Raw genomic sequence first — 57671 nt, 5'->3', positions numbered from 1 at the left:
TTCTAAATAGCCGTGCCCCATCTCTATCTGGGCACCCAGGGTTTCCAATCCCCTAATGTGAAGATCGATCTTTCTGGAACCGATGTTGCAACCCCCGGGCATAGCTACTCTAGCTCTACCAAGCCGAGCAAGGAGGGGTCCTAAAACGATGATTGAAGCTCGCATCTGACTCACTAGTTCATATGGAGCTTCACACTCAAGGTGCGAACCCGGTCTGATGATAACCTGATCCCCCTGGCTTAAATCCACTCCAACTCCTAATACCTCAAGAACTTGGGCCATGGTATAAACATCCTTTATCTTGGGGACATTCCGAAGTACGCTCACATCCTCACTCAGTAGAGAGGCGGCCATGAGTTTGAGGGCAGAATTTTTAGCCCCACTTATGGTTACGTTACCAACCAGTCTATTGCTACCTCTGATGATGAAGCTTTCCATTACTTTACCTCCTCCTTGAGTTCAACGATTTACCTTGTAAATTACTATATGCATTTCTACGTCGGTGTCATTTCCTCCCTATTTTTCCTCTAAATTCATCAAATATGCCTATGTAGCGCTCAAAAAAGAAGCTTAAGATAGCCAAACACACAAAGACAACTATCTTGACCTGGGAAGAAGCAAACCTCAGAGCGAGAGCCGCGGCACTGAGCATAAAACACCAGAGGTAAAGGATGACTACGGTTTGTCTGTGGCTAAATCCCCGGCGGAGTAATCGATGGTGGATATGACCATCATCCGCCTGCGTTAGCGGTTGCTTATTTTTATACCTCCTGAAGATGGCAAAGGCAGCGTCAAAAATTGGGACACCCATAACCACAAGGGGGACCAAAAGAGCTATGGCTGCGATGCTTTTCATCACACCCTGCACTGTGATGGCCCCAAGCATGAATCCCAAAAACATGCTCCCTGAGTCCCCCATGAAGATTCTGGCTGGATTGAAATTGTGCTTCAAAAAACCAAGGGCGCTTCCAGCCAAAATGAGGCAGATAAATGCTATATCTATATGACCAGTTTGATGAGCGGAGAAAGAGAGGGTAAGCAGAGCTATTCCGCATACACCAGCGGCTAAACCATCCAGGCCATCGATGAAATTCACAGTATTCGTGAGACCTACAACCCAGAACAGAGTGAGAGGTATGGACCATCCCCCCAGATAGATCAATCCTCCAAGGGGATTACCCACGAATTCAATTTGTATTCCGTAGAAAAGAAGGATTGAGGCTGCAAGGAGCTGGCCTAAGAATTTTACCTTAGGAGATAGATCCCAGATATCGTCGATTATTCCCAGGATCAACATCAAAGTGCCACCCAAAAGGATTCCCGCCAGCTCTTGTTCGATGACCACAAACCAGATGAGTGTGAGCAGAAAAGCGAGATAGATGGCGATACCGCCCAGCATAGGAGTTGGTTCGGGATGTACCTTTCTTTCAGATGGTACATCAACAACCCCTGCTTTGACGGCAAAGATCTCAACGAGGGGTGTTATAAAATAGGCTACTACCATAGCCGCCGCAAAGGCGAGTAGGTAATCCCGCACGGGCAGCACTTCCAAATCTAGTCGATAGTTTATAAGTCGGTCATGGTTTACCGTTCACAGTTCACAGTAAGAACCTTCAAAATGAATCAATTCCACTTTTGCCTCGCGTAAAATACTTTCAGCCAAAGGGTCGGGATATCCACCCTTGAATAAAATTCTCTTTATACCGGCATTGATGACCATTTTAGCACAGAGAACACAGGGTTGATGGGTACAATAAAGGGTTGATCCCTTGATCTCTATTCCGTGAAGAGCCGCCTGTATGATGACATTTTGTTCCGCATGCAACCCGCGGCATAATTCATGTCTTTCACCAGATGAGATACCCTGTCTTTCCCTAAGACATCCGACCTCGGCGCAATGCTTAAGTCCCGTGGGGGCTCCATTGTATCCTGTGGCCAATATCCTTTTATCCTTTACAAGAAGGGCACCCGTTTGTCTCCTTAAGCACGTAGAGCGATGGGAAACGAGCTCGGTTATCTTCAGGAAATACTCATCCCACGAAGGTCTCCCTTGCGCCTTCAGCGTAGTCAACTTTGGATACTCGACCATTGACTTTCGACCTTCGCCCTTCGTCCCTCGTCCTTCGATGGTCATTAATTCTCCTCCAATTCTGGATAGAGCGGAAAGTTCTGACAGAGCTCTCTTACTTCGGCTCGAACCTGCTTACACACACTCTCCTTGCCAATATTGTCCAAAACCTTGGCAATCAAAGTACCTATTCTTCTCATTCCCTCTTCCTTTACGCCTCGAGTGGTCATGGCTGGGGTTCCTATTCTGATCCCACTGGTAATAAAGGGACCCCTGGTTTCAAAGGGGATTGTATTTTTGTTCACCGTTATGCCCACGGCATCAAGAGCCAGTTCGGCATCCCGACCAGTGATTTCCCTATTCGTGAGGTCGACCAAACAAAGGTGATTATCGGTCCCACCGGAGACCAATCTAAAACCCTTCTCCTGAAGAGTCTCCGCAAGTACCTTACAATTTTTGACGACCTGCCTTTGATACTCCTTGAACTCAATCGTTAAGGCCTCTTTAAATGCCACCGCTTTTGCTGCAATCACGTGCATCAAGGGTCCACCTTGGGTCTCTGGAAAAACCGCCTTATCTATGGCTTCTGCCCATTCCCTCTTGCACAGAACCATTCCCCCGCGTGGACCTCGAAGGGTCTTATGGGTAGTCATTCCCACAAATTCAGCATGGGGAAGAGGACTCGGGTGTACACCAGCGGCGACGAGTCCAGCGATGTGAGCTATGTCGGCCATGAGGAAAGCTCCCACTTCATCGGCTATCTCCCTAAAAGCGGCGAAATCGATAATTCGAGGGTAAGCGCTGGCTCCGGTGACGATCATTTTTGGTCGATGTTTTTTGGCCAGAGAGCGGATCTCATCGTAGTCGAACATCTCCGTTTCCCGATTCACTCCATAAAGAATAAAATTATAGAGTTTACCGGAGAAGCTCACCGGACTCCCCATGGTCAGATGTCCACCATGGGTAAGTTCCAATCCCAATACGGTATCTCCCACTTCAAGGGCGGTGAAGTAGATAACCATATTGGCTTGTGACCCCGAATGTGGTTGAACGTTGACGTGCTCCGCATTGAAAAGTAATTTTGCACGCTCCCGAGCTAAGTCCTCAGCAACATCGACATATTGGCAGCCTCCATAATACCTCCTCTTTGGATATCCTTCAGCATATTTATTGGTCATAACAGAACCCTGAGTAGCAAGAACCGCAAGGCTTGCGTAATTCTCGGAGGCGATAAGCTGGATGGTATTTCTCTGGCGATCGAGCTCATCCGCCAATGCCTTGGCAACTTCGGGGTCGATTCTTCGTATGACACTCATCCACTTTCCCCCTAATCTCTAATTTTCATCCTCTTCTCGATATTGGTGATCTTTTTGATACGATGGGCATGGCGATCTCCTAAAAACTGCGTGTTTAGCCAGATGTTTATTATATCCTTTGCGAGCTCGCAGCCTATGATCCAAGCCCCAAGTGCAAGGATATTGGCGTCATTGTGCTCCCTGCTGCACCTTGCAGAATATAAATCATTACAAACGGCAGCTCGAATTCCCGGAATTTTATTCGCCGCCATGGCCATTCCATTCCCAGTGCCACAAACCAAAATTCCATAAGTGTATTCTCCACTGGCGACCAAGCTTGCAGCCTTCTCCGCATAATCCGGGTAATCCACTGATTCCAAGCCATTCGTTCCAATATCGGTAACCTGTATGCCCTTTTCACCCAAGAATTTCTTCAACTTCTCCTTGAGCGCATACCCAGCGTGGTCTCCACCAATAACTATTTTCACTATCTCACCTCTTTACAGCGGTCAAAGGATTCTTCTCCCAACCTCTCCCAAAGCAATCGTTTAAATAAAGCCTCGGCCATATTGCTTCGGCATGTATTTCCACTGCATACGAATAAAATCTTTACACTCATGACTGAACCCCAACTCAAATATTCAACCTCTAATGGGAATTTTCCTGCCTTTCGAATCCAGCTTCTTTTAAAACCTCGTTTATCCCCTGAATGTCGATGGCTCCCTTGCGTAAAATTCGAGGAGGCATAATGGTTAAATCTAAAACCGTTGATGCCACGCCAATTCTAGTGGGTCCTCCATCCAATATTAAATCAATCCTCCCTCCCAAATCAGCCAGTACCTCTTGAGCGGTCCTTGGACTTGGGTGACCTGATAAATTGGCACTGGTAAGAGCAATAGGGGTATTGGCACATTCGATGACCTCCAGAGCGATCCTATTATCGGGAAATCTGATACCCAAGGTCTCCGCACCACAGGTCACCGAGGATGGGATGATACCGGCTTTGAGGAGGATCAAAGTTAAAGGTCCAGGCCAAAATTTTTCCATCAGTTTTTTAGCAATCGGCGTCACCTCTCTTACAATCAAATTCAATTGCTTGAAGTTGGATATACATATGGCGAGAGGCTTGCTGAAGGATCTTCCCTTGACCTCAAAAATCCTCCCCACAGCATTGGAATCCAGAGCATTTGCCCCCAGACCGTATACCGTCTCCGTGGGGAAGGCAACGAGTTTTCCCTCCCTTATCAGCTCAGCTGCTCTCCCAATGATTGATTTATCGGGGCTATGAGCATCCACTCTTATTAGCTCGGTCTTCATCCCAATCCCCAATAACTGTACTTCGACAAAAATTGAGTTTGTAGAGCTCACACAATTTAGACTTCATATCTTTTAATATAGCATGACATAATTCACACTTAATAATTCGAGATCACTCTATTTATATCTAGGGCACATCTTTTAATGAAAAATTAAAGATGAAAAATGGTAACAACATAGTATTTATACAACTTTGATTTATCTAAAAAAATTTGCTGAGCTAAGTCCAATAAGAAAATACCTTATCACAATGGATAAGGTATTACTAACTGTTAAAGGTCACATTAATTATGCCCCTTTACGGGTGCCTGGCTATTTGTTTTACCGCGGAAACGATTCTATCCATCCCCGAGTAATCCCTTAAAACCCGAATGTCTTCGAAATTTCCGGAACCATGAAGAATTTCTGAAACCTTTTGAGCCTGGTCGAATCCCACCTCAAGAATCAAAAATCCCCCTCCCCGGAGATATCTCGGGGAATCGGCGATGATTCGTTTATGAACCTTAAGACCATCGATCCCTCCACTTAAAGCGGGTCGGGGTTCGAAATCGCGAATCTCCCTGGGAAGTTCCTTTATCTCCTTCTCACGGATATAAGGGGGGTTGGAGACTATTATGTCCACTTCCTCCAATAAATTTGGATCCAAATTTTCAAACAACTCGCTTCTCACAAAGATTATTTTGTCTTCCAAGTTGTGCAAGCGCGCATTTTCCTCCGCCAATTTGAGTGCTCGCTCGGAAATATCCAGAGCATAAACACGGGTTTGAGGTACTTCACGAGCGATGCTCAAGGCAATGGCTCCACTTCCAGTACCCACATCTACAATGGTAAGTGGTTTTACCATTGATTTTGCTACATCGATCACCTGCTCGACCAACAGCTCCGTTTCAGGTCTTGGGATGAAAACACCGGGTTTAATCCTCAAGTTCAAATGGCGAAAAGCCTGCCAACCGATGATGTATTGAATGGGCATCCCCTGGACTCTATGTTGAATTGCTTTACGAAGAAATGCTTTTTCCCGATAGGTGAGGAATCGATCAGGGTACAGATAGAGATCAGCCCGAGACAGGTTCAAAATGTGCCGAAGTAGGAGCTCCGCCTCTAAATGCGCGCCCTCCACACCGTGTTTCTTCAAATGTGAATCGACCAATTTTAAGGCATCCCTAATCATTAAAGACGATGCAGGATTCAGGATGCAGGATTCACAATTTGGACCCAGGATGCAGGATTCAGGATGCGCGTTAAAGTATTTTTTATCTTGTGTCTTGTATCGTGGATCTTGTATCATGTATCCCTCTTATATTACTTGCTTCAATCTCTCTGTCCTATCGGCAGCGGCCAGGGCTTGAATGAATCGATCCAGATCTCCCTCCAATATGGAGTCGAGATCATAAATCGTAAGACCGATACGGTGATCGGTCACCCTACCTTGAGGAAAATTATACGTCCTTATCCGCTCGCTTCTATCCCCAGTACCTATCTGAACTCTTCTTGCCTCAGCGATTTCAGCCTGCTGCTCCTCTCGAAATTTATCGTACAGACGGGCTCTCAGGATACGCATAGCCCGTTCCCTATTTTGAAGCTGTGAGCGCTCCTCTTGACAGGAAACCACCATACCCGTGGGAAGGTGAGTGATCCGCACCGCTGAATCGGTCGTATTTACCGACTGACCTCCCGGACCGCTGGAGCGGAAAACATCGACCCGTAGATCGTTGGGATTGATCTCCACTTCCACCTCTTCGGGTTCGGAAAGCACAGCCACCGTTGCCGTCGAGGTATGAATGCGCCCTCCAGACTCGGTGACGGGTATTCTTTGAACTCGATGTACTCCAGATTCGTATTTAAGCTTGCCATATGCACCTTTGCCCTTAACCTCAAAAATTATCTCTTTGAAACCACCCATATCCGATGGACTACCACTCAAAACCTGTGTGGCCCAGCTCTTGCCATCTGCATATCGGAGGTACATCCTATATAGGTCAGCTGCAAACAGGCTCGCCTCCTCTCCACCGGCTCCCGCTCTAATCTCCACGATCACATCCTTCTCATCATTGGGGTCTCTTGCAATCATCATCTCCTTGAGCTCTTCCTCTAACTTGCCCTTTTTATGATCGAGGGAGTGCAACTCGCTGTGGAGGAATTGTTCCATCTCAGGGTCTTGCTTTTCTTGAAGCATCTCTTTGGCTTCATCAATGCTCACGAGAACTTTCTTATATTCCTTTATCTTACTGACAAGGGGAGAGAGTTCAGCATGAGCTTTTGCGTACTCCCGATATTCCCCTGGATCGGAGAGAACCTCCGGATCACTGAGCTTTTTGGTTAGCTCCTCGTATCTTTCTTCGATTTCATTAAGTTTATCCAACATTCCAATCACCCATCTAAATAGCTCAGAAGCTCTGGGGCTCAGAGGCTCTGAAAGCTTTTCCGGAGCTTCGGAGCTTCCGAGCTTCTCAACTTTTTAGGGGAGTACTTCCACCTCTTCGGTGCCCTCGGACATTTCCAAAGATAAAAGTGTTTTCAAAGAATGGATGGCTACCTCCAATTGATCTATCGAGGGTTCCCTCGTGGTCATTTTTTGCAATAAAAGCCCGGGTATCATCAAAAACCTCACAAAATTCGAATCCTGGTATTTACGAGCCACTTTAATTATCTCATAAGAAACGCCAGCGACCAAGGGTATAAGGGGTAAACGCGCCAAAATCCTGATTAAAAGGGGCGGACTTCCCAAGAGAGCGAAGACGAAGATGACTAAAACCATAACAACCAGCAAAAAGCTAGTTCCACAACTTACATGTAAGGTACTATATTTTGAAGTAGCCTCGGGAGAAAGTTCGTCTCCTGACTCATACGCTCGAATGACCTTATGTTCAGCTCCATGGTATTCAAAAACGCGGGAGATATCCTTCATCCTTGAGATGGCGAATAAATATCCAATGAAGATGATTATCCTAATCAGACCTTCTATAATGCTAAGGGTCAGCGGACCACTCACAAATCCTTCAAGGAGTTTGGCCATCCAAGCGGGAAGGACAACAAAAAGAACTACACCCAATACCATGGCGAGCGATATGGTAAAGACCATCTCCTTAGTGGTGATCTCTACCTCCTCCTCCACTTCCTGGGCGGAGAGACTTAAGGCCTGTATGGCCAGAATGATGGTCTCGATTAAAACAAGCACTCCTCTAAGGATGAAATAATTAAGAAAGGGGAAACGTTTTGAAAGCGAATTTATCTTCCTTTCCTCCACCACGATCTCTTTATTCGATTTCCGGATGGCCACAACCCAGTGATTTCTGCCCCTCATCATGACGCCTTCGAGGACTGCCTGTCCCCCTATTTGGAGCTTTTCCATTAAGCATTCTCCCCAATATTTATTCGACATTTGACAGGAAGATATAAATATAAAAAGTCATGGGTCATGGGTGAATTTGTCATTGATGGTGGAGGTTAATACTCCTGGATGGGAGCTTTCTGAATTTGCATGAGGAAGTCTTTATTCGACCTCGTCTCCTTGATTTTGTCGATGAGGAGCTCAATGGCTGCAGAAGGATCCAGAGCATGCAAAACTCTGCGAAGTTTCCAGATCAATTGAGCTTCATCGGAGGGCAAAAGGAGCTCTTCCTTCCTGGTCCCCGATTTCTCGATGTCCACCGCGGGGAAAATACGTTTATCGGCAAGTTTTCTATCCAAATGTATCTCCATATTTCCAGTTCCCTTAAATTCTTCATAGATCACTTCATCCATCCTACTTCCCGTCTCCACAAGAGTCGTGGCTATTATGGTCAGACTCCCTCCCTCCTCGATATTTCGAGCCGATCCAAAGAATCTTTTCGGTGGATAAAGGGCGGTTGAATCTACACCACCGGATAGAATTCTCCCACTCGGTGGGACCGTCAGATTATAAGCCCTCGCCATTCGAGTGATGCTATCCAGGAGGATGACCACATCCTTGCGGTGTTCCACCAAGCGTTTTGCTCTCTCCAAAACGAGTTCAGAAACCTGAATATGATTCTCCGATGGTTGATCAAAGGTTGAGCTCACTACCTCCCCCTTCACCGAACGCTCCATATCCGTTACCTCTTCCGGACGCTCATCCACCAGAAGCACGATCAGGTGAACCTCTGGATTGTTGGTAGTGATGCTATTGGCGACCTGCTTGAGGATGGTAGTTTTTCCAGCCTTTGGTGGAGATACGATGAGCCCCCTCTGTCCCTTTCCTATGGGAGCAATCAAATCCATGATTCGAGGAGTTATCTCTTTGGGCACAGTTTCCAATTTGAATCTCTCATTGGGATAAATGGGGGTAAGCGCCTCAAAGTATGTTCTCGTCCGGGCTATTTCCGGATCCTCTCCATTCACCACCTCGATTTTAAGCAGAGCGTAGTATTTCTCGTTATCCTTGGGTGGCCTAACCTGCCCGGCAACCTCATCTCCTCGGCGTAGATTGAATCTCCGGATTTGGGAGAGAGAAACGTAGATATCGCTCTCGCCAGGAAGATATCCTTGAGTCCTCAAGAAGCCATATCCCTCGGGAAGGATATCGAGGATTCCCTTCCTAAATAGGAGACCTTCCTCCTCCGTCTGGGTCTTTAGGATGGCCATGATCAGTTCTTGTTTCTTCATCCTTTTGGAACCCGCGATACCCAGCTCAGAAGCGATTGGCTGAAGTTCGCTTAATTTCTTCTCCTCAAGAGTTGCCCTGTCCAATGTCGTCTTTTCCATTTTATACACCTTCCCCCAAAAACCGGTTATTCGTTGATGGTTATTCGTTGATGGTTAAATTCAACTCATTGTGTCCTAGACATAATCTGCTCAAAGAGATTTCCTTTTACATTCCGTGCTATTTATCCAAGGTGAATGCAAAATGTAAAAATCCCATAACTCGTTATCAAGCGATGGTCTATAGTCAAATGGAGATGGTTAGTAGTTACATCGGATGTTATTAGTTGAATATTTAGATGTATTTTTAATTTTCCATCTATGAAAAGACTAACTTTGTCAAGTCCAAACCCCCTTAAAGGAGTTTGATTGGTGAAACCTTTAGTTTTTAAACCATACATCTATGCGTGCTTTAAAGGCACATTAGGTCCTCCGGTTTGCCCGCCATCAAATGTCGGGCGGTAAAATATGAGTGTTTCTTGTGTTGGTCTAAACCAACATATAACATGACTGCCTCCTTTCTTTGTTTTTCCTCCTTTATATCAGGAGGTTTGAAAGGGGGCTAGTCTTTTCATGACATCACTTTAAATTTCAGTGAACGGTGAACTAATAACGGTGAACGGATTTTTTTAGTTTCTCCCAATCCTCAAGAAATTTCGCGATGCCCTTATCCGTCAGAGGATGTTTAATCATCGCTTTAAGCACTTCATAAGGAACGGTAGCGATATCCACCCCGATTTGAGCGGCTCGGACGACGTGCATGGGATGTCTGATGCTCGCGGCGATCACTTGGGTTTCTATGCCATAATTGTCATAAACTAAGACGATGTCGGAGAGCACTCCCATTCCATCCTGACCGATATCGTCTAGACGTCCAATGAAGGGGCTTATATATGTCGCGCCAACCTGAGCGGCGAGCAAAGCTTGATTAACCGAGAAGATCAAGGTCATGTTGACCTTTACACCTTCATTTGCCAACACCCTGGTGGCCGCGAGTCCCTCCGTCATCATGGGGATTTTAACGACCACATTCTCCGCTATTCTCGCCAATTCCCTTGCTTCTTTCACTATTCCCTCCCTTTCCATGCTCACCGCTTCAGCACTCACCGGACCGTCCACAATCTCACAAATCTCCTTGATCGAGGAACGAAACTCTTTCCCCTCCCGGGCACATAAGGAAGGGTTGGTGGTCACACCACTTAAAATCCCCCAAGAATTGACCTCGCGGATATGTTCAATGTTCGCGGTATCGATGAATATCTTCACTCCGCCACTTTCTCCTTAAATCTTTCGGGAACTATAACTTTATTGATGATCACTTCCAGTACCTCCGAGACCGTGCTATCCAAATTACGACTTGAGATGATGGGGGTGTTATGCTGTTTGGCTAGTTCTTCAATGTACTCTCCAATCTTGCGGATATTTCCGAAATTTGCCCTATATCTTTCAAAGGGACGGAAGCCCTCGGTCTCTATCTCCCGGATGTAAAAGTGGCTCCTGTGGAGGTCCTCATCCTCCACGGCGATGATAATATGGACGACGAAGGCATTTTTGAAGTATTCGGCATCCAGAAAGCCGGGTGCAATGTGAATGCCCTCAATTACCATGTTCAATCCCTCTCTTATGGCTCTCTCAATTATGGCTTTTACTCCCACGGTTACAGCTACCGTTTGCTCGCGAAAGCCGATGATCACGGGATCAGAAGCACTTGGAAGGGGCACTCGGAGAGATTGCCAAGCGCTGAAGGAGGATTCATACAGAGCGGGCATAAGCTCCTTGGATAATACCACCCGCATGACCTCTCGGATGGCATCGGTGGAGACGATGCGGGTAATCCCCAACCTGTGAGCTATTTCCGTGGCGATGGTCGATTTCCCCACACCCGTGGTTCCTCCTATGAGAATGATGAGTGGCTTATCGAGCTTGCCCAAAGACTGCCACTTGAGGTATTTCCCCGCGTATTCCTCACCTATACGCTCCCTTAAGAGATGTGCGGTGATGGAACGGAGCTCATCTATACTAACGGAAAAACATCGATTTTCCCTGAGATGGTCCTCAATGAGTTTCGCCACAAAGTAAGCTTTGCGGGGAGGAACTCCAGTAGCCATAATGGAGGAAGCCATGAGCCCCTTTGAATAGGGAAGCCCATGCTTGTCATCACTTATGACTATGCGCTTATTATAGAACTCAAACCCTTTAACCATGGCTAATTCTTCCTCGCCTCCTTTTGAAATTATCAACAGCCTTATGTGCTAACTCTAATGATAGATCATTTAGGTCTCCATCTCCCCCCACGGTAATGGGCACATTGTCAGCGTAAATGACCTCTGCACCAAAACTCAATCCCATACTGGTGACCACATCCACGGAGGCAGCTTTGAGTTCAGTAAGTAAGGTGGTGAACTTCCCCTTATGTTTGAGCATATCTTTCCGAAGCAACTCTCTGTTGGAGAGGTTATTGCTTATGCCCACTACACGGCAGTGGAACTCCCTCTCCAGATAATTCTTAAGACTCTCATTCATGCTCGATGTAGCCGTGGTTGTCAGAAAAACTCCCTTGCCCTCGATGGATTTCAAAGGATGGGGTCTGAATCGAGTGTGAACCACCTTAAGATCGGGGTTTTCGCATCTCACAGCCTGGTCTACAAGATTTATTTTCTCCTCGCTGGCCATTGGCTCTTCGCACATCGTAAGGACAGCTAAGTCGGATAAGTAGAGCCTGAAAGTCCCGAAATAACCCGATATATAGTCGATTGGCTGATGAGCACCTATGGTAACTAGGCAAGAATCGGTCTTTATGGGGGGAAGGGCTGCTCCACTACCTTCAAATATTATTATATCGGATTCAAGCTCATTGGCTAACTCGGCTCCTGCCAAAACGTTGGAGATGAAGGGAGCCCCGGCCATTCCACCTCCGCATCTTCGACATCCAACCGTCAAAATCCTGCTCATTAGCGCATCTTCGTAATGATCCGAGGCGGCGTGTTTCCCCTTCTGACTAACTTCGAGCAAAAATTCCGGTGTCATCTCGATGTTTTCTCCGTGGACGACCTCTGGCTCCTGGGGCCCTCCCCTTCCCATGGCAACCACACAGGGGGAGAACCCCGCCTTCGAAAGCACCCGAGCAAAATGAGCCGAAATAGCGGTCTTTCCCACTCGCTTGCCTGTACCAATCACCGAAATGGATGGCTTTTGCGCTACATCATAAAATCTCGGTGGGTCGAACCGAAAATCCGATCCAACATAGGAGACGCCAGCGATCAATGCGATGCTTGCAAACTTAAAGCGTTCTTTGTAGCCCACCACAGGTTCGTCGCTTAGATCGATTATCAAATCGGGCTTATACTCCTCTAAAGCCTGTTTTATGCCCAGAGAGGGATCGGAGTTCAAAATGATTGGGAGCTTCAGGAAACCCAAATCACTTCCGTTGATTACCTTTTCCGTTCCCCCAACGAACACCGCAGCTAGAAGCTCGTGACCTTGATTCCTTATACTTTCTAAACCTGCCTGGATAACGGGCAAGTAATGCTCTCCGTCAATGAGAGCAATGACTCTGCTTATCGCGATTCACCTCGAACGCTTATTCAGAATTCACCCTTTTCCATTTGCAATACATCTTTTCCATGATGGAAAATTCCACGGTGAGCTCCTGGCCTCCAAAGGGGTACTTCCGATATATACGTACATTCTCGGGACCAATTTCTACCACGTTATAACAGGGTTTATTGTGACCTCTTAATCTCAAAGAACAAGCCGTTCCGGCATTTACCACTACCAAATTTTCGAGGCGCCAAACGTGGGGGACGTGCTTGTGTCCACAGAGAACCAAATCCACATTTGCGCGAAGGAGTACCTCCAGCAGATCGCCGGCATCGTAGATTATATTCCTTTCCCTCCCAGTTCCAGGCACTGGCAGTAGATGGTGATGTAATGCGAAGACCTTAAACTCTCCTGAATTTTCGAATGTATCTATTATCCACCGATATTTCTCACGACCAACGCGACCACTATCCAGATCCGGCTCGCTGGAATCGACACCAACGATGGTCACTCCATCGACCTGCAACACGCTATTTCGAGATCCAAAAAGCTCCTCAAAATGCAGATATCCCACATTCCTTGAATCATGATTACCGGGAACGGTGACCAGATTATTGCACTTAAGTAGATCCAAAAAGGCTCTTATTGTCTTGTATTCCTGCCGAAGTCCCTCATCCGTTAAATCACCTGTGGCAATGACCGCTGACGGGCTTAACTGGTTGAGCTCTTCCATCGTTCGATTCATGAGATTTGAGATGAAATACTGTGATCCGGCGTGAAGATCGGAGATATGCGCAAGGATAACCAGATTCCGATTTGATTTTTTAGCCATCTACGACCCCCAGGAAATCGAAAATTAAAGGTGCGGGTACTTGAATCCTTAAACATTTGGATCGATTCGGAGCTATGGAATTAATTGACCTTCCATCGGTGGTCGAAAAGGAGAGAATAAACTCGCTTATTATTTTACCCAATTTTTTTCCTCAGTCAATCCTTCGCCCTTCGTCCATCATTTTTTGCTCAGCATCTTGCGATAAATTGATTCATAATCATCAACCATCCGGGAGACGGAAAATCTCTCCTCCACATACCGCCGGCATTTTAAGGGGTCGATTTGATCCACCTTGGCCACGGCTTCCCCCATCTCATCCAGCGTGTTTACGATAAATCCGGTTTCCTTGTCCATCACAACTTCCGGTACCGATCCAAAGGGGAAGGCGATCACCGGTGTGCCGCAAGCCATTGCTTCCGCCATCACCAAACCAAAGGGTTCAGGCCACTGCAAGGAAAATACAAATCCCTTAGCGTACTTCAAGAGTTCCTTCTTTTCATCCTCTGTTATCTCCCCCAGGAATTTAATTTGATCTCCGTCAATGTAGGGTTTCACCTTTTCCTCGAAGTAAACCATATCCTTTCCGGGATCAATTTTGCCCGCCATTATCAGCTTTATACCCGCCTTTCGAGCCACTTCCACGGCTAAATGCGGAGCTTTGAGTGGCGACATCCTACTTATATAGATATAATAATCCTTCTTCCTCTCGCTAAAGGGAAATGAGGGAACATCGATGGCATTATAGACCGTTCCGATGTAGTTCAGTTCGGGCAAAACTTTTCTCTGAGCCTCACTGATGGAATTGTAATATACCGCATCCTTAAAGGTTCGATAAAAGGGGATATTAATCTCCGTGAATATCCCATGGAGGGTGGTGAGTACGGGAGGACTGACGAAATTAGCCAAAGCAACACCAGAATAGCCAGCGTGATTGTGGATTATATCAAATTCAGATGCTCTTTTATACGCCACGGTCACATGGAGGAGATCGGGAACGGGATGTCCGAGTAACTCTCTAGAAGGTGCCTTAGGATAAACCGACTCAAGCCTGGCAGAGGTGATGGAATCCCCCGTGGCGAATAGCGTGACATCGTATCCTCTACGTACGAGTTCCTCGGTAAGCAAATAAACGATGAGTTCTGTTCCTCCATACTTGATGGGGGGAACACGTTCCCAAACGGGAGCAATCTGAGCTATTTTCAAATAACACCACCTCCTATGAATAGGTTCATCAAACGATGGCCCTCGTTTATATAGAGCGAACTCTTCCGCACTGGAAACTCGTAAAATTGGTCCATTTCATCCCTTTGATCAGTCGCTGAATAAATGGCAAAGGGGACAGGGTCGGCAACGTGTGTCCCGACCGCTATGGGTGTGAGGTGATCCGTTGCCAACAAAATCTTATGGTCCCCATAATTCTTTAAGTCCTTCAATATCGTCCCCACAAGCTTGGCGTCGAAATCCTCGATGGTCTTTATTTTGATTTCGATGTTCCGGGCATGACCAGCTTCATCGGGTGCCTCGACGTGGACGAATACAAAATCGTCTTCTTTTAAAGCCTCGAGAGCATATTCCGCTTTCGCCAGATAATCCGTATCAAAATAACCAGTTGCTCCTGGAACTTCAATGGCCTTAAGACCAGCGTAGTTGGCAATTCCTTTGATTAAATCAACTGCGGAGATGACACAACCCCGGATGCCAAACTTATGGACAAAGGTTGGCATCGAGGGGGCTTTCCCCTGTCCCCACAACCATATCATATTGGCCGGATTTTTTCCCAATCTTTTTCGCTTCTCATTGATTGGGTGATCCTCCAGAATCTCGCGGGATGCCATCATCAGCTCCCTTAAAATATCTGCCCCGGGACCATGAGGCATATTTTCCTCAATTGATTGACCCACGATGTCATGAGGAGGCACACACCTCGCGGACGAAAAATCACCTTTAATTACCACTAAATGGCGGTAACTCACACCCGAGTAAAAATGGATACCTACGCCGGCGAGTTCATTATCAATTGATTCGATTAAAATTTTGGCCTCTTCAGTCGAGATGTGACCAGCGCTGTAATCCTCCAAAACAGCATCGGCGGTGACCAAATTGCATCTGAAAGCCATTTCATCCTCTCGTAGAGGAATGCCGCGACTGGCGGCTTCCAGAGGACCTCTACCCGTATAATATTTAACGGGATCGTAACCGAGGAGAGAGAGATTAGCCACGTCACTTCCGGGATCCATACCATGGGGTATCGTCCTCACGATCCCAGTTACCCCATTTCTGGCTAAAAAATCCATATTTGGAGTTTTGGCAGCCTGTAAGGGTGTCTTACCATTCAGTTCCTTTAGGGGATAATCGCCCGCCCCATCGGGCACGAGCACCACATATTTCATACCCAATCCCTTTCCCCACAATCTCCTTTCTCAACATGGATAGCTGCTATAGGAGTTATCCTCTAGCCAGATTTCTCCCTCATCCCTCTCGCTTATTTAGAGGATGATTTTTTTGACCGCCTCGGTTGTCGCTTCAGCCTCGACTATTTCCCCACCCACCTTTACGGCAACATCTGGATCCTTAAGACCATGTCCCGTCAGAATGCAAACTACAGTTGCCCCCGACTCGATCCTTCCAAGCTTGGTGAACTTTCTCACCCCAGCCAGCGATGCCGCCGAGGCGGGCTCCACAAATATACCCTGTTCGGAGGCGAGTATTTGGTAGGCAGAAAGTATCTCATCGTCGCTAACCATCTCTATCCACCCGCCGGAAGAGGATGCGGCTTCCACGGCCTCTTTCCACCTGGCTGGATTTCCAATTCTGATCGCTGTGGCGATCGTCTCCGGTTTTTCTATGGGATAACCCCTAACAATCGGAGCTGCCCCTTCAGCCTGAAAACCGATCATCTTGGGAAGCCTCTTGATCCTTCCAGCTTTAAAATAATCCCGGAAACCCATCCAATAGGCGGTGATGTTTCCCGCATTTCCCACGGGAATGGCAAGATAATCTGGGGCTTCGCCTAGGACATCGCAGATTTCAAAAGCGCCGGTTTTCTGCCCCTCAAGACGATAGGGATTTAAAGAATTGACCAAAGTTATGGGATGTTTACCGGTTATTTCTCGAACAATTTTGAGGGCACTATCAAAATTTCCTCCTATGGCTACCACCTTGGCACCATGTACCAATGCCTGGGCTAGCTTTCCCAAAGCTATTTTCCCTTCGGGTATGACCACAATGCACTTAAGTCCCCCTTTGGCTGCATAAGCCGCGGCTGAAGCCGAGGTGTTACCCGTTGACGCACACATAACCGCAACGGCCTTCTCCTCCAGTGCCTTGCTTATGGCCATGGTCATTCCCCTATCTTTAAAGGAGCCTGTGGGGTTTAGACCTTCGTACTTCAGGAAGATTCGTAAACCCAAATTCTCGCTTAGTTCTTGTGCGTAAATGAGGGGGGTGTTTCCTTCCAGCAGAGTGCAAACGGGGGTTTTCTCGGTAACGGGGAGAAAATCACGATATTCTTCGATAACTCCTCTCCAACTAACCACCTCGAGGACCCTCCACTCTGATTACGTTGCAAATTTCATTTACTACCTCTAGTTCGGTTATTTCGCTTAGGGATGCTCGAAGGTTTTTCTCTCGAACTCGATGGGTGATGAACATGAGCTCTGCATTTGGTCCCCTCGGTCCTTTCTGAATGACGCTTGCCAAACTGACATCATTATCTCCAAAAGCCTTGGCGATCTTGGCCAACACGCCGGGTTTATCGACAACATTCATCAACAGATAATAACTGGTCTCAATGTCATCTATGGATCGAATTTTCTTGCTTTCAAAGCAGGTACATCCAATTATGCCGCCTCGTCCATATTGAAGATTTCGAGCTGCATCGATTATATCCCCCACCACAGCGGAGGCTGCGGGCATAGAACCCGCTCCTTGTCCAAAGAACATCACCTCACCTACGGCATCACCCTCTACAAAAATAGCATTATATACTCCTTTGACAGCGGCAAGAGGGTGACTTAAAGGAATCATGGTGGGATGGACCCTCACGTCTAACTCTCCATTTTCCTCCTTAGCTAGAGCGATTAACTTTATGGTATAGCCGATTTCCTGTGCATAGGCGATATCGCTTAAAGAAACCTTTGAGATTCCCTCGGTAAACACTTCAGAAGCCACCACACGACTGTTAAAAGCAATAGAAGCCAAAATGGCTATTTTCGCCGCAGCGTCGTGCCCTTCTACATCCGCTGATGGATCTCTTTCCGCATATCCCCTTCGCTGTGCCTCTTTCAATGCTTGCTCAAATGGAAGACCTTCTTCCGCCATCTTAGTCAGAATGAAATTGGTAGTGCCATTGACCACCCCCATCACCTTCAATATCTTGTTTCCCGCCAGGCACTCTTTTAAGGGTCGGATGATGGGAATTCCTCCACCCACACTGGCTTCAAAATAAACATCGACGCCACATCCATCAGCGGCTTCCAGTATTTCCTCTCCATAATTGGCGAGAAGCTCCTTGTTCGCGGTTACCACTTGTTTTCCTTTGTGGATAGCTTGAAGAATGAAGCTTTTAGCGGGTTCAATTCCTCCTATTACCTCCACCACGATGTCGATTTGGGGATCATTCAAAATCAAGGAGACGTCTTTGACAAGCAGGTTCATAGCCCCAAGAGCCTCCACTTTTAAGACATCCTTTTCTAAAATGGCTTTGATCTTCAACTCCGCTCCGACCTTGCTTCGAAAGTTCTCTCTATGGGTGGTTAAAACCTTAAAAACACCAGAGCCTACAGTTCCCAATCCGAGGAGACCGATGTTTATCTCTTTCTTCATCTCTCATCCCTTCTTACTAGTTAGTTCAGTTCACCGTTCAGGATTCACAGTAATTATATTTTAAACTAGTTTGGCAAAAAGCTTTATTAATACTCCAGCAGCGGAGTTATGTCCAGGGTTAAAGTGTTACCAATGTATCGTGAACATTGCAGTTAATTTCACAGTAGTTCTTCCAACCTCAGTAGATCCTCGTAAGTTTCTCGGCGGATTATCGTCCTAGCCCTTCCGTCCTTAACCAAAACCACTGGAGGACGTGGTTGTTTATTGTAGTTGTTGGCCATCACATAACCATAAGCGCCAGTAGCCGGAGTGCACAAAATATCTCCTACCTCCACTTCAGGGAGTATAGCATCCTTAATGAGGATATCCCCGGATTCGCAGTGTTTTCCAGCGATGGTAACTTTGACCGAGGGCTTAGAACTGGCTTTATTGGCGATTATTGCCTCGTAGACGGCATCGTAAAGCATGGGGCGAAGGTTATCGGACATCCCACCATCCACAGAGATATAGGTTCTTACCCCTGGTATCATCTTTATTGTTCCGATGGTATACAATGTCACACCGGCATTTCCCACGATGGAACGTCCTGGCTCGATCATGATTTTGGGAATGGGTAGACCCAACCTCTTTGCCTCCTCACGAATACCTCCCACTATGACCTCCGCATACTCATCGATGGTGGAAGGTTCATCCGTGGCTTCATATTTGATGCCCAAACCGCCTCCGGCATTGAGCTCCCTAACCTCGAATCCAGTCTCGTCCAACACCTGCTTCACGAATTCCATGATGAGTTCGATCGCTTTGGCATAGGAGTGGAGGGCGAAGATTTGAGAACCTATATGAGTGTGAAGTCCCGTTAGATTTACACTCTTCATGACCAGTGCCTTCTTCACCGCATTGAGGGCAGTGCCATTCACCAGACCAAAGCCGAATTTCGAATCCACCTGACCCGTTTGGATATAGCTATGGGTAGTGACCGTAATACCCGGTGTGATTCGAAGAAAGATGCGAGGCTTCTTTCCCTTCTTTACAGCCATTTCATCCAGTAATTCCAATTCACTTTCACTATCAACAATGATGCAACCCACATCATGGTCGAGAGCGAGATTTAGCTCCTCTGGTGTCTTGTTGTTTCCATGAATGTATATCTTTTTTGGGGGAAATTTCGCCTTTATGGCGATGTATAGCTCGCCTCCGGAGGAAACATCGAGGGAAAGTCCCTCTTCCTTGATTATCTGGCACATGGCTAGAGAAAGGAGGGCTTTGCCAGCGTAAATGATTTCAACATTCTCTGAGCGCTTCGTGAAGGCTCCGAGGTACTCGCGGCACTTCCGTCTAATGGTCTCCTCGTCCATAACGAATAAAGGGGTGCCAAACCGCTGAGCGAGCTCTACGGTATCGCAACCACCGATCTCCAGATGATTTCTCTCATTGATCTTGGCCGTTATCGGAAGAACCACTAAATCTCACCCGCATCATCTTAATTTTGGATTTTCCCAGTTTAACATAGGAAATTAAAATAGTAAAGAACATCAATTCTTGTTACCTGTGGTTGACCAGGCTCTTTAAGATAGACAAATTCCTCACATCGTCCTCGTAAGTCATCCTTGGTGTCTCCAAGATACAGGGCAAACCCTTAAGCTCGGGGCGATTTACAATTCCTTTGAATCCCTCCAAGCCAATAAAGCCCCAGCCAATGTGCTCGTGTCGGTCGATGCGAGATGCCAGAGGAGCCCTGCAATCATTGGCGTGAAGGACTTTCAATCTTTCCAACCCCACCATCTCATCGAAGGATGAAAGGGTCCTTTCCAATCCAACTTCGGTGGAAACATCGTACCCGGCGGCAAATCCATGGCAGGTATCGAAGCAAACTCCAATCCGATTACTCCAACTGAGCTCACTTAAAATGAACCTGAGCTCCTCAAATGTTGAACCGAGGGCATATTTTTGACCCGCGGTATTCTCAAGAAGAATTTGCCCTTTAAAATCGTCTCTTTCCAGTATGTGAGCTAAAGCTCGGCTAACTCCAAGAAGACCATTTTCTTTGCCCGCACCGCGGTGACTTCCAACGTGGAATATCAAATATGCCGCTTGGAGTTGCCTCGCCCTGCGGGTGGCCTCGCTCATTAGGTCAATGGATTTGATATAAACGGATTCAATGGGGGAACCCAGGTTAACCAGATATGGGAGGTGAAGTATTAGGGGTTCTATCTCGGCCTTCTCCCGTCGAATTTTGAATTCCTCCAAATCCGCTTCTGGAATCTTCGGACTTTGCCAACTCCTGGGGTTGCCGGAGAAAATCTGCATGGCTTGACAGCCCCTTTTAGCTGCCCTGTCAACAGCGAGATAAATTTTGCCCGCGATGGAAACATGTGCCCCAAATCTCATTTCCCATCGATGGTTACATCTGGACTAGTGTTAACCCATCTTGTTAATAATACAGGTTACATTTTCCGTGGCGCGCTGACTCCCAGGAGGGTTAGAACGTTTCGCAATACTATCCGGGTACATCGAGTTAAAGTCAATCTTGCCTGGGTCAAGTCCCTATCCCCGCTTATCACTCGACATTGAGTGTAGAAGACATGAAAAAGGGAGGCCAGATCCTCAGCATATCTGGTTAAGATATGAGGCGTACATTGCAACGCTGCTCTCTCCACAACTTCCCCAAACTCCGCCAATTTACGCATCAAGTCCAATTCCGATTCATGAACCAAAAGTTCCAAGTCAACTTCACTGGCGGGTAAAGGGGTTATTCCTTTCTCACGGGCGAAATCCATTATGCTGCAGATACGAGCATGGGCATACTGCACATAATATACGGGATTCTCAGTGGATTGCCTCTTAGCAAGCTCGATATCGAAATCCAAGGGACTGTCGGTGCTTCTGGTAAGGAAAAAGTAGCGAGCAGCATCTCTTCCCACTTCTTGGAGCAATTCCTCCAGGGTCACCATCTCCCCAGTGCGTTTGGACATCCGCACCGGTTCGCCGCTTTTATAGAGATTGACCAATTGACCGATGATTACCTCCAGAACATCCTCGGGGTATCCCAAGGCCTTTATCGCCGCCTTCATACGGGGCACATATCCATGATGATCCGCTCCCCAAAGGTTTATGACCTTTTCAAAACCTCGTTCAAACTTGTTCCTGTGATAGGCTATATCGGCGGCGAAATAGGTGGGCTCGCCGCTTTCTCGTATCAATACCCTATCCTTATCGTCTCCAAAGGTAGTTGTCCTAAGCCACAGGGCTCCATCCCTCTCATAAACATGGCCCCGTTTCCTTAGCTCCCTAACCGTCATGTTCACCGCTCCAGATCGATGGAGATCGCTTTCGGAAAACCATACGTCAAAGTCCACGCCCATATCATGTAGGACCTTCTTCATATGCTCTAAAACCTGAACGTAAGCACGCTCTCTGAAAAGCTCTTCTCTTTCTTCCTCCGAAAGATTAAGATATTTGTCGCTCTCCTCTTCTATGATCTCTCGAGCGATATCCCTTATGTATTCTCCCCGATAACCATCCTCGGGGAAGGATATATCCCTTCCCAGGAGCTGATAATATCTAACAGCCACGGATTTTCCGAAGACATTCATTTGAGTCCCGTAATCATTTATATAGAATTCACGAGTGACTTCATAGCCCAAAGCGACCATGATGTTGGCTAAGGTATCCCCCACCGCAGCCCAACGACCGTGTCCCACGTGCATGGGACCAACCGGATTGGCGCTCACGAATTCTATCTGCACCTTCTGTCCCTGACCCAAATTGGAGTGTCCATATCCCTCTCCCAGAGCATCGACTTCCTTGAGAACCTCGTATAGCCATCGATTACTCAGGAAAAAATTGATGAATCCTCCTCCAGCGACCTCGACCTTTGTGAGAAAATGTTGCTTATCGTCGAGGTATTTGAGAATGGTTCGAGCGATATCGAGGCTTGAGAGCTTCGCCTCGCTGGCCAGAACCATGGCCACATTTGTGGCCCAATCACCGAATATCTTCTCCTTCGGTCGCTCGAGGACAATCTCCGGAACCTCACCTATTTTGAGTTCTCCAGCTGCTTTAGCCCTCTCTATGCTTAAAGAAATTAAATCCTTTAGCCTTTCCTTGATCATTCTTCTTCACCCGGATACATATAATGTCGAGGGAGAAAGAGGAAACTTATTTCCACACAAAGGACTTCTATTCGATTATGGATAGGAAAACTTCGACTATTTTGGGATCGAATTGCGTTCCTGAACACTTCTTAAGCTCAGCAACGGCTTGCTCCACAGTCAAAGCGGGTCTGTAAGAACGCTCCGAAGTCATCGCCTCAAAGGCATCCGCCACAGCCAATATGCGGGATCCGATGGGGATATTTTCTCCTCCCAGCTTATCCACGTAACCTCGACCATCGTATCTCTCATGATGATGGCGGATGATGGGGATAACCTGATTAAGGAAAATTATGGATTCAAGAATTCTCACGCTCTCATGTGGATGGGTCTCGATTATTTCGCGCTCCTTGGCTGTCAGAGCACCGGGTTTGAGCAGTACCCCTTCATCTATTGTTATCTTGCCCACATCATGCAAAAGTCCCGCGTATTGTAGCACTTCGATAAAGTCTCTCGCGAGACCCAACTTTCGGGCGATGGCAACGGCATAATCTGAGACCCGCTGGGAATGACCTTTGGTATAGCTCTCCCGAGCTTCAACGGTCAGGGTAAGGGCACGGATGGTATTTAAATATAAATCCTGAACCTTGGCGTAGGATCGAGCGTTTTCAATGGCAACTGCCGCCTGTTCTGCCAAAATGCTCAGCAGTTCCAAATCTTCCTCGGAAAATCTATAATCGGATTCGATGATATCCACGCTTAATACTCCTATGATTTCCTCCTTCTTCTTTAGGGGTACGCAGAGAGCGGATTTTATTTTCCTTTTCTTTCGAGTCAAGTTTTTAAAGCGGGTGTCCTTGGTTACATCGGTAAGCAGCAATGGAATTCCTTTCTCCGCCACCCAACCGGCGATTTGTTCACCCAATTTCACCTTCGCCCTCCTGATGATGTCCTCGTCCAAACCGCAAGCGGCTTCGATTGTAAGCTCTCCAGCCAGATTATCCAGAAGCATCACGGAGGATGTCTCTCCCCTCACCAGTTGTATGGCAATGCGGCAAATCAGATTCAAAAGCTCATTAAGATCGAGAACGGAATTGATCGCCTTTCCAATCTCAACGATACTAAAGAACTCCGTTGTTTCCAGCCCGATTCTTTCCCTAAGTTTGTTTGTTTCAATGGACAAGGCCGCCTGACCAGCGAGGGCTGAAAGGAATCGCTCATCATCTTGGCTTAAAGGATGAAGAGAGCAAACGAGAAGTGCTCCCATGGCTTTATCCTTAAGGCGGAGGGGAGCGGATATACAGAAAAGCTCTTCCCCCACGAGGAAGTCATCAGTCCTTCGGATTGGAGACATTTTTTCAATCGCCTCCAAGGTGATGCGCTTCTCCAGATTCATGAAATGGTCATCATCGGTTCCGGGACCAATTTCCGCTACCCTGGTTAAGTTTCCCTTCTCATCCCAGAGGGTAAAGGTGCAAATGGATGCCCCGAGAGCATTCACCGTCTCTGCCACGAGCGCCTTTGAAAAATCGCCCAATTCAGGCAGCTCTCGAAGTGCCTCATTCACCTGATATATGGCATTGAGCTTTAAATTGGCATCTTCCACTGAACTCACTCCATCGAATCCTTAAGTTTCACCCCGACCATAGTATTAACCCATCTTGTTAATAATACATCTTAAGTTTCGGCTTACATACCTAAAATCTTCGAGGTTTCTCCGCCAATGTCAACTGCACAGTTGTCTTCTTATCATCACGAAGGTAAGTCACCTTTACCTTGTCTCCAACCTCTTTGCTCCTTATGGCTTCAATGAGCTCATCCATATTCTTAATGGGTTTGCCATCGAAGACGATGATGATATCGCCTCGCTCAAGTCCCACCTCTCCAGCGGGACTATCCTCAACTACCTCTACGATGATTGCTCCATGATCTACCTTTAATCCATGCTTCTTGGCGTATTCTTTATCCACCGTTTGACCTAAGATACCGATATAGGGGTGGCTCACCTTTCCCTTCTTGATGAGCTGATTTGCTACATCGATGGCCGTATCTATGGGGGTGGCAAAACCTATGCCCTGATAGCCCCCCGTGGTGGAATATATCAGTGTATTAATCCCTATGACCTGTCCCTTGGAATTACACAGAGCTCCTCCACTATTGCCGGGATTTATGGCCGCATCGGTCTGTATGAGGTTGGTGAAGGTCTTTACCACCTCCTTATGGGGATCGGCTGTGGATATCGTCCTATTTAAAGCGCTGATGACCCCCGCAGTTACGGTGTGTTCGAAACCAAAGGGACTTCCGATGGCCACCGCCAACTCCCCGACCTTTACATCCTTGACGGAACCAAGCTCAGCGGCGGGTAGGTTTTTCTTATCCACTTTGACCACTGCCAAATCGGTTTCTGGGTCCACCCCCAAAACGGTGCCCTTGATATCTTCCTCGGTACCTATGGTTACCCAAATCTCCTTGGCATCTTCGATTACATGATAGTTGGTCAAAATATATCCATCCTTTCTGAAGATAACCCCTGAGCCAATGCCCTTTGCCACCATATCCTCGTGGAAAAGGTCGGACATGATCATCTTGGTTCTGATGTTAACCACGGAGGGCTGAACCTTTTGAGCCACGGCAACCACGGGGTCGGAGGTGCTGAATATCTTGATCTTCTGTAATGGGGGTTCGTACCTCAGGCTGAGCGAAGATGGCTCTAGATATTTTCCACTAAGGAGTTTGAGGGGATCCACTCCAAACACATAGGGAACCACAAAGGAGGCTATGATTCCCCCAATGATGGCACTTATCAAAGCAACCATTAAAAAGGCCAGACCAATCAGTAAAACTTTGGATGTCCTCTGGGTTGGTTGTGGAGGAACTTCATTCTGCATCAATCCAAGCATTCCAAAAACCCTCCCGAAAAATAAATTCGTCTAACCAGTATATTAAGTTTAAGCTGTATTGGTCACAGACATTGGTTACACTTACATGGTTCACAGTTCACAGTTCACAGTTCACAGTAATTATATCAAGATTAAGTTCACATTTTTAGGACGGGGTATCCTGGAGAGTGCATCTTAAGAGAACCGTTAAGCCCCGACTCGTCGGGGCAGCAGCTAGCACTCGGAAGGATGCCCCAAACAAATATAAGCTGTTACCAATGTGCGTGAACATTGCATCCAACTCATCAAGTTCATCACTCTTTTATCCCCTTGTTGAGGAGCATCGCTAGAATTGCCAATCTTTCTCCCCGCACATTGAGGGCTTTAACAAATCTTTTAATGAGATTTCTCGCCTCTAAGCTGGGATTATAAGCATATAGGGGAGGGACATCGCGTTCTACGGTGAGGATGCCCTTATCCGCCAAATCGTTTAGATTTTTCTCAACCTCCCACTCCCTTCTCCCTATATGAGCAGCTATATTTCCTGGTATATCCTTCACTTCGGGATGCTTCTCGAAGAAAACTAGCAAATCCCACTCGGTAAAAGAGTCGATATATCTCTCGATGAATTCTTCAATCTTTTTGTCCAAGGTAACCAACATTGAAGAAACTTCCCTAAACACTCATTTCCCTCAAGTACTCAGCCACATTTTCAGGAGTGGCGATGTTAATCATGATTCCCGTGCCCATTTCAAATCCAGCGGCTGTAGATAACTTTGGGAGGATTTCGATATGCCAATGATATACCCGAGGAATCATATCCTCTGGTCCAATTGGGGGAATTCCCATCTCTCTATGCTCTGGCCCAGGGGTTGCGGGCCTGCCATTGCCGAGGGGCGGACAGGTGTGGATAAAATAATTATATGGTGGATCGGATAATCCTTTGTAAAGTTTGCCTAAAATGGTCCTTAAAATGGAGGCTAAATCCTCAATTTCACTAAACCTTATGGTCTCGAAGGAGGGTTTGTGTTCTTTCGGCATTATCCACAGCTCAAAGGGAACTCGGGAGGCATAGGGGGCAAAGACGATATAATTTTTGCTCTCCAAGATAACACTTTTGCCCTCCTGCAACTCGTGTTCTATCATGTGACAAAAAATGCAGCTTTTTTCACGCTCAAAAAAGCTGTATGCTCCCACGAGCTCCTCCTTTATGGTTGCTGGTAAAAGTGGTACGGCGAAAACTTGAGAGTGGGGATGCTCTATCGAAGCCCCGGCTTCCCTCCCATGATTCACGATGATCAAGATATATCTTATTCGGGAATCCTCCTTTAGGGCTAAATACCGATCTCTATAGGATGAAATGATCTTCATCACCTGAGATTTCGAAAGCAATGCCAGACTTTTATAATGATCCGGACTACTTATGATGACTTCGTGTGCACCTATGGCAACCATCGATGGGTACATCCCTTCACTCACAAGTGGCTTACCATGTCTACCTGGGTATTCAGGAACAAAGGCGGGGTACTTATTGGGAACGACCCTTATTGTCCATCCAGGGGTATCCGGAAGGGTGTTTTTCGGTCGATAGGCCATGATCTCGGGGGGCGTAAGGGCCTCATTGCCGTAACAAAAGGGGCAGGCAGCCGTGGTTTCTACTTCCTCCGTTTTCACCCGAGTGAAACTTTCGGGTCGTAAAGCTCTCTCGGTGGCGATCACCACCCACCTCCCTGTGACTATATCCTGCCTCAATTCTGGCACCTCGATACACCCTCTTTTAGTCGGGAGCGAGAAGTTAGGAGTTGGCAGCAAACTCCCGACTCGGTATATAGATTAAAGCTTGCGGTTTAGCAAGTCAAAATTTAAAGCGAACCCGACATTGAGATTATTCTTTCGTCAAATAATTCCCGCAAAGGAAATGTAAATTGGACTAATAATATATGTGTGAATCTCCACTTGAGATTAAGATTATCAAATTTCTCCACTATAAAGACAAACTCTGTTTCTGCCCTCGCGCTTGGCTTTATAAAGAGCTACATTGGCAGCGTCAATGAATTCCTTCCGCGTTACGGCATCCGTGGGATATGTAGCTACTCCACAGCTTACGGTGAGGGTGCCATGGGGTTGAGTCTCTTGATGCGGGAATTCCCCCTCTTCAACCAACCTCCTGATCCTTTCGGCAACACTAAAAGCTCCCTCTTTGCCAGTCTCAGGGAGGAGAAGTGCTGGCTCTTCGCCACCGTATCTAACGGGTATATCTATATCTCTTGTGTTATTTTTTAACAGCCGCCCCAGCAACTGAAGAATCTTGTCGCCATTGGTAGAACCGTGTAGGTCGTTATAGTTTCTAAAATGATCGATGTCAAACACCAACAATGATAATTTAGTTCCATAACGTTCGGTTCGTTTAATCTCCTCATTCAGACGCTCTTGAAAATAACTTAAATTATATAGCCCGGTTAAATCATCAATACAAATTAACTCCTCCACCTTGCTCTCGAGCTTCTCCATCTCTCTTGTCCGCCTTAGGTAAGTCCGCCTCTCCCGCCTACTTTGAACGCCCACATACATAGCGGTTACAAAGAAGAGAACGAGCGCCGATGAAACCCGATAGGCGAAGGCACTTAACGGAAATAGCTGACGTTTTATGAGAATGATGAAAACATACCCAAAACTTTCAGAGAAGGTGGCCATCACAATTTGAGGTAAATCATAGCGCAAAGCGATGGAAATCAAAGAAAGAACGATCAAAAGATGAAAAGGACTATGAATTCCCCCCGTGTAATGCACAAAGAGTAAAATAAGCAGAGCATCCACGAGGGAGATAAAATAGCTCGAAGAAAGGCTGATCTTCTCTTGACCTTGGACATACAGGAAAACCCCAATGCTATGAAGAATGGCAAAGAATCCCAAGGCAAGGATGGGGAATAAATTTATCTTAGCTTCCGGATACAATGGGGAAAGGAAGGCACAGGCTAAAATGGCTATCCATCTTATCGTGGCCAAATTTCTCTCCCAATAAAGGAGTTCTTCCACTTTCCTCTCTCCACTAAATCTTCAGATTTCCAGCGACTTTACACCCAGAATCTTCTTGAGAGCCATCAAATGGCTGCAGGTCCCATGCTCATCAAAGAAGGAACAACTGCAAGTCAAATTCCCCCTCTTCAGAATTATGGTGTAGGTGCGACTTTGAAAAAATGAAAGAATTATGACGTCCACAACTGCCTTACCTTATCTCGACTCATCAGCAAATAATCGCGATCATGGGAAAAAATCTCCAAGGTTATAGTATCGTTATATTGGTATCCTTTAAGCAAGCGAATTATTTCCTTCCAATTTATGTTTCCCGCCCCGATGGGTAAATGTAAATCGTCCTCCCCGCCCTTATTGTCGGAGATATGAACGTGCTTCAATCGATCGGAGAAAAGCCTTAAGAACTCCTCAGTTTGATTCCTTCCAGTGAATAGGTTTGCATGTCCAACATCGAGATTGAATCCTATCTGCGGTATTGCATCCAAAACTTTCGAAATTCCAGTGCCTTTGGAGAAAGCGCCTCCGAAGTGCTCCACGAGGATTTTTATCCCATAATCCTGAGCCCTTTGGGCTAACTTAGATAGAACTTCGATGTTATTCTCAATTAATTGATTCTCAGGTAAAAAGCAGACCAATTTATGATCGAGATGGACACTCATCTTTCGAGCCCCAAGCCTTGCAAAGACCTCCAAACATCTCATCAATTCTTCATAAGAAGCTTGTCTTAGATTAGGGAAAGGTGAAGCAATAGCCAAAAATGGGGAAGTATGGCCCACTATATCCACTTTATGCTCTTCAAGGACTTTTTGGATTCCCTCCACATCGATGTCCAGTGCATAGGCTCTGGTGGGCTCCAGGGTCAAATCCACAAAATCAAAATCATTTTCACCGATCCATCTTATTTCCTGGATTGGGTCTCTAGCAGGATGATTCATTACCCCTAATTTCATTTCACTTCTTAACCCTTCCTTGTGCCCACAGAAAAATAAAGTACTTCATTTGTCAGCGGGTTTATGATTTGTAAAGATCTCTCTCTAAGATCAGAGAGGTCGTAAAGAAAATCTGGGAGTAAAAAGATTATGGAGCCGGATGCCGGATTCGAACCGGCGACCTACGCATTACGAGTGCGTCGCTCTACCAACTGAGCTAATCCGGCCTTTCGGTTGCAAGATTCAAGTCGCAAGTCACAGGATTAAAAATATGGATTTTCAGATACTTTCACCATGCGACATGTAGCCTGAAACCTGCGACATTAATCGGCTTCTTTGACTTCAGCCACTGGAATTTCAAGTCTTAAGCCCTCTCCCACCTCAACTATTACCATCTCCTTGGGGACATTATAATCCACGATAGTACCCACTCCGTAAGGTGTTTCAATCTTCATTCCCCTGCGGGGGCTTTGCTCTTGAATTCCTTATACCACTCATATTCATATTTTAAACAACACATGAGCCTACCACAAATACCCGATATCTTGAGGGGATTAAGCGGTAAATCCTGCTCTTTAGCCATGCGGATGGAGACGGGCTCGAAATCGCTCAAGAATAAGGTGCAACACAACCGCCGTCCACAGGGACCGATTCCCCCAATCATCTTCGCTTCGTCCCGGACCCCGATCTGCCTGAGCTCGATTCGGGTGCGGAAAATGGATGCAAGGTCTTTGACCAGCGCTCTAAAGTCAACCCTTTCCTCAGCCGTGAAATAGAAAACTATCCTGCTTTTATCGAATACGTATTCCACGTCAACGAGCTTCATTGGAAGCCCATGCTCCTTTATCTTTTCCTCGCAGGTCTCAAAGGCTTCCTTCTCCTTGGCTCGATTCTTTTCCACCTGAGTCCTATCTTCCTGCGTTGCCTTCCTTATCACCTTCTTCAAGGGAGCGGTGAGCTCATCCTCGGGGATATCTTGGGGTAGCATAACTACCTCTCCAAATTCCAACCCTCGGGAGGTTTTGACTATTACGTTATCGCCCACCTTCAAATCCAATCTACGGGGATTGAAATAGTAGACCTTCCCGGCTTCTCTGAATACAACTCCAACGACCCTGGGCATACACTTTAAACCTCCTGCAATTTGAATAGCAACACTTCAAATGCTAAATGCATATTAACATTGAATCTCATTAACTGTTTAGTTCCTTCAATAATCTCAATGGCCTTTTGAGCCTGTGAGAGAGAAATATTCCTAGAGAGTCGTTTAAGACTCTCGATACGATCCATATTGACCAGTAAATTTTCACCCCGATATATCGGGGTAAGTATCAGCAAGTCTCGATACCATGAGGCCAAGATGTTCAATATTTCCTCAAAACCCCGACGTTCCTGGTGACTTGTCTCCCGTTTATGACGCTGATCAAGCCTCTTTCTCATGCGCATCGCATGTGCCTTGTCAAAGGCCAAATCCTCGATAGTTTCAAGTTCTTTTTTCTGTATCTCTTTGAGATCTCTCAAAGGCCTTTTAACCTCCGAGATGAGCCGTCCAGCTGCTTCAGAGAGCTCCACTGCACCTGCATCCCAAATCCTTTCGACAATATCCAAGACAATCTCTCGCCTTCTCAATCTCCATGAAGATGCAGCGAGACTTAAGGCATTTCCAAGTATTCCTCCACTAACCAAGGTTATTAACCTGGCTTGATTCCTATCCATTCCATACTTGGTCACCAATATATCCACCATCTTCGAGGAAGGGACTAATTTAAAACGGATCAGTTGGCATCGAGATACTATTGTTGGGAGAATCCCTTCCAAGTTGGCTGTGATGAGTATGAAGATCAAATCCGGAGGTGGTTCCTCAAGGGTCTTAAGGAGTGCATTAGCAGCGGGTGAGGTCATCCTATCAACCTCGTCTAGAATGCAAACCCTTATTTTTCCTTCAAAAGGTTTGAGACTGACCTCACGCTGGAGTTCACGGATTTGATCGATATTTAGGAAATTCCCCTCCGGTTCAATAAAGAAAATATCGGGGTGAGTCTCATGGTCTATCTTGATGCAGGATAGACAGCTGCCACAGCCACCATCCCTACAATTTAAAGCCGAAGCAAAAACCTTGGCTATAGTTCGCTTGCCCACTCCTGTTGGTCCCCAAAATAAATAAGCGTGACTTAACCTTCCGCTTTCGATGGCTTTTTGAAGCCAGGTAATAACCTCGGGCTGACCAACGATTTTACTCCAAATCATTTCCTATCCTATTATATCACTCGCTATATGATGCTTGGTACATAGCTCACAAATCCCGAATATTCTTCTGAAGGGGGTAGGCTAAGGAGTCCACCCCTCTTTAGATAATCACGCATAATGGTAAATTCTAAAATTATGACCCACGTACAATGGTTGATAAGCAATTTTAAATTCGATGAGCGATTAGCGATTTTAAAAATTTTGACCGATAGTCGCTAGTCGAAAGTCGCTGACCGATTTAAGGTCGCTCGTCGAAAGTTTCACCTTCTCTTGGTTCTCAAAAGGGTTTCAACCCGCTTAACGATCTCCCGATGTATCTCTTTCGGGTCCCCCAAGGCTTCCACAACATAGTATCTTTTGGGGAATTTTCTGGCCAATTCCCGATAACCTTCATGAACCTTCCGATGGAACTCGATACCCTCTCGTTCAATGCGATCGGCATAAACCTCCGTAGCCCTCCTTAGACCCTCTTCCACCGGAATGTACAGGAGAATGGTTAAATCCGGTTCGAGATCTTGAGTGGCCCACTTGTTGATGTTGAGGATATCTTCCAAGGTGAGTCCCCGCCCAAAGCCTTGATAGACGAGCGAAGAATCGATATAGCGATCGCAGATCACAATTTTCTTAAGTTTTAGAGCGGGCTTGATGACTTGAGACACATGCTGGGCGCGACCTGCGGCATAAAGCAGAACCTCGGTTCTATAGTCCATCTCCTTAAACTCGGGGTTCAATAAAATATCCCGTATTTTATCTCCGATCTGAGTACCCCCCGGCTCACGCGTGATTAGAACCCGGTAACCTCTTCCCCGCAAATAATCTGCGAGGAGTTTCATCTGAGTGCTTTTCCCGGAACCTTCCACGCCTTCGAGGGTAATAAACACTCCCACCATTTTGTACCCCAAAGCTCAAGTAAAATATTATGTAGCCTACATAATTCACGCTTAATAATTCGATAAGAGTATCCTGGAAGGATGGCTCTTAGGATCACTCCATTTATATCTAGGGCATAGTATTATATCACATTCTCTCGATCTCATTCAGAATCTGGGATTCGAAGGGAGCGATGGGCCAAAAGACCGGCTATGATCACCACCATGCCGCTCATTAAAAGTGTAACCCTGGCTCCATTGAGGTAAATAGTGTGAGCTCCCAATTTTAGTACCCTTTGTCCCACAACATCGGCTACAGCTCCGGTTAAGGCTATGGAAACAAGGAGTGATATCCTTAAGCAGGACTCGAGAGCCGTGAAGACCCTTCCCATTATCGTATCCTCAACATTTTCATGCAATAGGGTATAGGTTGAAACTGTGAGCAAAGCTAGGGCAATGCCAGCGATGAAGCTGATTATAATGGCCGATTCGTAATAGGAGATACTGGCAAAGGAGATCAAGGCGAGACCCAAAGTCAAAATGGAGGCGACAAATGATCCTCGCTTGGAAAAGTGCTTTCCTAGGAAAGCAGTGAAGATGGATCCAAGGGTCAAACCAACACCAAGCGCCGAAAGAAGGTAGCCAAAACCACCTCTTCCAATCTTTAATACCTGGTAACAGTAGATAATTCCTAAAGAATAAATGCTTCCCATGCCCAATATGGCGATTCCGATGCTCATCATCATTGAGCGAATTAAGGGGTTATTCTTCATGAATCTCAAACCATCGACTATGTCCTCCTTTATCTGGTGATATTTGATCCTCCTTGCCACATGTTCTGAAGGTGGTAAATATATCATGGTGATGGCGGCAGCCGAAATGAAGAAGGTAAAAGCATCGACGTAAAAGGCAGCGTTAGGTCCGGTAAGACGCTGGAAGAAGGGAATGTGTCCCCAAACCTTTTCCACGAGAAGAATTATCGTTGAACCAAAGGTTACTCCAAGTATCATCGTGAAATGGTTGGTGGTATAAAACAGGGAATTGGCAGTGAGAATCTGTTCCTCGTCAACAATATTGGGAATGCTGGCATCCTTCGCTGGTATAAAAAGCAGGGAAAAGGTCTCCAACACGAAGGTTATCAAATAAATTTGGAATAAATTCCTCACGAAGGGGAGCAAAACTATCAGCAAGCCGCGGATGATATCACAGGAGATCATGGTCCTTTTCCTGTTGAAGCGATCCGCTAATACACCGATGACGGAACCGAAGAAAAGTGCGGGCAAAATTTTGAATATCATGAGGGTCCCTACAGCCAGGCCAGAGCCCGAAATCTTGTAAACGAGCTCGATTAGGGCGATGATGATTATCCAATCCCCTAGGTTTGAAATTGCTTGACCGAGCCAGAGAGCGAGGAAATTCCCATTTTTCAATAATTCAAGATGAGATGGTTTCTGCCGAATTTTGCTTCGGTTCATGATGAATGATTAATCTTAAGTTTTTAATACCTTCTTTAACGGTAGCAGCAGAGGCGTGTAATGCCTTCTTCTCCGCGGAAGTTAGCTTCAATTCGATTATTCCCTCTATTCCATTTTCTCCCAGTTTTACGGGAACGCTCACGCAGACATCCTTTAAATCATATTCGCCATCGAGATATGAGCATACGGGAAGAATACGCTTTCTATCCTTGAGGATGGATTCGACCATCTCCACAACGGCTGTAGCTGGAGCATAAAAGGCACTTCCCGTCTTGAGGTAGGAAACTATTTCCGCGCCTCCCTTTCGAGTCCGCTCTATTATTCCTTTTATAACCTTTGAGGATAAGAGCTCGGTGATGGGAATCCCCGAGACCGTGGAAAAACGGGATAGAGGAACCATGGAATCTCCATGGGCTCCAAGGACCATGGCGGAAACATCCTCTACGGAGATTCCCAATTCAAGGGCGATAAAATGACTAAATCTCGCGGCATCTAGAAGACCGGACATGCCGAATACTCTATTTCTTTCAAAGCCGCTTTCCATGAAAGCCAAGTAGGTCATGATGTCCAGGGGATTGGTGACAATGAGGATCATCGATTCTGGAGCAAATTTTACGATATTCCCGGTAACGGATTTTACAATCTGTGCATTCTTTTCCAGTAAATCGAGGCGAGACATCCCGGGTTGCCTAGCAAAACCGGCGGCCACTATCACAAGTGTGGAATCACGGATATCTGCATAATTGTTGGTGCCCACAACCTTGCCATTGAAGCCCTTAAGTGGAAAAGCCTCCATCATGTCTAGAGCCTTGCCCTGAGGTATTCCCTCCAGAATATCCAGCAATACCACATCCGCCAGCTCCCTCTGAGCAATGTCAAAAGCACATGTAGCTCCCACATGTCCACTACCTATAATGCTTATTTTCCTCATCTTTCCTTAATCACTTCCCTTCTTGGTGGGACAATTGGGGTCGATACACAAAATCCAAGGTTTTGGGGATTTTCCACCCCGACTAGTTGGGGGTCTCCCAATTACCTTAATCTTCGGTGAATGGCATACCTCACAAACATCGTCTAAGGTGATGATCTCGCCATATTGGGGAAGGGGATATGCCATATTGCATTCAGGATATCCCGTGCATCCTATGAATCTTTTCTTCGATTTTTTAGCCCGAATTATCTTTAAATCCATCCCACAACGAGGGCATTTTCCAATGATTTTATCCTCTCGAATACCCTCCCTTATCTCCCCTGCAAGCGCCTCTTTTTTCCTGCCCAAATCCAGCATTGTCCTAGCGAGAATATTCCTTGAGCGATCGACCACGCTTTCCCTGGCAACCTTCCCTTCGGCTATGGCATCCATATCCTTTTCCAGCTCAGCTGTCATCTGGGGTGTGGAAATCGTGTCGGCGTGCCTCCTTAAAGCTTCGGCGACGGCCAATCCCATCTCCGTGGGGACGATGGGATCGCCATGGATATAACTCCTGTCGTAAAGATTTTTGATGATCTCATGCCTCGTCGAGTTATGGACCACAACATTATTTGAGAGAACAAAATTTGAAAAATTATTGACATTTAAAATATCATAAATATAACCGTTATAAGTTACTTTGCGAATGAATTTTACCTTCTTCGTTACCACATTCCACCCGATAATTTTCCCCTCTAACATCCGATTTTCAAGGGATTTCATGATTTCCTTTTCAATTAAGGGCGTGGATAATTTGGCGTCACAGTCGCGCCCATAGAGACGCGTCCTAATGAAGGGGGTGTCGGAAATAACTAAACTTCCACTTGCTAGTGCACAGCAAGGTACGTAGGTCAACTCCCTGCCATCGTATGCGCAAATAAGATGCCTATCCGTAGCTTTAAGACTACTTCCGTCCTCGAAAAAGATTTCGTAAACCTTTTCATCTTCTCTAAGACGCCTTCTACTAACACCATAAAACTCACTTTCAATAATCTCATTGCCATTGAAGGAAAAACATTTATACCCACCATTATTTTCTGCAACTTCTATTCTTTCATCTTCATACTGGATTTCTCCAAGATATTTACAGCTGGAGAAAAGAGTCTCAAGTTTAACATTTTCTATTCCTTGATCTCGGACAATCTTTATAGAAGTATCGCCAGTCAAACATTTAGTGCCGAGTCCAAGAGCCTCCATTTTTTGAATCAACTGCCCCTGGGTATATCGGGGTGGAGGTTGCGTCTCCTTCTCCTCCAATATGGGTTTGACGAGTTTTAACTCATCACCTTTCTTAAGAGTGGGTAATTCTTCACCCTTTTTGCGACCGTAGGGGTAAAATTCTAGCCATCCCTCATTCACCACCGCGGTACCTCGAACATTGAGGTGCTCCCCACCGGATTCGATATCGATTCTTACGCTCTGAAGCGAGGCCTCTGGAGCGAGGGTTCCAAAGAATCTACGGCATACGAGCTCGTAGACCTTCCACTCTTGAGCCTTTAAATCTTCCTTTTTGGCCAAACCCGTGGGATGAATGGGTGGATGGTCAGTGGCCTCCGTTTTTCCTCTGGTGGGAATGATCTTCTCCTGCCTGAGGATGAGATTTGCAAGATTACCCAATTCAGGACTCCCCCCCAGAATTTTTAAGATTTCATCGAAATTTAAAGAGGGGGGATAGACGGTGTTGTCCACCCGTGGGTAACTGATGAGTCCCTCCATGTACAGATTTTCGGCGATGCGCATGGCCCTTGAAGGAGATACGCCAATGGAAGCAGCGGCACTAAGAAACGCAGTGGTATTAAAAGGTGTTGGTGGTTTAAGCACCTTTCTGACCGTGGAAATATCGACGACTTTGCCCATCTTCCCCAATCTGGAAAGTACCGTCTCCGCTTCTAGCTTGTCCCAAAATCTTTCGATCTTATGAAGAGCGATAAATTGCTCAGATCCGCGGGACTCGAAGAGGGCTTTTACCAGCCAGTATGGTTTCGGTTTGTGCTCTTGCCTCTTTTTTTCCCTATCCGCGACCAGAGACAGAGTTGGGCTCTGCACCCGTCCCACGGAAAGAAACTGCCTACCCAAACGCGATGAGGCGAGGGATAAGAAACGAGTTAGTGTGGCTCCCCAAATGAGATCAATATCCTGCCTTGCTTCTCCCGCCTGAGCAAGGCTCATGTATACATCCTCGAGATTGGAAAAAGCCCTTTTGATTTCGGATTCGGTCAAGCTTGAGAATCTTGCCCTCTTCACTTTTATATTTGGGTTGACCTCCCTGATCTTATTCACCGCATCTATGCCTATCAGCTCCCCTTCGCGGTCAAAATCCGTGCTAATCACGGCAACATCTGCATCTTTTGCCACCTTTTGTAAGGCTTTAAGGATGGATTTTTGGGTGGGCACCTTGACTATGGGAGCGTCGATGAGCTTTATGGGGTCTATCTCTTGCCAGTTGTTATACTGTGCGGGGAAATCGACCTTCAAAATATGTCCCTTCAGCCCGATGCATTTCACCTGCTCTTCCCTATCATGTCCTTCGGATCCGTAGGAAAAAACATATACGGGCACATTGTGAATCATCTCAAGCTTTGCCCTCCCCTCGGAAAGGATATGGGCAATCCTTCTCGCAGCTATATTCTTTTCGCAAACGATCAACCTTGACATTTAAAATCCCTTCTATCTGAGTTTCGAGTTCCGGGTTCCGTGTTCCGCCTTATTCTCTCCCTCCCACGGATCCCCTATGGGTCTGTAGACGTCCGAGCAGGAGCTTATTTTTTAACCAGGTAACCCAATTGTCTATTCCCCGTCCCGTGGTGCAGGAGACTTCAAAAATTTGAAGATTTGCATTTAATTTCGCCGCGGATTCCCTCACTTTTCGAAGGTTAAAATTGGTTTGGTTAAGTAGATCTATTTTATTGAGGACGAGAACGGAGCATAGGGTAAACATCTGAGGATATTTGAGGGGTTTATCATCACCTTCAGGGGTGCTTAAAATCATCAGTTTCAGATCTTCTCCCAGATTGAATTCCGCTGGACAGACGAGATTGCCCACATTTTCGATGATCAATAGATCGATGTCATCCAAATTTAAAAGATTTAGGGCATTCTTGATCATATTGGCATCGAGATGGCAGGCACCACCGGTATTTATCTGGACGGCGGGTGCTCCCTGTTCCTGAATTTTTTCCGCGTCCACCTTCGAGGCGATGTCTCCTTCAATGACCGCCACTTTAAAATCATCCTTTAACCTCTCAAGGGTACGCAAAATAAAACTGGTTTTCCCAGCTCCAGGTGATGACATAATATTGATTACAAAGACCCCTTTATCCTTGAATAATCGGGCATTCTCCCTGGCAATTGCTTCATTGGCTTCGAGGATATTCCGAAGCACTTTTATCTCCATCTTTACCACCCATCAACTGGTTCACTAGTTTGTTTGATCTTTTCCTAGCAAACGAGCCAACCAGCCAACCGATTTATTATAGTTGACATAATTCACGCTTAATAATTCGAGATCACTCATTTATGTCTAGGGCACACAATTTATTCTATCTCGATGCTGGACACGTAAAGCTCTCTTCCCGAAACGATTTCGGTGCTCAATACCTCACACTGGGGACAAATGAAATTATAGTCATTAGCCTCCCGAATTTTCCCACACCTTGGACACTTGACCTTAATTGGCACATTTTCTACTTCAATTTCGGCACCCTCGGCCATGGTATCCTTGCTCAATATCTCAAAGTAGAATCGTATGCATTCATCAACAACGGCGGTCATCTCGCCAATCTTGAGTCTTATCTTTAATATCTTTTTTGCATCCCGCTGTTGGGCTTGCTCCAAGGCAATAGATAGGATATTCTCGGTTATTCCCAGTTCATGCATGACTTCACCGAACACAGAGTTTGTTTAGATATTAACTAAAAGCAATAAGATACGCAAATGCAGCCCCAAGGGCTGCATTTGCCAACGTACCTCTCATTTTGCGTTTTGATTTTTAAATTTTGGATTTTTTATGAGATTTCTTTCAGTATCAACTCGATGATCTCGGTGATTTTTGCCTTAAGTTCCGGTGAGAGCTCCATTCCCCAATCGATTTCTTTGGGCTGAATGCCAAAGATAACCGTTTGGGGACATTTACCCATGCGCTTTGCCATCTCCAGAGCTTCAAGCAATCCAACCTCGTGAGCGGAGGTAAAGTATCTCTTGGGCTTCGCCTTGATATCCTCGGGACGGAATTTAAAGATCGCGCCGGGCTCACGCCCGGCGTCGATGGCGTCGATGACTATGAGTCTGTCGGCGCCTTCGATGAGATAGCCAAGATCAAAGCCGGCAGTGCCTCCATCAATAACCCTCACATTCTTGGGCAAATCCAGCTTCTCCATCTCTCGAATGACATGGACACCTATCCCCTCGTCCTTGAGGAGGATATTTCCCACTCCCACGACAAATATCTGTTCATGAAATTTTGAATCGGCGCTACCCACTCTCACTCTTCCGGTCTAACCCCAAAGAACATATACAGGAACGACTTGAAATCCTCTGCCAAACTTAAGTAGACATGCAGAGCCACGGTGATGATGAATGCCCACATGGTCATGTAATGGATCAGCCTCACGTGTGCCAAACCACCAACCCACACCGTGAACCAGGCAAAGTAGTCAGCCGTGGGACCGTAAAGGGCAAAACCGCTGATCGCCTGAAAGATCAATAGAAGGGGCCAAAGCCAGCCGTAGATCAGCTTCTGGGGGGGATTATACTTCCCCACCTCCGGGTGTTCCCTCTTAATGAATAGATAATAGACGACGATTTTGCCGGTATTCCTGATGTCCCTTGGACGTAAGGCAAATTCATGCCAATCGCGAGCTGCACCCAAAAATGCCCAGTAAATCCGAGCCACCAGGTTGATGAGAACCACATACATGCAGATGAAGTGGACCCACCTCATTATACCCATACCCCCCTCAAAGAAGGGACGATGGATATACCAGCCGGAGATCGCCAATCCACCCATGCATAGCAGGTGTATCCAATGCATTATTCGAGCCGGCAGGGGGTGTTCTTCTACCATTCTAGCCATTTTCGCACCTCCTAGCCGATTTGGAACTTGAGAACTCGGTTAGTCCTTGGTTCAATCACGTGAACCGCACAGGCAATTCACGGATCGAAAGATCTAACCACCCGCACGACGTTGATGGGATTATTTGGATCGGGGACCGGCGTTCCAATGAGAGCCTCTTCGATGGGACCTCTTTGACCCTCCTCATCCCTCGGACAGACATTCCAATTCGTAGCCGCGATGACCTGGTAACGTTTGATCTTCTTACCCTCTATCTGAACACAATGGAGAAGACAGCCTCGAGGAGCTTCCACCATACCTATTCCCTCACCCTTCTCGGGAACGGGCTTATCGTCGCAGACATCGGTATTTCCCGCTTTGAGATTGTCCACCAGCTCATCCAGCCAATCGAGCATGGCTTCGGCTACCATCTTGCACTCCCAGGCTCGAGCGGCGTGGCGAGCCAACGCTGAGGGATGAGCTCCGATTTTGTTCACCAAGTCCATGAATCCCTTATCCTGCGTTATGAGCATCCTGGCGAGGGTATTCACCTCCACCGGTTTACCATCGTATCTCGGAGCCTTTGCAAAGGAATATGCACCCTCCTTATCCAGATCATACACCGTCTTACCCTCCGTTGGATGCAATCCTCCGCAGTCCTCCGTGTACCAAGAGTATTTGACCGCCTCTTTGATCTTGGTGGGATCGAATTCCTTAACCTCGGTTATCTTTCCCTCCATGATCACACCAGACTTGAGGAAACGGTTCTTATAGTCGCCCGATACACCAAGATCGAACATGCCGAAGGATAAGAAGTTGCCGACACCAGCTCCCACCTTCAGTTGATGGATGGGCAGAAGAGGACCGGTTCCCAAGGCAAGGACATCCGCCAAATAGACATTGTTCACGAAATCGATCAAATCCATGAGGTGATATTTGAAAGCGGCGATCATGTCCGGCGTGGGATGGATGGTCACCCCTCCCGGAACCAGACTGCAATAGCAGGGCATCTTTCCACCGAAGATCGTCAACATTTCGTGAGCTTTCTTCCTCTTCTCCAAAGCTTCGAGGTAATGTGCCACAGCCGTGGTCACGATCTCGGGGTCATCAATGCTGAATTCATCGGGTTCATACCTGGGCTTGAGTGGGTATGTATCCTCTACTTCGACCAGTCCAACTACCTTCTCCTTCACCGCCAACAGCTCGGGGTCTTTACCCATATACTTGGCTATAGCCATGACATCCAAGTAGTCCAGGGCTGCAAGGTGATAGAAGTGAAGAATGTGGGACATAACGTAGTTCGAACCAACGATCAAATTGCGGATGATCCTGGCGTTATCGGGTACCTTCGCATCAAAAGCATCATCGAGGTTTTGCGCAGCAGCGAGACCATGGGAGGCCGGGCAGACACCACAAATCCTCTGGGTGACGATCTGGGCATCTCGAGGATCTTTACCCACTAGGAGTTGCTCAAAACCACGAGCCATAGCCCCCGTGCTGTAAGCTTCTTTTACCTTACCATCCTCGACTTCAACTTCGATCTTTAAATGTCCCTCAATCCTGGTTATGGGGTCAATTGTTATCTTTTGTGCCATTACTTCTCACCCCTTTCTGGTGGACCACCTTTGCCAAGGCGTCCAGTGGCTATTTGACCAACCAAGTGGAGACCAATGCCAGCGGCGGTTACAATACCGAGCACTTTGGCGATGGTATCTGCACTGACCTCATAGCCAGCGATTCCAGGGATGCCGATTTCCGGTAATTTCTCGTAAAGAGGTGAAAACTTGGCATAGAACTCGGGCTGAGTACATCCCTGGCAAGGAGCATTGGCATCGATACAGAAATTGGTTCCGGAATTCCACTTCCTCTTGGGACAATCAGCATAGGTGAAGGGACCTTTACACCCCTTTAGTAGTAGGCAGTAATTTGCTTGCTCGGGATCATTGAAGTCTTCGACGAATTTTCCAGCTTCGAACCAGTGTCGCCTGGGACAATTATCATGGATCAGGGTGCCATAAAACTCCTTGGGACGACCATATTTATCAAGACCATCTAACACAGCATCCTTTCCAAAGAGCAGCAGTTTGACCACGGTTCCAATCACCCAATCCGGATGAGCGGGACAACCTGGAATCTTAACGACCGGGGTGCCCAGAATATCCTGCACGCTTGAGGCACCCGTAGTTTCCCGATTGGCTGCGGGGATCCCACCAAATGAAGCACAGGCACCTATGGCGATGACCGCATGAGCATCTTTGGCAACTTTTTTCACCCAATCTACCGCTGAAGTTTCACCGATTTCGCAGAAGCGACCCTCCTCCGCCGTGGGCAAAGCGCCCTCAAAGATGTAGACGTATTTGCCCTTCGCTTCCTCCATGGTGGTCTCAATGGCATTAAGAGCGACATCCCCAGCTGCCGCCATTATATTGGGGTGAAACCTAACGGATAAAATATCCAAGACCAATTCAGCAGGGGTAGGTTCCCGAGAATTGATGAAAGAGACGGTGCAACCAGCGCAACTTTGCCCCTGCATCCATATCACAGGTGGCTTACCCTTCGCCGCTTCCTCAAGAGCTGCAGCAATCTGAGGGACATAAATTTCCGAGAGTCCTAACATTGCGGCGATGCTGGCACAATATTTCAGAAAATCTCTACGGCTTAAGCCCTTAAAAATGCTTTCCACCGATTAAACACCTCCTAAGCTTTGAAGGATGCCAAAATGGCAGCGCCAAGGGCAGTGAACGTGCGAGCACAAACTTTAAAGAATTCGAGACGGGTGATCTTCATCCACACACCTCCCTCTACCTACAGGTTAAAATTGGCCAAAAAGGAAAAGTGGATCCTTTTTCAAAGGCTCCACTTCTAAAATCCTCTTAAATTTATCACCCCCTCAGTGAACATTACTGCTCCAATTGCTAGATTTCTAGAAAAGGCGTGCTAAAAGGATACTTATTTCGTATAATGCTATCATTGGTATGGCCATAACAGCCATAGTTATGGGACTCCAATCGGGAGTAATTATAGCCGCTACAATTAGGATGATGATATATGCCACCCTCCATTGCCTTCTAAGCGCTTGTGGACTCACAACACCCAATTTTACCAAAAATAATATGACTACGGGGGTCTCAAAACCAACTCCACAAGCCAATAGGAATAAAGCCGCGAAAGCGATATACCTATCAAATGTGAGAATCGGTTTTAACAATCCCTCCCCTTGGGCTATCAGCCAATCCACACTCACCGGCAACAGATACATATAACCAAAGACCACACCACAGATAAAGAAGAAAATGAGCAAACATAAAATCGGATATATGAATCTCTTCTCTTTCCTTCTCAATGCTGGAGCCACGAAGGCTAGGAACTCATAGAGTATAATCGGAAACGCAACAAAAACTCCGGCAAAAGCAGCAATACGAAACCTACCAATAAAGGGCTCCATTACAGTTGCGTAATATAACTTGTGCCCCCCCAGTGGTCTGGTGATGAGCCATAGAATTGGTCTCCAAAATGCATAACAGGCACAGGCCGCTATAAAAACCGCAAAGATACAAATAATGAGACGTCTTCGGAGCTCTTCAAGATGTTCAATGAAACTCATTCTCTTTTCAACCACTTGCCAATCCTCCAACCAAACGAATCACTTAGTGCTTCCTGAACATCCCAAAGTTTCCATAATCCCACTTTCAAGCTCCGAAGAATTTTTAAACACTTTATGCTTTTGCCAATTTCCCAGCTAATCCTATTAATGTCCGCTAACTTTTTTAAATTAATGATTTCTAATCCAAACAATTTAATATTCCTCATAATACAATTAGCTGTAATTTCCACGATCAAACAAAAATTCCTTCAAAAAATATCAAATTTTATGAACTTGTTCTCCCTCAGATCCGCCCGACTTTCGACATTCCTCAGCGGGTTTGTCGGGACGAAGCCTTTTGAAACTGGGGTTGCGGAGTTTTCCATCCTTTGTCCAGCCCCTGAACTCCACCTCGCAAACCAAGGATGGTCTGATGAATTGAGTGGGTCGGTCGATCTCCAGCTTGTAAGAAAAGGGGTGTTCACCGGTCCTCAATGCTTCAAGTTGTGACAACAGTCCCTTCAATTTTTCCTCGGTTAATCCCGTGCCAACTTGACCTACGTGAATGAGTTCTCCACCATGATATACTCCCAATATCAGGGAACCAAAAACTTCCTCCCTACGCCCCCGCCCCAGGGTATAACCACAGATCACACAATCCTGCGTCAAAATCCTCTTTATCTTCAGCCAAAGATTAGTCCTTTTACCCTCGATATAAGGGCTATTCGACTCCTTAGCCACTATTCCCTCAAACCCTTGAACTGAGGCTTGCTCGAAAAAATCGATGCCCCTCTCCCAAATGAATCTGGAGAGGATGAGCTTTTCACTCTCGCTTACAGCTTCGGAAAGAATCTTCCTCCTTTCAATCAAGGGAAGCTTAAACAGGGGAGAGCCATCGAAATACAAAATATCAAAGGCGATATAGGTCACGGGTGTGAGTTTTGACAGTATATCGATTCGTGCATCATCCTGCAGCTGCTCCCTTTCCAAAAGCTTCTGGAAATCGGGCTTACCATCTCTTAAGAAGACTATTTCCCCATCGAGGATTGCTTCCCCGCCCCTCAAAGCTAAATGTAAATCATTGAGCTCAGGATAAGAGCGGGTGATATCCCTAAGTTTCCGATTTTGAAGCCCGGTGCCTCCGGTTACACCATCTCTGGGGGCGGTTAAAAAAGCGATACATCTTACACCATCCCATTTGAGTTCAAAAATATGATTGGAGGAATCAAAGGGACGAGCCAATTGGGCGAGCATGGGTTTTATGGAACGCTTCATCCACGAGTTCATTTTCAAGGTTTGGATGTCTGGAAAATTGCTATCGAAGTAAATTCTGAATTGACAAAGTTATAGCGTTTTGACAGGAAGAGCAAAAATTTTCTTCCTTAAAATCAGTATCCATCAAACTATTCGAGAAACACATTACACACTTCGGATCTGAACAATGGGACAAGCCAAAGGTGTGTCCAAGTTCATGAACGGCTTCCTTAATCGCCCTGGTTTTAAGGATATCCTCTCCTGCCTGCCCATTCGGTAGGTGGGCTTGCCCGCTCCCGACGAGTCGGGGTCGGGAGACGCCATAAAACTTGGGTTTCAGTCGGCATAAGGAAATTACGGCGCATCTTCCACGAACCTCAGCCTCGCCAAAGATGAAATTAAGCATGGGAACGTATAAGTCCACCGACGTGACCCCAAGTCCCTTTAAAGCATCCTGAGGTAGAGCTTGCCTCACCTTTCCTAAAATCATCGTGGATTTGTATTGACCCCTCTCTGGATTGTAGGCGTAACGAGGATCGGGTAGAGCAGGGCCAATCTTACAGGGAAAACCAAATTTTTCCTCCAAAACATCCTGTAGAACAGCAAGGACGGAGGAATCGACATCTCCAATGGGAAAAAGATAGAGGTACTTCAGGCGCATATTATTTTCGTCCTTTAACGCCCCGGCTTGTCGGGGCAGGCAGGTTCGTCATTAACCGCTCGGCATTCTCTTTAAGAATTTCGATTACCTCTTCATCCGTCGTCTGGGAGAAATCCAGATAGAACTGTCCAACTGCATAAAAAAACTCTGGAAGGTCGAGACAGATTATCTCGTCAACCTCCCCTTTTAACCGCTCGAAGGTATCTCGCGGGGCCACTGGAATGGCCAGTACTATTTTCCTGGGCTTTTCTTCCCGAATGGCGCTTATGGCAGCTAAAGCTGTGTAGCCGGTGGCCAAACCATCGTCTACCAATATGACCACTTTGTCCTGCAGACTTTTTGCGGGCTTGTCCCCTAAATACTTCTTCCTGCGCCTATTTATCTCCTCTATTTGCCTCTCTACTTCCTCCCCAACATATTCGTCCGGAACACGCAAAGCCTCCTTTAACCCCTCGTTGAGCATTACCTTCCCCTTACCCGCTACGGCTCCTATGGCTAATTCAGGATTTCCAGGGGCGCCTATTTTCCTGGGGATCACCAAATCGAGGGGTGCATTTAGGCCCTTAGCTACTTCACTGGCCACAACCACTCCCCCACGGGGAATTGCCACGACCACGACATTCTGCTGTTTATAATGGATTAGGCGCTGTGAAAGTTCTCTTCCAGCCTCACGACGATTGGTAAACATAGTTCATAGCTCCAAATTAATACTCGTAACCCTGTAAATAGCTATGCCAATTTCGCATTGCAAAAATAAGCCCAAAGCAAACCGAAACTCAAGAGCGCCCCTTTGAGCATTTCGAATTGAAAATATGACCTACCCGCCACTTCAATAATGGAGAGTTTAAGCGCTTTCGGTATTGAGGCCACCTGCTTTTTTCCTCTTCCCCTTGGCCTGCCCACTTGTTGCCTTGCGCTGCAGGCGGGTTCTCTCGATACTCTCCTTGAGGGCTTCCATCAAACTTATTACTTTTTCCTCCTCGGGGACGACGGGAATTGCCACCTCTTTTCCTTCAATCTTTTGCTTCACTATATCGAGAAGTGCTTTCCTGTACTCATCGGTATATTTATTGGGATCGAACTCCGCAGCTAAGTTTGTGATCAGACTTTCCGCCATTTGAAGCTCCTTCTCATGGGACCTGACTTCTTTTCGGAACTCAGTAAAGACGCCTTCCGATCTTATCTCATCGGGATAAAACATGGTTTCAAGGACCAACACCTTGTTCTTAGCCCTAACCGTCGCCAGATGTTGTTTATCCTGAACAACCACCCTGGCCATGGCAACCATCCTCTTTCTCTCCATGGCTTCCCGAAGGAGATTATACGCCCTTAAACTCGTCTCCTCCGGAATGAGATAATAGGATTTGTCGAAATAGATGGGGTCTATTTCTTCTAAATGTACAAAGTCCATAATTTCCACGGTTTTGGTGAGTTCCAAGGGAATGGCCGCAAAATCTTCATCGTACAAAACAACATATTTGCCCCTCTCATACTCGTAACCTCGCACGGTATCCTCCCAGGGTACATCCACTCCGCATCTGGGACATTTTCGAATGTACTCTAGTGGGGTCTTGCATTGTCTGTGGAGATAATTAAATTTCAGACTTTTTCTCGCTGTCGCCTTATACAACTTCACCGGGATGGTCACGAGCCCAAAACTTATGGCACCCTTCCAAATCGCACGCATCTTTATCACCTTCCCAGAACTCAAGCACTTCGCCTTAAGAAAATTATAGCACCTAAATGATTGATATATTAATCCTCGAGTAACAATAACCAATTACCCACTTATCACCTACGCGGTGGGAAGAACAGTGCTATTTCACTAATTTAAAAATCGGCGGCAGTTTAAAACCCTTTAGAGGGCTCAAGGATTTTGAAGATAGGGCAGCATCCAGGCGATGACGGAGAATATAAAGGCTAAGGCAACGATGAGCGCAATCAACTTTATCACAAAAGAGGCTTGTCTCTTATTTAATAGCATTGACCGCTGCCTCCAATTGTTGTTCACAGTTCACAGTCCACCGTTCCCATTCACCGAAAATAAATTAACCCTTTAACTCCTAACTATCCCTGTAACCACTGGTTGGATTTGCTTGCTCAATGCCGCTCGTCTATCAATCATCCGAATGATCAAATAGGAAAAGCCCAAAAAGATGAAGCCAGAAAGTATACCAACCTCTTGCGAATAGGTGGGCTTTTGAAGAAAGGTGACCAAGGTACTCCCGATAAAGTATCCTATTATGAGAAAGACCACGGGGATGATATAAAGAACCAAAGCCACGGTGAGGAAGATTTTGGATTCGATTTCCAGATTTACTTTTTCTCCTACCTTCGCTTGGGCATCGTTCCTCGCTTCGGCAAGCATTTTGTTTGTGCCCAACATCTGGTAACAAACACCACATCTTTCACATGCTGGCGAGCGCTCAACCTCGACGATGGCCAGATCATCTTTTACCTCTACTACCGTGCCCACTTCCTGCATGCTTGCCATACCCCCTGGATTCTAAGGAGCGTCCCTTGAGTTTCTTTCGTATCGGCTCGGTACACGCCAAAATCTCCTCTTGGTCTAGTATGGAATATCCATTCTTCTCGTATAAAACTTTGCCGCCGACCATGGTAAAAATTACATTCTCCTGATTTGTGGTGTACACCAGGGCTGAATATGGATCATTTACCGGAATTTGGTGGCTGTGGGAGATATCCACAGCTATTATATCCGCTTGCTTGCCCTCCTCCAGGGAACCGATTTCTCCCTCCATCTTCAGAACCTCGGCTCCACCCAGGGTGGCCATCCTAACGAATTGTTCCGCTGAAAAGCCCTCCACGGATTCGGATGCCCCTCTTTGCAAGAGCAAACCCGTTCTCATTTCATCGAATATATCCATGGTATTATTGCTGGCAGGGCTATCCGTGCCTATGCCCACTCTCAAACCACAACGTATGAAATCCCTTAAGGGAGCGATTCCCATCCCCAGCTTTGCACTACACTTTGGACAATGAGCGATGGCCACATCGTACTTCCTCAAAATATCGATATCCCTCTCACCCACTTGAATGCAGTGGACGGCGATGACCTCTCCCTCAAAGACATCCCACTGTTCTACATATTTAACGGGACTTACCCCCATGGGTTGCCATAAAAGATCGCTCCATCCCATCAAATCCCTATACGTCGTAGCCAGCAAACTTGAACCATACATTATAAAGGAATATTCATCGGGAGATCCTGCAAGGTGCAGGCAAAGGGGGATATCTTCTTTCCTCGCCCAATCACTTACCGCCTTGAAAAGTGGAGGAGCAACGGTATAGACCCCCAAGGGAGAAACACCTATCTTAAGATGACTGTTTTGGGATTGCTCTAGCCATGAATGGACATTTCGTCGGGCACAGGATACTACCTCATCGATCTTGGAATGATCCATCCCGGAAACCTCGCAGAAGATGGCACCTCGAAGCCCAGCCAGTAACGCGGTGGAAAGGCTTGCCCCCGTGGATGATATATCTGCGATGCAAGTGATCCCGGATTGAATGGCCTCCAAAGTTCCCAACTGGGCCGATGATATCCAATCCGAATCCGAAAGTTTTTTGCTCTTCTTGGTGACCTGTATCTTCCAAAGAGCAAAGGGTAAATCGTCACACATGCCCCGAAAGACGCTGTACTCCAAGTGCGTATGGGTATCGACAAAGCCAGGTAAAAGTATGGCTTTACCGAAATCGATAACCGTCTCCTTTGGATGAGTCTTTATCAAATCCCTTTTACGACCGACGGCCTTTATTTTGTCCTTAGATATCAAAATGGCTCCATTTTCGATAGGATCGCTGGTGATGGGTAAAACCCACTTTGCTGCCAATAACATCTCATTCACCCTTAATTAGTTCACAGTTCACCGTTCACAGTTTATTTTATTGTATCAAAAAAGTTTAAGCTATAAGCCCTTAAATTGGGCTATTAACGAGTTTGGTTTGCACTTTATACATTCGAGGCACTTCACCCCGACCATGATGTTAACCCATCTTGTTAATAATACACTTTTATCTTGTATCTTGTATCCTGTATCACTGGTATCTATCAACCACAAAGTATCCGATGGATAATAGATTCCTTCGTGTCTCTTCGCTGGATATTGAAGAGAGAGCATCTATGGCTTTCTCGACGTACTTGTTGGCTTCTTCCCTGGTGCGAAGCAAAGCCCTTGTGCCATGGATAATTTGGATGGCCTTCTCTATTTCACCCTCCGTTGAATTCCCGCCACTAATGACCCGGCACAAATGTGAGTTGAGTTCCGTCTCCTCCAAAGCAAAGAGGATGGGCATGGTGATCGTCCCACCTCGTAAGTCAGCCCCAATGGGCTTTCCCAAGGACCCCTTCTCAGCCGATAAATCGAGCAAATCATCAAAGATCTGAAAAGCCATTCCGAGGTTCTCCCCATAGATTTTTAAAGCCTCGATATCCTCCTCCCTCGCTCCCGAGATCGATCCTCCAAGCTGGCAAGAGGCTGAAAAGAGGGTAGCGGTCTTATTCCTTACCACTGTCAAATAATCATCGATGGTTTGGGCGAGACTGTGGGCCGTCTCCATCTGATGTAGCTCCCCCAAGCTCAGATCCAAGACGGTTTGAGACATGATATCCATCGCCCGCGAATTATCAAGTTTTGAGAGGAGAACAAAGGCGGTGGCGAACAAAAAATCCCCCGTAGCCGTGGCAATATGAGATCCCCAGGTAAAATTTATGGTGGGCACGCCTCTCCTCATCTCAGCACCATCCACAATGTCATCGTGGACGAGGGAAGCCATGTGAATGAGTTCCACAGCAATGGCTGCTGGCATGAGTTTTTTGAGGTCGTAGTGTTTCATCGCACCCGAAATGAGTACCAAGGCCGGTCGAAGCCTCTTTCCCCCAGCCTCCAGGATAACGAGCGAAGATTGAGCTAACCGCCCATCTCCAGAGGAAACTATTTGGATCAGTTTCTCCTCCACCCTTTTAAGGTCGTTTTTAATTTTTGGGGATATATTAATTTTATGGCTCTTGACTTCACTCGCCTCCATTTTATTTATTCTTCGCATGGGAAGAATTGGCTCTCGCAAACTTCGGCGCCAAGAGGGTTCGAATTATATTTAGTACGCGGAAGTTGAATACCTGGGTAGGCCACTCCAATTCCCTCTTCTCACACACGGTCGAAACACTAACTTTATCTAATTCTCCCTTTAATTCTCGTAACCTTCTCTCTCTGACCACTTCATTTTCAATGGACACAATATCATCTATTTTCCTCATAACCTCTTGTGCTCTTAAAATCCTGACCTCGGTCTCCTGCGCGGTTTTAAAATCCACGGCTCCATATTTCGCTTTTAATCTATTTAACCCTAAAGCGGCTTGATAGGTGCTTTCAACCTGCTCATTCCGGGTCATCCACTTGGTTTCATAATTGAGAATATATTTCCAGCTTGGCTGGGTTAGAGCTTGTCTGTGCTCCTCTAGCGTTTTACAGGAGAGACTGTATCCGTAGGAATCTGGATTTTCAAAGGCTTTACTTCCTGGGTCAAGGAAGGGAGCCATGGGGGATATGAATGGAAGTAACCTCTTATCTCCATCGAGTTTCCGATAAAGCTGATCGCAGTATTCGACTGTGTCCAAAACGGATTGAGCGGTTTGCTTTGGTAAGCCAGTCATAAAATAAAGATCGAATCTTTCACAGCCATTATTTAAAGCATATTTAATACTTGCCTCCACAGCCTCATTGGAGTAGATTTTTCCAATGGTTCTTCGCACCTCTCCATCGTGGGACTCCATGGAAATCTCGATGCTGTAGTGGGGCAAGGCCTCTTTTAGGCTTGCCAAGAAATCCTTTGGAGGTGGGGTAAAAAATTCAAAGGCAACTTGATTTATTATCCTGTGCTTTTTCAGCTCCGATAGAAACTTGTGGGCATAATCGTCGCCCGCCTGCCGTATATCTCCCACAACAAAAATGGGTCCTTTCAGGTGCCTTTGAATAGTTTCAATATCTCGAGCCAGGAGTTTTGGATCTCTAAAAGCTGTCCGATTTCGCTTGAAAATTTTTCTGAAAGTGGTCGCCGAGCCTCCACATGTTACGCAATTTTTGGTGCAACCTCTACAAGTAAGCGCAGCAGTTATGGGGTACTTCAGCCAATTTTCAAAAGGTACATGACCTATTAAATCTTGGTACCTTACCACCAACCGCATCACATGACTATAGCCTAGGCTTATATGATTGATATCGTTTGGAACATAAGTGATGGGATTCGACTTTATCTCTCCCCCATCCTTCCATGTTAGATTGGGAATGGCCTCAGGGTTTCCCCCATTCTTAATACATTCTATGAGCAGGCGTAAGGGTTCTTCCGTGGAATCGCCCTTAACAACAAAATCAACTTCGGGATAGCGGATGAGTTCGTCGTGAAAATAGGTGGCGGAAAAACCTCCGAAAATTACGGGAATATACGGATGGTGCTTCTTAACAATCTTTGCTATCTCCAAACTTCCGTGAGCATGAGGGAGCCAGTGAAGATCTATTCCGAAAGCGTGAGCACTGAGAGATTTTATCAATTTCTGGACATCAAAACGGGGGCTCTTCATCATCCTGACCCCTATGTTTATTATTCGAACCGATAAACCATGTCTCTCCAAATATTCAGCAATGGTGGCGAAGCCAATGGGATACATTTCAAAAATCGGACTTGAGGGCACTACATCGCTTACTGGTCCATACATTATGGATATTTTCCGAAAATCATAGACGCTTGGTGCGTGAAGTAAAATTAAATCCGGTTTTGCCATGGATTTTATCCCTTCAAAATCAAGTGAAAACAATCACTAGTTTCAGATTTTAATACAAATAATTTACCTTTAAAAGAGAGAATAAATGGAGTCGAGACAGATATAATTAAAATTGAAAGAGCAACCAGAGAAGAATGAGAAAGAGAACAACCAAAAGACCCAAAAGGAAATAAAAGAAAAACCACCGAAGCATATATCCCCTGGGCCGCACCACTTGAGTAGTGGATCTTTCCTCTACTTCGGGAGGTAGCTTCTCCCCAGATTCACCGTGCCCTTTTACCATTTCGGATTTTTGAGATGCTTCTGTATCCTCATGTAGTATGGTTACTTCCGGCGAAAGCTGGTTACCACAGACAAAACAATACCGCCTATTCTTTGGATTATCCACGCCACACACAAGACACTGCAACTTTCCATCCCCGGGCAATCAAGCGCCCCAAAATGCCCATTTTCAATAAATAGTCTACTTTAAAATAGCATTTCAAACAAGGAATGTATCGATCACATGATGGAGAAAGTCACGATATGGATTATCGGGGAGAACCCTTAAGAATTCCCGGGCTCGTTCACAGAAGGATCTTGCCTCCTCCATGAGCTTCAAACTCTCCTGCTCGGGAAACCGGTACATCTCCTTAACCAACTCGCAAACTAAACCAGCATTTTGACCGAAATAGGTAAAAGCCACTATCATTTCTTCACTACATTCGGCGAGCAATGCCCCCAAATGACAAGAGGCAACCTGAAGGGAAGCCTTTTTCCTGAGCTTCTCATAAAATCTCTCCCAATCCCTTACTCTCCTCAGGCCCTCACCCTGTCCAATGGGCCAGCCAGGGAGGACTTCCCCCTCAGCGATGTTGGCGATAGCCTCAGCTAAAATTCTTATGACTCGGCTATCACCCAGTGCGGAGACCAAAGTCAAGGCTTTAGCATAGTAGTAATCGCCGCATATTAGAGCCAAATTATCTTCGGGTTTCGGGTTTAGGGTTTCGGGTTGAGCTCGTCGCTGGTCTATATTGGTACCCGCATAGTGCTTTCTGACGGCTAAATCCAATAGCTCCAGAGCAACAGCAACGGGTTTAAGCTTTCGAAAATTATACCGCCCGAATTTTGCGGAGATCAGTAATAGGGGAGTTAAAATGAATCGCCGGTTGGATCTGCCCTGTCCTTTGAAAGCGTTATGACCCGCGGAAGTCCTAACTAAACTGTCGGGCAGACTGACCTCCCTCTCAAATTCCTTTTTTACCACCCTTATGTCCCTCTCTAAATCAGCCAAAATTCTTATCATTTCACCCTTTAATTCGATATAAAACTCAAACATCCTTTAGCTACTGACAGTTTTAACACGCCTGAGAATATGATAAGCTACAATCATTTAAATCACTCGCTTTCCCGTGAGAGGGGATGAATTCATGGATTTTGAGGTTGCCATCGTAGGCGCAGGACCTGGTGGTTCCTCAGCTGCATATTACCTCTCCAAACTCCGTCACAAGGTTTTACTCGTGGATAAATGCCAATTCCCTCGGGATAAGGCTTGTGGTGATGGTATCTCCCCCCGGGCGGTGGAGATTCTAAAAGATATGGGATTGCTCCCCGAAATCGAGGGGAAATTCAAAAGAACTAGAGGTGTAAGGATATTTGCCACCAAAGGTGGTTGCATGGAAGCAAATTGGCCTCATGTGAAAAAATACCCTCACTATGGCTTCATCATTCCCAGAATAGAATTGGATGATATCTTACGCAGGCATGCCATCCGCGCCGGAGCCGAATTTTGGGATAATTGCCTGGTCATCGAACCGTTACTTGAAAATGGTAAAGTCATAGGAGTTAGAGCAAAACGCAATGGACGGCACTTAAAGATTTATTCCTCGTTCGTCATCGCCGCCGACGGTGCACATTCAAGGGTGGGGAGAAGCTTAAGACTTCTGAAAAGAAAACCCCGAAGCATCGGTGTAGCCATAAGGGCATATTATCAAGGCATAGAAGATGATGATTTCATGGAAATCTATGGCGAGGATTGCATCCTGCCCGCCTTCGGTTGGATATTCCCTGCGGGCAACGGGATAGCCAATGTTGGCGTCGGTGCTCTTATCGACGATGTAAAGAAACACCAATTAAATCTCTCTTACGTTCTCTCCAACTTCATACACAATAGTGCTCACGCACGAAAGAAATTGACCAAGGCAATACCCCTGGATTCGCCCAAAGGTGATGTTCTCCGCTTGGGATGGGAAGCCTCCGAAGTCGCTACCAATGGAGTCTTGCTAGTAGGAGATGCAGCAAGTCTAGTGAATCCTTTCACTGGTGAGGGAGTGACATATGCCCTCGAAAGCGGAAAGCTAGCCGCAGAGGTAATCGATGAGGCTCTGAGCTCAGGTGACCCAACAATCCTATTCAAATACAAAGATCTGATTCGCCGCAGATACGGTTTTTACTTCCGTATGGGCACCATCTTTGTGAAGTGGATAAGCAAACCCCCTCTCATGAACCTGGGCATCGGTTTAGCCTCAAAGAATCAAAAGCTTGCTCAATTTTCTCTTCGAGTCCTTGCCAACCTCCTAACCAAAGTAGTGTAACTCAGCCCCTTTTCTTGAGCAATTTCCTTAATTTTTTACATCCTGGGAATCCAAACGAAAAGTGACTTGGGTTTTCTGGGGTCGAATGAACTTTACCTGAGCTTCCACTGTATCGTGAACAAACTCAGTAAAATCATGCTTCTCCCAAAATTCTCTTATTTCTTCAATTGTTTTTAATTTAGGTATTTTTTCCATAGTACTTATTTTCCTCTCTTCTGATAGTATCTTCGCTCCTTATCTGTCATATCTCGAGCTGTGATAACCATAGCCTCACCGCGCCTTTTTGTAAAAGCAATAACAATAAAAAGACCTTCCCTTCTCCTTTCATATGTTCCCTCAGATAAGCGTAGCGCGCGGGTTCATCCCACCGCAAAATTGGTCGGGGATAAACCCCGAGGTACAATCACCATCGCAGATTTATAGCAAATCAGCCGATGTGATTTCGACTTTCGACCACCGACTTGAGCTTCGAGAGGGAACTTTGAAGCAGGCGTGAGACGTGGCGTTGGGAAATTCCAATCCTTTTGGCGATCTGACTTTGGGTTAAGTCCTCGAAGAAGAAGTAGTAGATGATCTTTCGCTTGAGTTCACTCAATTGCATTAGGGCATCGAAGAGGACTATTTTATCCTCGATGGGGAAATCCCGATCGATATGGAGACGGGATCTTATCTGATCTATGAGAAATTCACTATCCTTGGAGTCAAAGATAGGTGGAAGTTCCATTGGCTGGCGAAAATGCCTGGTTTTAAGGGCTGCCAAGAGTTTTTCCTCGGTTATGCCCACTTCCCCGGCAATCTCACTTACCGTGGGAAGGCGGTGGAGACGTTGGGAAAGGACTTCAATAGCTTGATTTATTTGCCAGTTTAAGCTTTGAGCCCAGCGGGGCTCGCGCATGAGTGACGATTTATCCCTGAGATAATGTCTTATTTCACCGGAAATTTTATGGGTGGCATAGGTGGAGAATTTGACCCCACGCTTGGGATCGAAATCATTTACCGCATTTATCAAACCTATGTATCCTACCTGAATCAGATCCTCGAGAGACTCGCTTTCGGTAGCAAACTTGCGGGCGATGAAGGGGACCAAATTTAGATATCTCCGAATGATTTCTTCCATGATCTCAGGATTCCCTGTGGCTTTAAACTCCGAAAATAGCTCATCCAAATCTACTTCAGATTTTTTGGAATGTGCTTTGGCGGCTCTCATCGATAATTGCGCCCCTTCTTAAGTCAAAACGTGCACACTCTATTTATCGTCAGGGCGCAAAAAAGCTTTAGATGAGCTAGTAAAGTTGATTTTTCCAATCATCAAGAAACGTCCCTAAACTTAAAGATCTCCAGCGATTACGTTCAATTTATTAACAGAGCCCCTTTCCAAATAAATCATGTGCCATAAAAGTACGGATAGGTGACTGAAAAATTGTCCACAAGAGGCGCATGACAGGAAGGGCTATCTGGCAAAAATTTACTCACATGATCAGCTTTTCATAGATGGCCTCATTAGTAATTGGAATAATACCTTGGATAATCTGTGCCGCTGTGACACCCTCCGCTGGCTGAGCAACCACCAGCCGCATCTGTGGTAAGATTTCCACCATCAGAGTAATGGATATATCCACTTCTCTGAAAGTGATAGTAATCGGTACCATGCATCACATTCTGATGACAATACTCTGTGCAGTTGAATCCTCGTTGGATATGATAGGCGTGTTCAAATCTAGTGTTGGTAGCTGTAGTGCTCTTTCCATAACCGTCGTTGTAATAGGTGTCCCAATTATGGCAGAAGAAACACACATCTGACGAGGATGCACTGCCTGAGGAGGTGTCGGCATTTGCAATGAGGATATGATTGAGACCCGAACCGTGAGGTCCCTGGGCATAAGAACTTAGGGAATAACTATCGTTTCCGTGGCATCCATAAGTTTCAAACCCCCCCGAAGTATTTCTACTACCACTGCAGGATATTTTCCCACTGCTGGCGCTGTAATCAGCATCATCCCCCGCAGTGGGGTTCCAGGGTGTACCTTGTACAAAGGCTCCGTCTCTTATGCCCAAATTCTTCCCAGTATTTGCTACCGGATGCCAGGCATTCTTCGTCCCCCCATTGAACTCATCTGCTTTGTTTGTATGTCCTGTAAGTCCACCATTATAGTTAGAATGGCATTTAAAGCAGATTTCATATTGATAGCTAGCTGGATTAATGGGAGTTGCTCCATCCTTCTGTACTCCACCAACTCCCTGAATTTCATTAGAAGATGTCGCGCTGTGAGGATTGTGACAATCCACACACTCCGCATGCTTATTACTCTCACCAAGGTCAGTGGAAGTTTCAGTATCCTTATGAGCATTGCTTATAGTTAATGTGGGATGCGACTGATACGCTCCGGTATCTTTATAAGCATAGCTTATGCCAGCATACTCGCCGATTAATAAATCACGGTCACCATCATTGTCCAAATCAGCGAGGGCAGGTGCTGCGTCACTTCCGACATCCGGTGCGTTCCAGGCGGAGTTAGCTGTCCAGGTGGGACTAGTTGCACTTCCGGTGTTCTTGTAGGCGTAGCTTATGCCACTTGTTTCGCCAATTAGTAGGTCATAATCACCATCGTTATCCAAGTCGGCGAAGGCTGGTACTGCGTAGGTGCCCACATCTGGAGCATTCCAGGTGGAGTTAGCTGTCCAGGTGGGACTAGTTGCACTTCCGGTGTTCTTGTAGGCGTAGC

The 57671-nt window shown here is 46.3% G+C and carries 55 protein-coding genes and 1 tRNA gene (1 of these 56 running past the window's edge); 1 reads left to right on the top strand and 55 read right to left on the bottom strand.

Annotated features, from left to right (window positions below):
- From murA to QMD66_03090, 53 genes are all read right to left on the bottom strand, one after another.
- Nucleotides 1–438, bottom strand: the 5' end (the start) of a protein-coding gene (gene murA / locus QMD66_03350) for a UDP-N-acetylglucosamine 1-carboxyvinyltransferase (GenBank protein ID MDI6821899.1). The gene continues 885 nt to the left of window position 1, outside the view; only the first 438 of its 1323 coding nucleotides appear in the window; the start codon lies at nt 436–438; the stop codon falls past the left edge of the window.
- Between the two features lie 67 nt (nt 439–505).
- Nucleotides 506–1537, bottom strand: coding sequence for an MraY family glycosyltransferase (locus QMD66_03345; protein ID MDI6821898.1), 1032 nt, complete (start codon nt 1535–1537; stop codon nt 506–508).
- A gap of 54 nt (nt 1538–1591) precedes the next feature.
- The gene (locus QMD66_03340; GenBank protein MDI6821897.1) at nt 1592–2089 is read right to left on the bottom strand and encodes a cytidine/deoxycytidylate deaminase family protein; all 498 of its coding nucleotides are present in this window, start codon (nt 2087–2089) and stop codon (nt 1592–1594) included.
- Nucleotides 2090–2133: 44 nt separating this feature from the next.
- Nucleotides 2134–3384 (bottom strand): serine hydroxymethyltransferase, encoded by a 1251-nt coding sequence (glyA, locus tag QMD66_03335; GenBank protein MDI6821896.1) that lies wholly within the window; start codon nt 3382–3384, stop codon nt 2134–2136.
- Nucleotides 3385–3395: 11 nt separating this feature from the next.
- Nucleotides 3396–3851 (bottom strand): ribose 5-phosphate isomerase B, encoded by a 456-nt coding sequence (gene rpiB, locus QMD66_03330; GenBank protein MDI6821895.1) that lies wholly within the window; start codon nt 3849–3851, stop codon nt 3396–3398.
- On the bottom strand, nt 3851–3982 hold the full coding sequence (locus QMD66_03325) for a hypothetical protein (GenBank protein ID MDI6821894.1): 132 nt from the start codon (nt 3980–3982) through the stop codon (nt 3851–3853). The genes rpiB and QMD66_03325 overlap by 1 nt, the downstream gene beginning before the upstream one ends.
- A 29-nt stretch (nt 3983–4011) precedes the next feature.
- A complete protein-coding gene (locus tag QMD66_03320; GenBank protein MDI6821893.1) occupies nt 4012–4680 on the bottom strand; it encodes an L-threonylcarbamoyladenylate synthase in 669 nt (222 codons plus the stop codon).
- Nucleotides 4681–4978: 298 nt separating this feature from the next.
- The gene (prmC, locus tag QMD66_03315) at nt 4979–5968 is read right to left on the bottom strand and encodes a peptide chain release factor N(5)-glutamine methyltransferase (protein ID MDI6821892.1); all 990 of its coding nucleotides are present in this window, start codon (nt 5966–5968) and stop codon (nt 4979–4981) included.
- A 9-nt stretch (nt 5969–5977) separates the two neighbouring features.
- Nucleotides 5978–7045, bottom strand: a complete 1068-nt coding sequence (prfA, locus tag QMD66_03310; GenBank protein MDI6821891.1) for a peptide chain release factor 1 — start codon at nt 7043–7045, stop codon at nt 5978–5980.
- Between the two features lie 93 nt (nt 7046–7138).
- The gene (locus tag QMD66_03305; GenBank protein MDI6821890.1) at nt 7139–8032 is read right to left on the bottom strand and encodes a DUF1385 domain-containing protein; all 894 of its coding nucleotides are present in this window, start codon (nt 8030–8032) and stop codon (nt 7139–7141) included.
- 95 nt (nt 8033–8127) lie between these two features.
- Nucleotides 8128–9402, bottom strand: coding sequence for a transcription termination factor Rho (rho, locus tag QMD66_03300; GenBank protein ID MDI6821889.1), 1275 nt, complete (start codon nt 9400–9402; stop codon nt 8128–8130).
- 543 nt (nt 9403–9945) lie between these two features.
- On the bottom strand, nt 9946–10605 hold the full coding sequence (gene fsa / locus QMD66_03295) for a fructose-6-phosphate aldolase (protein ID MDI6821888.1): 660 nt from the start codon (nt 10603–10605) through the stop codon (nt 9946–9948).
- Nucleotides 10602–11543: a 2-phosphoglycerate kinase gene (locus QMD66_03290; protein ID MDI6821887.1), complete on the bottom strand. Its 942-nt coding sequence runs from the start codon at nt 11541–11543 to the stop codon at nt 10602–10604. Before QMD66_03290 ends, fsa begins: the two co-directional genes overlap by 4 nt.
- Nucleotides 11536–12861, bottom strand: coding sequence for a 2,3-diphosphoglycerate synthetase (locus QMD66_03285; protein MDI6821886.1), 1326 nt, complete (start codon nt 12859–12861; stop codon nt 11536–11538). Before QMD66_03285 ends, QMD66_03290 begins: the two co-directional genes overlap by 8 nt.
- A gap of 58 nt (nt 12862–12919) precedes the next feature.
- A complete protein-coding gene (locus QMD66_03280; protein ID MDI6821885.1) occupies nt 12920–13711 on the bottom strand; it encodes a metallophosphoesterase in 792 nt (263 codons plus the stop codon).
- A gap of 177 nt (nt 13712–13888) precedes the next feature.
- Nucleotides 13889–14914 carry a glycosyltransferase family 4 protein gene (locus QMD66_03275; GenBank protein ID MDI6821884.1) on the bottom strand — a complete coding sequence of 342 codons (1026 nt, stop codon included), beginning with the start codon at nt 14912–14914 and terminating at the stop codon, nt 13889–13891.
- Nucleotides 14911–16101 carry a cofactor-independent phosphoglycerate mutase gene (locus QMD66_03270; GenBank protein ID MDI6821883.1) on the bottom strand — a complete coding sequence of 397 codons (1191 nt, stop codon included), beginning with the start codon at nt 16099–16101 and terminating at the stop codon, nt 14911–14913. The genes QMD66_03275 and QMD66_03270 overlap by 4 nt, the downstream gene beginning before the upstream one ends.
- 96 nt (nt 16102–16197) lie before the next feature.
- The gene (thrC, locus tag QMD66_03265; protein ID MDI6821882.1) at nt 16198–17247 is read right to left on the bottom strand and encodes a threonine synthase; all 1050 of its coding nucleotides are present in this window, start codon (nt 17245–17247) and stop codon (nt 16198–16200) included.
- The gene (locus tag QMD66_03260) at nt 17240–18535 is read right to left on the bottom strand and encodes a homoserine dehydrogenase (protein MDI6821881.1); all 1296 of its coding nucleotides are present in this window, start codon (nt 18533–18535) and stop codon (nt 17240–17242) included. Before QMD66_03260 ends, thrC begins: the two co-directional genes overlap by 8 nt.
- Before the next feature lie 158 nt (nt 18536–18693).
- A complete protein-coding gene (gene lysA, locus QMD66_03255; GenBank protein MDI6821880.1) occupies nt 18694–19995 on the bottom strand; it encodes a diaminopimelate decarboxylase in 1302 nt (433 codons plus the stop codon).
- Between the two features lie 82 nt (nt 19996–20077).
- Nucleotides 20078–20923: a deoxyribonuclease IV gene (locus QMD66_03250; GenBank protein MDI6821879.1), complete on the bottom strand. Its 846-nt coding sequence runs from the start codon at nt 20921–20923 to the stop codon at nt 20078–20080.
- A 56-nt stretch (nt 20924–20979) separates the two neighbouring features.
- Entirely contained in the window at nt 20980–22647 is a 1668-nt protein-coding gene (gene argS / locus QMD66_03245; GenBank protein MDI6821878.1) for an arginine--tRNA ligase, read from the bottom strand.
- Between the two features lie 67 nt (nt 22648–22714).
- Nucleotides 22715–24241 (bottom strand): GAF domain-containing protein, encoded by a 1527-nt coding sequence (locus QMD66_03240; GenBank protein MDI6821877.1) that lies wholly within the window; start codon nt 24239–24241, stop codon nt 22715–22717.
- A gap of 82 nt (nt 24242–24323) precedes the next feature.
- Nucleotides 24324–25526: a trypsin-like peptidase domain-containing protein gene (locus tag QMD66_03235; GenBank protein MDI6821876.1), complete on the bottom strand. Its 1203-nt coding sequence runs from the start codon at nt 25524–25526 to the stop codon at nt 24324–24326.
- A gap of 293 nt (nt 25527–25819) precedes the next feature.
- Nucleotides 25820–26188, bottom strand: a complete 369-nt coding sequence (locus QMD66_03230) for a hypothetical protein (protein ID MDI6821875.1) — start codon at nt 26186–26188, stop codon at nt 25820–25822.
- Nucleotides 26181–27266: a galactose-1-phosphate uridylyltransferase gene (galT, locus tag QMD66_03225; GenBank protein MDI6821874.1), complete on the bottom strand. Its 1086-nt coding sequence runs from the start codon at nt 27264–27266 to the stop codon at nt 26181–26183. Before galT ends, QMD66_03230 begins: the two co-directional genes overlap by 8 nt.
- Nucleotides 27267–27476: 210 nt before the next feature.
- Complete coding sequence (locus QMD66_03220; GenBank protein ID MDI6821873.1) at nt 27477–28541, bottom strand: GGDEF domain-containing protein; 1065 nt, start codon at nt 28539–28541, stop codon at nt 27477–27479.
- Nucleotides 28542–28711: 170 nt separating this feature from the next.
- Nucleotides 28712–29488: a sugar phosphate isomerase/epimerase family protein gene (locus tag QMD66_03215; protein MDI6821872.1), complete on the bottom strand. Its 777-nt coding sequence runs from the start codon at nt 29486–29488 to the stop codon at nt 28712–28714.
- A 130-nt stretch (nt 29489–29618) separates the two neighbouring features.
- Nucleotides 29619–29694, bottom strand: a tRNA-Thr gene (locus QMD66_03210).
- Between the two features lie 96 nt (nt 29695–29790).
- Nucleotides 29791–29922 carry a hypothetical protein gene (locus tag QMD66_03205; GenBank protein ID MDI6821871.1) on the bottom strand — a complete coding sequence of 44 codons (132 nt, stop codon included), beginning with the start codon at nt 29920–29922 and terminating at the stop codon, nt 29791–29793.
- Nucleotides 29919–30590: a stage 0 sporulation family protein gene (locus QMD66_03200; GenBank protein MDI6821870.1), complete on the bottom strand. Its 672-nt coding sequence runs from the start codon at nt 30588–30590 to the stop codon at nt 29919–29921. The genes QMD66_03205 and QMD66_03200 overlap by 4 nt, the downstream gene beginning before the upstream one ends.
- 5 nt (nt 30591–30595) lie before the next feature.
- Nucleotides 30596–31714, bottom strand: coding sequence for a DNA polymerase III subunit delta' (gene holB, locus QMD66_03195; protein ID MDI6821869.1), 1119 nt, complete (start codon nt 31712–31714; stop codon nt 30596–30598).
- A 260-nt stretch (nt 31715–31974) separates the two neighbouring features.
- Nucleotides 31975–32604 carry a dTMP kinase gene (gene tmk, locus QMD66_03190; protein MDI6821868.1) on the bottom strand — a complete coding sequence of 210 codons (630 nt, stop codon included), beginning with the start codon at nt 32602–32604 and terminating at the stop codon, nt 31975–31977.
- A gap of 143 nt (nt 32605–32747) precedes the next feature.
- The gene (locus tag QMD66_03185) at nt 32748–34058 is read right to left on the bottom strand and encodes an MFS transporter (GenBank protein MDI6821867.1); all 1311 of its coding nucleotides are present in this window, start codon (nt 34056–34058) and stop codon (nt 32748–32750) included.
- A complete protein-coding gene (gene mdh / locus QMD66_03180) occupies nt 34018–34989 on the bottom strand; it encodes a malate dehydrogenase (protein ID MDI6821866.1) in 972 nt (323 codons plus the stop codon). Before mdh ends, QMD66_03185 begins: the two co-directional genes overlap by 41 nt.
- A 6-nt stretch (nt 34990–34995) precedes the next feature.
- Nucleotides 34996–37683, bottom strand: a complete 2688-nt coding sequence (locus QMD66_03175) for a DNA topoisomerase I (protein MDI6821865.1) — start codon at nt 37681–37683, stop codon at nt 34996–34998.
- 49 nt (nt 37684–37732) lie between these two features.
- A complete protein-coding gene (gene hypB / locus QMD66_03170; GenBank protein MDI6821864.1) occupies nt 37733–38422 on the bottom strand; it encodes a hydrogenase nickel incorporation protein HypB in 690 nt (229 codons plus the stop codon).
- 140 nt (nt 38423–38562) lie between these two features.
- Complete coding sequence (gene hypA / locus QMD66_03165) at nt 38563–38904, bottom strand: hydrogenase maturation nickel metallochaperone HypA (GenBank protein ID MDI6821863.1); 342 nt, start codon at nt 38902–38904, stop codon at nt 38563–38565.
- 128 nt (nt 38905–39032) lie between these two features.
- The gene (locus QMD66_03160) at nt 39033–39512 is read right to left on the bottom strand and encodes a HyaD/HybD family hydrogenase maturation endopeptidase (GenBank protein MDI6821862.1); all 480 of its coding nucleotides are present in this window, start codon (nt 39510–39512) and stop codon (nt 39033–39035) included.
- Nucleotides 39509–40099, bottom strand: coding sequence for a Ni/Fe-hydrogenase, b-type cytochrome subunit (gene cybH / locus QMD66_03155; protein MDI6821861.1), 591 nt, complete (start codon nt 40097–40099; stop codon nt 39509–39511). Before cybH ends, QMD66_03160 begins: the two co-directional genes overlap by 4 nt.
- Nucleotides 40100–40110: 11 nt before the next feature.
- Nucleotides 40111–41673: a nickel-dependent hydrogenase large subunit gene (locus QMD66_03150; GenBank protein MDI6821860.1), complete on the bottom strand. Its 1563-nt coding sequence runs from the start codon at nt 41671–41673 to the stop codon at nt 40111–40113.
- Nucleotides 41673–42761: a hydrogenase small subunit gene (locus QMD66_03145; GenBank protein ID MDI6821859.1), complete on the bottom strand. Its 1089-nt coding sequence runs from the start codon at nt 42759–42761 to the stop codon at nt 41673–41675. Before QMD66_03145 ends, QMD66_03150 begins: the two co-directional genes overlap by 1 nt.
- 240 nt (nt 42762–43001) lie before the next feature.
- Complete coding sequence (gene tatC / locus QMD66_03140; protein ID MDI6821858.1) at nt 43002–43697, bottom strand: twin-arginine translocase subunit TatC; 696 nt, start codon at nt 43695–43697, stop codon at nt 43002–43004.
- A 243-nt stretch (nt 43698–43940) separates the two neighbouring features.
- Nucleotides 43941–44936, bottom strand: a complete 996-nt coding sequence (gene ligD / locus QMD66_03135) for a non-homologous end-joining DNA ligase (GenBank protein ID MDI6821857.1) — start codon at nt 44934–44936, stop codon at nt 43941–43943.
- Between the two features lie 40 nt (nt 44937–44976).
- A complete protein-coding gene (locus tag QMD66_03130) occupies nt 44977–45576 on the bottom strand; it encodes an archaemetzincin family Zn-dependent metalloprotease (protein ID MDI6821856.1) in 600 nt (199 codons plus the stop codon).
- A gap of 1 nt (nt 45577) precedes the next feature.
- A complete protein-coding gene (locus QMD66_03125; protein ID MDI6821855.1) occupies nt 45578–46264 on the bottom strand; it encodes a phosphoribosyltransferase in 687 nt (228 codons plus the stop codon).
- Nucleotides 46265–46420: 156 nt separating this feature from the next.
- Entirely contained in the window at nt 46421–47263 is an 843-nt protein-coding gene (locus tag QMD66_03120) for a Ku protein (GenBank protein ID MDI6821854.1), read from the bottom strand.
- 369 nt (nt 47264–47632) lie between these two features.
- A complete protein-coding gene (locus QMD66_03115; protein MDI6821853.1) occupies nt 47633–48061 on the bottom strand; it encodes a SoxR reducing system RseC family protein in 429 nt (142 codons plus the stop codon).
- Nucleotides 48024–49436, bottom strand: coding sequence for an amidohydrolase family protein (locus QMD66_03110; protein ID MDI6821852.1), 1413 nt, complete (start codon nt 49434–49436; stop codon nt 48024–48026). The genes QMD66_03115 and QMD66_03110 overlap by 38 nt, the downstream gene beginning before the upstream one ends.
- A gap of 199 nt (nt 49437–49635) precedes the next feature.
- Nucleotides 49636–50625 (bottom strand): polyprenyl synthetase family protein, encoded by a 990-nt coding sequence (locus tag QMD66_03105; GenBank protein ID MDI6821851.1) that lies wholly within the window; start codon nt 50623–50625, stop codon nt 49636–49638.
- Between the two features lies 1 nt (nt 50626).
- The gene (locus tag QMD66_03100) at nt 50627–52375 is read right to left on the bottom strand and encodes a TIGR04190 family B12-binding domain/radical SAM domain protein (protein ID MDI6821850.1); all 1749 of its coding nucleotides are present in this window, start codon (nt 52373–52375) and stop codon (nt 50627–50629) included.
- A 106-nt stretch (nt 52376–52481) separates the two neighbouring features.
- Nucleotides 52482–52802 carry a hypothetical protein gene (locus QMD66_03095; protein MDI6821849.1) on the bottom strand — a complete coding sequence of 107 codons (321 nt, stop codon included), beginning with the start codon at nt 52800–52802 and terminating at the stop codon, nt 52482–52484.
- A 54-nt stretch (nt 52803–52856) separates the two neighbouring features.
- Nucleotides 52857–53693 carry a polyprenyl synthetase family protein gene (locus tag QMD66_03090; GenBank protein MDI6821848.1) on the bottom strand — a complete coding sequence of 279 codons (837 nt, stop codon included), beginning with the start codon at nt 53691–53693 and terminating at the stop codon, nt 52857–52859.
- A gap of 91 nt (nt 53694–53784) precedes the next feature.
- Here QMD66_03090 and QMD66_03085 point away from each other — a divergent pair, with 91 nt between their 5' ends.
- Nucleotides 53785–54948 carry a geranylgeranyl reductase family protein gene (locus QMD66_03085; protein MDI6821847.1) on the top strand — a complete coding sequence of 388 codons (1164 nt, stop codon included), beginning with the start codon at nt 53785–53787 and terminating at the stop codon, nt 54946–54948.
- 427 nt (nt 54949–55375) lie between these two features.
- Here the strand turns inward: QMD66_03085 and QMD66_03080 are convergent, their stop codons facing one another.
- Nucleotides 55376–56155, bottom strand: a complete 780-nt coding sequence (locus tag QMD66_03080; GenBank protein ID MDI6821846.1) for a sigma-70 family RNA polymerase sigma factor — start codon at nt 56153–56155, stop codon at nt 55376–55378.
- A gap of 293 nt (nt 56156–56448) precedes the next feature.
- Nucleotides 56449–57671, bottom strand: a 1223-nt coding sequence (locus tag QMD66_03075; protein ID MDI6821845.1) for a VCBS repeat-containing protein, incomplete at its 5' end; no start/stop codon positions are given.

Source organism: Actinomycetota bacterium (assembly GCA_030018275.1).
Taxonomy (GTDB): Bacteria; Actinomycetota; Aquicultoria; order Subteraquimicrobiales; family Subteraquimicrobiaceae; genus Subteraquimicrobium.
This window is presented reverse-complemented; position numbering and strand designations above follow the sequence as displayed.

What these genes read in the sequence shown, in the direction of transcription:
- QMD66_03110 (MDI6821852.1), bottom strand. Translation starts at nt 49,436, where the DNA reads ATGTTATTGGCAGCAAAGTGGGTTTTACCCATCACCAGCGATCCTATC.
- QMD66_03200 (MDI6821870.1), bottom strand. Translation starts at nt 30,590, where the DNA reads ATGCCCAGGGTCGTTGGAGTTGTATTCAGAGAAGCCGGGAAGGTCTAC.
- holB (MDI6821869.1), bottom strand. Translation starts at nt 31,714, where the DNA reads ATGATTTGGAGTAAAATCGTTGGTCAGCCCGAGGTTATTACCTGGCTT.
- rho (MDI6821889.1), bottom strand. Translation starts at nt 9,402, where the DNA reads ATGGAAAAGACGACATTGGACAGGGCAACTCTTGAGGAGAAGAAATTA.
- QMD66_03250 (MDI6821879.1), bottom strand. Translation starts at nt 20,923, where the DNA reads ATGAGATTTGGGGCACATGTTTCCATCGCGGGCAAAATTTATCTCGCT.
- QMD66_03215 (MDI6821872.1), bottom strand. Translation starts at nt 29,488, where the DNA reads ATGAAATTAGGGGTAATGAATCATCCTGCTAGAGACCCAATCCAGGAA.
- mdh (MDI6821866.1), bottom strand. Translation starts at nt 34,989, where the DNA reads ATGAGGAAAATAAGCATTATAGGTAGTGGACATGTGGGAGCTACATGT.
- cybH (MDI6821861.1), bottom strand. Translation starts at nt 40,099, where the DNA reads ATGGCTAGAATGGTAGAAGAACACCCCCTGCCGGCTCGAATAATGCAT.
- ligD (MDI6821857.1), bottom strand. Translation starts at nt 44,936, where the DNA reads ATGAAGCGTTCCATAAAACCCATGCTCGCCCAATTGGCTCGTCCCTTT.
- QMD66_03105 (MDI6821851.1), bottom strand. Translation starts at nt 50,625, where the DNA reads ATGGAGGCGAGTGAAGTCAAGAGCCATAAAATTAATATATCCCCAAAA.
- QMD66_03325 (MDI6821894.1), bottom strand. Translation starts at nt 3,982, where the DNA reads ATGAGTGTAAAGATTTTATTCGTATGCAGTGGAAATACATGCCGAAGC.
- glyA (MDI6821896.1), bottom strand. Translation starts at nt 3,384, where the DNA reads ATGAGTGTCATACGAAGAATCGACCCCGAAGTTGCCAAGGCATTGGCG.
- QMD66_03080 (MDI6821846.1), bottom strand. Translation starts at nt 56,155, where the DNA reads ATGAGAGCCGCCAAAGCACATTCCAAAAAATCTGAAGTAGATTTGGAT.
- hypB (MDI6821864.1), bottom strand. Translation starts at nt 38,422, where the DNA reads ATGGAGATAAAAGTGCTTCGGAATATCCTCGAAGCCAATGAAGCAATT.
- prfA (MDI6821891.1), bottom strand. Translation starts at nt 7,045, where the DNA reads ATGTTGGATAAACTTAATGAAATCGAAGAAAGATACGAGGAGCTAACC.
- QMD66_03185 (MDI6821867.1), bottom strand. Translation starts at nt 34,058, where the DNA reads ATGAACCGAAGCAAAATTCGGCAGAAACCATCTCATCTTGAATTATTG.
- QMD66_03115 (MDI6821853.1), bottom strand. Translation starts at nt 48,061, where the DNA reads ATGCAGGAAGTGGGCACGGTAGTAGAGGTAAAAGATGATCTGGCCATC.
- QMD66_03085 (MDI6821847.1), top strand. Translation starts at nt 53,785, where the DNA reads ATGGATTTTGAGGTTGCCATCGTAGGCGCAGGACCTGGTGGTTCCTCA.
- QMD66_03100 (MDI6821850.1), bottom strand. Translation starts at nt 52,375, where the DNA reads ATGGCAAAACCGGATTTAATTTTACTTCACGCACCAAGCGTCTATGAT.
- QMD66_03175 (MDI6821865.1), bottom strand. Translation starts at nt 37,683, where the DNA reads ATGTCAAGGTTGATCGTTTGCGAAAAGAATATAGCTGCGAGAAGGATT.
- QMD66_03270 (MDI6821883.1), bottom strand. Translation starts at nt 16,101, where the DNA reads ATGAAATATGTGGTGCTCGTGCCCGATGGGGCGGGCGATTATCCCCTA.
- QMD66_03340 (MDI6821897.1), bottom strand. Translation starts at nt 2,089, where the DNA reads ATGGTCGAGTATCCAAAGTTGACTACGCTGAAGGCGCAAGGGAGACCT.
- QMD66_03120 (MDI6821854.1), bottom strand. Translation starts at nt 47,263, where the DNA reads ATGCGTGCGATTTGGAAGGGTGCCATAAGTTTTGGGCTCGTGACCATC.
- QMD66_03205 (MDI6821871.1), bottom strand. Translation starts at nt 29,922, where the DNA reads ATGAAGATTGAAACACCTTACGGAGTGGGTACTATCGTGGATTATAAT.
- QMD66_03090 (MDI6821848.1), bottom strand. Translation starts at nt 53,693, where the DNA reads ATGTTTGAGTTTTATATCGAATTAAAGGGTGAAATGATAAGAATTTTG.
- QMD66_03280 (MDI6821885.1), bottom strand. Translation starts at nt 13,711, where the DNA reads ATGGCTAAAAAATCAAATCGGAATCTGGTTATCCTTGCGCATATCTCC.
- QMD66_03260 (MDI6821881.1), bottom strand. Translation starts at nt 18,535, where the DNA reads ATGAAGAAAGAGATAAACATCGGTCTCCTCGGATTGGGAACTGTAGGC.
- QMD66_03125 (MDI6821855.1), bottom strand. Translation starts at nt 46,264, where the DNA reads ATGTTTACCAATCGTCGTGAGGCTGGAAGAGAACTTTCACAGCGCCTA.
- hypA (MDI6821863.1), bottom strand. Translation starts at nt 38,904, where the DNA reads ATGCATGAACTGGGAATAACCGAGAATATCCTATCTATTGCCTTGGAG.
- tmk (MDI6821868.1), bottom strand. Translation starts at nt 32,604, where the DNA reads ATGGTGGGAGTGTTTATTACCCTCGAAGGCGTGGAAGGTTCCGGGAAA.
- QMD66_03130 (MDI6821856.1), bottom strand. Translation starts at nt 45,576, where the DNA reads ATGCGCCTGAAGTACCTCTATCTTTTTCCCATTGGAGATGTCGATTCC.
- prmC (MDI6821892.1), bottom strand. Translation starts at nt 5,968, where the DNA reads ATGATACAAGATCCACGATACAAGACACAAGATAAAAAATACTTTAAC.
- argS (MDI6821878.1), bottom strand. Translation starts at nt 22,647, where the DNA reads ATGATCAAGGAAAGGCTAAAGGATTTAATTTCTTTAAGCATAGAGAGG.
- QMD66_03290 (MDI6821887.1), bottom strand. Translation starts at nt 11,543, where the DNA reads ATGGTTAAAGGGTTTGAGTTCTATAATAAGCGCATAGTCATAAGTGAT.
- QMD66_03305 (MDI6821890.1), bottom strand. Translation starts at nt 8,032, where the DNA reads ATGGAAAAGCTCCAAATAGGGGGACAGGCAGTCCTCGAAGGCGTCATG.
- QMD66_03320 (MDI6821893.1), bottom strand. Translation starts at nt 4,680, where the DNA reads ATGAAGACCGAGCTAATAAGAGTGGATGCTCATAGCCCCGATAAATCA.
- QMD66_03235 (MDI6821876.1), bottom strand. Translation starts at nt 25,526, where the DNA reads ATGCTTGGATTGATGCAGAATGAAGTTCCTCCACAACCAACCCAGAGG.